This is a genomic window from Erythrobacter sp. BLCC-B19, from assembly GCF_028621955.1.
GTDB lineage: Bacteria > Pseudomonadota > Alphaproteobacteria > Sphingomonadales > Sphingomonadaceae > Erythrobacter.
This window is the reverse complement of the sequence record NZ_CP117516.1, coordinates 3220583-3277756: the sequence shown is the minus strand read 5'-3', so window position 1 is coordinate 3277756 and position 57174 is coordinate 3220583. Positions and strand designations below refer to the sequence as shown.

Here is a 57174-nt window from a genome sequence, read left to right as displayed (position 1 = left end):
CTGCGGGCGCGACATCGCCACCTATGAAATCGACGCGGAAGAAGTCCCCGCAATGGTGCGCCTGATCCGCGAAACCGGTGCGGGCCTCGTGGTGAACCTCGCGCTGCCCTATCAGGATCTGCCGATCATGGACGCCTGCCTTGAGGCGGGCGTCGATTACCTCGACACCGCGAACTACGAGCCCAAGGACGAGGCCAAGTTCGAATACAAGTGGCAGTGGGCCTATCAGGAGCGTTACAAGGACGCCGGCCTGATGGCGCTGCTGGGCAGCGGCTTCGATCCGGGTGTCACCTCGGTCTTCACCATGTGGCTCAAGAAGCACAAGCTCAAGACCATCCGCCAGCTCGACATTCTCGACTGCAACGGCGGCGACCACGGCCAGCATTTCGCCACCAACTTCAACCCGGAAATCAACATCCGCGAAGTGACCGCCCCCGCGCGTCACTGGGAGAACGGCGAGTGGGTCGAGACCCCTGCCATGTCCACCAAGGTCGGCTTCGACTTCGAAGCGGTCGGGCCGAAGAATATGTACCTGATGTATCACGAGGAGCTGGAAAGCCTCGCCAAGTTCGTCCCCGAGCTTGAGCGCGCGCGCTTCTGGATGACCTTCGGCGATCAGTACATCACCCACCTCACCGTGCTCCAGAACGTCGGCATGACCTCGATTGAGCCGGTGAAGTATCAGGGCCGCGAGATCATCCCGCTGCAATTCCTTGCCGCCGTGCTCCCCAAGCCCGAAACGCTGGGCGAGACCACCAAGGGCAACACCAATATCGGCGTGATCGCGACCGGTGAAGCGCTCGACGGATCGGGCGAGAAGACGTTCTACATCAAGAACATCTGCTCGCACGAAGCCGCCTATGAGGAAACCGGCAATCAGGCGGTCAGCTACACCACCGGGGTGCCCGCGATGATCGGCGCGGCGATGATGGTCGAGGGGCATTGGCGGGGCGAGGGCGTGTTCAACATCGAACAGCTCGATCCCGATCCCTTCATGGCGATGCTGAACGCGCATGGCCTGCCGTGGACGGTCGAGGAACTGGACGGGCCGGTCAGCTTCTGATGGGCGGCACCCCGGCCATTCTCCCGATTGCCCTGCTGGCGGCCTCGGCGCTGATCATGAACGTCGCGTGGTACTGGCATCTCAAGCATCCCTCATGGGGGATGCTGGCGGCAATCGGAGCGGCCTGGGGTATCGCGCTGTTCGAATATACGCTGGCGGTTCCGGCCAACCGCATCGGCATCGCGCACTATTCCCTCGCCGAGTTGAAGACCATTCAGGAGGTCTTATCTCTCGGCGCATTCGTGCTGGTGGCTTGGGCGCTGTTCGGACAGACGCCGGGCCCGAGCCAGCTTCTTGGTTTCGCGCTCATTGCAGGAGGCGCATTCATGATCTTCAAGAGCCCGCTCGGCTGATGCAGACCAAAGCCGGTGATCCGGGCGCCTTTGCCCATTTCGATCTGTCGCGCGTCGATAGCCCTGCTTTCGTGGTCGATGCCGCGAAGCTGCGCGCCAATTGCCGGACGCTGGCCGCCGTGCGCGATGCCGCTGCGGCCGATGGCGCAGACATCAAGGTGTTCTGCGCGCTGAAGGCGTTCTCGATGTGGTCGGCTGCGCCCATCATCGGGGAATATCTCGACGGCGTCTCCACCAGCGGCCTGTGGGAAGCGCGGCTGGCCTCCGAGTTCTACGACGGCGAGATCGCGACCTACTCCGCCGCCTTCAAGCCTGAAGAGCTGGAGGAGATCTGCCGCCTCTCCGACCACGTGATTTTCAACTCGCCCTATCAGCTGCAACGCGCGCGGTTGATTCTGGAGCAGGCCGCCGCCAACGGCGCGCCGGTCAGCGTGGGCCTGCGCATCAACCCGCAGGTGCCCACCGGCGAGGTCGCCAAGTATGACCCCAGCGCCCCCGGATCGCGCCTCGGCTTCCCGCTCGACCAGCTGACCGAGGAGCACATGGAGGGGGTGGAGGGCATCCACTTCCACAACCTGTGCGAACAGGATTTCGAGCCTTTGAAAGCCACCTGGGACCGGGTGTTCGACGTGATCGAGCCCTACTTCGATCAATTGAAGTGGATCAACATGGGCGGCGGCCACCACATCACCCGCGCCGATTACCAGCGTGATGAACTGGTCGAATTCCTGCGCGATGCGGCCGAGGACACCGGCTGCCAGATCATCCTTGAACCGGGCGAGGCTGTGGCATTGGATGCCGGGATTCTCGTCGGCACGCTGCTCGACACCCATTTCAACGAGATGCCGGTCGGGATCACCGACATCAGCGCCACCTGCCATATGCCCGATGTGCTTGAGGCACCCTATCGCCCGGCGATGCTGGGTGAGCTGACCGATCCCGACCTCATCCCGATACGCCTTGGCGGCCCCTCCTGCCTCGCGGGCGATGTGATCGGCGATTACTGCCTGCCTGTCGCCGCCGAGCCGGGCGCGCGCTTCGCGTTTCTCGATCAGGCGCATTATTCGATGGTCAAGACCAACACCTTCAACGGGGTGGCTCTCCCGTCGATCTGGATGTGGGATTCAGAGACCGACGCGCTCGATTGCATCAAGCGGTTCGATTACGCCGATTTCCGCGACCGGCTGAGCTGAGGCGATGGACTGGCTGCGCAGGCTGCTGGGCAAGGGCAGTGCGCCCGCCCCGGCCGCGCCTCCGCCGCCGCTTCCGGTGTTCGACCCGGCGACCGCACCCTCGCAGGCGTTTGCGCAGCCCCATTTCCGCTTCTTCCCCGGTGCCTATACGCTTGGCGCGGAGGGAGAGGACGTGTTCCGCCGCGAGATTGGGCCGTGCCATGCCTGCGGGATGCGCGACATTCACGCCTTTACGGGCGTCATCTACACCGCACGGCAGGATCAGCCCACGGCCTGTGCGCAATGCATCGCCGATGGCGGGCTGGCGAAGTTCCTGAACGAGGCACATTTCAGCCTTCACGACGCAGAGGTTGAAGCGCTCGACTGGCGCGACCCGCTGGTCGCCGAAGTGCAGCAGCGCACCCCCGGCTTTGCCACCTTCAATCCCTTCGCATGGCCCGTGCATGATGGCCTGCCAATGGCCTTCATGGGCTATGGCGACGAGGAGCGCTGGAAATACGTGCCCCAGGCGCTTGCCGCGATGCGTGCGGCGAACGAGGGGGAGGACTGCTTTCCCTGCGCCAATATCCTGCTGTTCCGGCAGGTCGAAGGCGAGGTCTGGCGCGCGGTGTTCGACCCGGATTAGAGGTCGACCGGCGACTGCGGCCCCGGTTCGATCACCCGCCCGCGCTCATTCTGGTTGATCGCCAGCGCCAGCCCCGCCAGCGCGCCGAACTGGCGCTGGGCGCGGGCGGCGTTTTCGCGGTCGGCGGCGGGGTTCATGCCTCCGCTTTCGAACAGGTTGCCCGCCTCGACCGCAATCACCACCTCGCCCTTGCTGAACAGGGCGCGCAGCTCCTGCGCCTCGAAGGCGTCTTCCAGCCTCAAGAGGTGCTCGACATAGGAAGGATGCACCAGCACCCGCGCCTCGACCCTGTCATCGGAATAGAGCGCGAAGCTTTCTTCGAAGGTCGGGTGCACCTGATCGACCCGGTCAAGACGGTGGCCATCGAAACTGACATGATCGCTCGCCCCGCCGAGCCCCAGCCACTTGCGATGCTTGCCAGCGCGTTCGAGCAGGGTGGTCGAGTGGAACTTGCGGCCAAAGCCCATGTGGATCACCGGCCCGCGAAACACCGTCACCCAGCGCCGGTTCTTGCCCGATCCGCGCTGGTCTTCGAGATGGGCTTCATAGAGGTTGAAGGCGTGACCCTCGAGGGTGCCGAACCAGCGATCCTCGAAGCTTGACCTGTCAAAGCCGGGGATGAGGCCATAGGTGAGCGCCGCCTCGAACTCGCTGCCGGGCTCGACCTCGGCGGAATAGGATACGCCGAAGCTCTGCGCGATGGCGCTGTTGATGCCGACCTTGATGGCATGGGTGGCGGCGGAAATCGGGCGGTATCCCCACCATGCGGCAAGGCCGATCCCGCCAAAGGTCGCGATCGGCGCAAAGGCGGTGCGCGCCGCCGGGCTGAACCACAGGAAGGCAAGCAGCGGCATCAGGATCACCGCGCCCCACACCCAGCGACCGGTCGCCTGCTTCTTTGCGCCCTCGCGCATGGTATTCTGCTGGGCGAGCCAGGCCTCCAGCCCGCTCCCCATGACCCCGTCAATATCGCTGCGCATTGCCTCTCCCGCGCGATTCTTTAACCAGTGTCAGCACAATTAGGCGGGTGAGGTAAAGGGGATCGATATGAATTTCGTTTGGATTGCTGGTCTTGTGGTGGTCGGCCTGCTGGTTGTGGTGGTGGGCATCTATAACCGTCTGGTAGGCCTGAGGCAGAGCGTGCGGCAGGGTGTCGCCGACATTGATGCACAGCTGCGCCAGCGGCATGACCTGATCCCCAATCTGGTCGAGACGGTGAAAGGCTATGCCGGCCACGAATCGGCGACGCTCGAAGCGGTGATCGCGGCGCGCAATGCGGCGGCGAGCGGCGCACCATCGTCGGGGAGCGAGCAGCAGCTGAAATCGGCAATCGGCAATCTGCTGGCGCTGGGCGAGGCCTATCCTGACCTCAAGGCCTCGGCCAACTTCCAGTCGCTCCAGAGCGAGCTTGCCGATGTCGAGGACAAGCTCGCTGCCGCCCGCCGCGCGCTGAATGCCGCCGTCGCCCAGTTCAATGCCGCGCGCGAATCCTTCCCGGCGGTGCTGTTTGCCAATGCGCTCGGATTCGCCGAGGCCGATTTCCACCGGCTTGACGCAAGCGAGCAGGGCACGGTCGATCAGGTGCCCCGGATCGGGTTCTGACAGCGGCGCGGATTGCCGCGAAAACCGGCGGATTTCCGTCATATTCCAGTCGTGAATGTGGGGGTGTCTTCAAAAAGCAACATTCCGGCCCGCGGGCGCGCATTTTTCGTTTGCATTCCCCCCCCAAAGCCCTATCTGCGCGCTTCCGCTGCCCCAAGGGGACTTCCAAACCGCAAGGCAGCTTGTCGTTTTATGGTTCAACAGAGCCGTTTTGGGGGTCCCTTGAGTTGCACATCTATCCTGACGCACTGGCTGTAGTTCGCGACCTCCGTCCGGACGAACCCGTTATCCTCAACCGCCCGCACGCCGCGCGGCGCGCCGCTCGTTTCTTCGTCGAGAAGTTTCCGGGCAAGGTGCTCTATGCGGTCAAGGCCAATCCCGCGCCCGATCTGATCCAGATCCTGTGGGACGCCGGTGTCACCCATTTCGATGTTGCCTCGATCACCGAGGTGCGGCTGGTGCGTGGCATTCTGCCCGACGCGGTGCTGTGCTTCATGCATCCGGTGAAGACCCCGGCGGCGATCCGTGAGGCTTACATCGAGCATGGTGTGCGCACCTTCAGCCTCGATTCCGCCGAGGAACTGGAAAAGATCATCGACGCCTGCCGCGGTGACGATGGCGAAGCCCCGCGCGACCTGCGTCTGTGCGTGCGCCTGCGCGTCTCCTCTGAATATTCCGAGCTCTCGCTCGCCAGCAAGTTCGGCTGCGACCTGATCGAAGCGCCCCAGCTGCTCCAGCAGGCCCGCCAGCATTGCGACTGGCTGGGCGTGTGCTTCCATGTCGGCAGCCAGGCGATGACCCCGTTCGCCTTCGTGCAGGCGCTCGACCGCACCCGTGCGGCGATTGCCGAGGCGTCGGTGGTGGTCGACATGATCGACGTCGGCGGGGGCTTCCCGAGCGCCTATCCGGGCCTCGAACCGCCGCCGATGGAAGATTACTTCGCGATCATCGCCAAGCACTTCGAAGCGCTGCCGGTCGCCTACAACGCCGAGCTGTGGTGCGAACCCGGCCGCGCGCTGTCGGCCGAGTATTCCTCGATGATCGTGCAGGTGAACAAGCGCCGCGGCGAGGAACTCTACATCAATGATGGCGCCTATGGCGCGCTCTACGATGCCGCCCACGTCGCGTGGCGGTTCCCGGTCAAGGCGCTGGAAAGCGACCTGATCGAGGAGGACGAGGACTTCGCCTTCTACGGGCCGACCTGTGACGACGCCGATTACATGAAGGGCCCGTTCCGGCTCCCGGCTGACATTCAGGCGGGCGACTATATCGAGATCGGGATGCTCGGCGCTTACGGCGCAGCGATGAAGACCGGCTTCAACGGCTATGGCAATGCGGTGGCTGTCACCGTGCAGGACGAGCCGATGATGAGCCTGTTCAACGGCACCCGCGTGCGCGAAGCGACCGACAACGTGGTGAGCTTGCGCTAGAACCTTGTCTTGGCCCCGCGCTGCCTGCAAACAGGCACGCGCGGGGCCATCACGCCCCACCGGGGGCGCTTTTGTTCAAGAACATTGTCGGAAAGCTGCTGGGCCGCAAGCAGCCTGAACCCGAGAGCCGGATCGCCTATCTGCTGGGCCTCTACCACCAGTGGGTTGAAGGCAAGGAACAGGCGTGGGACGGGCTCGACAAGGCCGGGCTGATCGAACGCCAGATCGCCGAGGGCGATGCCCCGATGGCGACGATGAACCTTGCCGGGCACGTCCGCAATTATGTCGAACTGGCCAAGCTTTACTGGGGGCAGGGCGACATCGCGCAAGCGCGCCACTACCTCGGCAAGGCGGTCGATCGGCACGAACGCATGGTCGATTATTGCGCGGTGCGCGGGCCTGTCTGGCCGAATGAGTATTCGGACGAATCCGATGTGCGCATTGCCGCCTATCTGCTCGGCCGGCCGCTCACCCGAGTCCCGCGTCATCCGCGCGAGGAGCCGGATCGCTACCCCTCGTTCAAGGCCATCCTGCTCGATGCCATCGCCGATGACGCACCGCTCGACATGGCGCGCTGGCAGGACTGGGAGGACAGCACGGTCAGAAACCGCTGGCCCAAGTTCCAGGTCGCCGAGGCGCAGTTCTACCGCCGCGCGCTGATCGGCGAGTTTGCGAGCGGGGCAGCCCTGCTCGCCGCGCATGAGGCCTTGTGGAAGTCGAAGGCGGGCAAGACGTTCGAGCGCGGGTGGTTCGATGGATATGACGACAATGATCTCATCATCGACACGCTGTTTGCGGCGGTGCTGAAGCGGATCGGGTGGGAAGGGCGCTATCGCCATTCGTGGCCCGAGACCCTGCCTTACCTATCCGTGCCAGAAACCGCGCGCGAGCCCGATCGCTTCATCACGCTCGCCGCTGCGCCGCTGCCTGCGCCATCGGGCGAGACCGGCATCATCGCCGATCCGCAGGCGGCGCGGCGCTTTCTCGACCATCATCTTGCCAGCCAGACCGATGACGAGGGCCAGCCCTTCTCCGCCGCGCGTCCGGCCAAGGAGGCGGGCAAGGTCGCCGCTGCGCTGAAAGCGCTGGGCTGGGTGCGTGATCCCGCCGCGCTCGATCTGATGCGCGCCTACCGGATGGACCACGTGCTGACCCGCCGCTCGCACCTGTCGCTGTGCGATCCGGTGGCCCGCGCCGTTACCCTCAAGGGCTGGAACGATGCGATGCGGCAGGATTTCGGCCTGCACCCCGATCTGATCGCCATCGCCGAAAGCGAGGAGCGCGCCGATTACGCTGACCCGCAAGGCCTGTGGTATGTGCTGTGGGTGAAGGATCGCAAGGTCTACGCCGCCGACCGCGAGCAGTGGCACGATCCCAAGCTGGCGACCGCAGACGCGCGGCCCGGGCTGACGATGTGGCCGAACTATGTGAGCTTCGTTGCCTGGTGGGTGTCGGGCGACTGACCCCACGAAAAACGGCGCGGGAATTGCTCCCCGCGCCGCCAATTCTTGCGCCAGTCGCCTGGGCTCAGAAGACTTCGAACAGCCCTGCCGCGCCCATGCCGCCGCCCACGCACATGGTGACGACGACATACTTGGCGCCGCGGCGCTTGCCTTCGATCAGCGCGTGGCCGGTGCAGCGCGCGCCGGTCATGCCGTAGGGGTGGCCGATCGAGATCGAGCCGCCGTTGACGTTGAGGATGTCGTTATCGATCCCCAGCTGGTCGCGGCAGTAGAGCACCTGCACGGCAAAAGCCTCGTTCAGTTCCCACAGGCCGATGTCGTCCATCTTGAGGCCGGTCTGCTTCAGCAGCTTGGGGATCGCGAAGACCGGGCCGATGCCCATTTCGTCAGGCTCGGTGCCCGCAACCGCCATGCCGACATAGCGGCCGAGCGGCTGGAGACCCTTCTGTTCGGCCAGCTTGGCTTCCATCAGTACAGATGCCGACGAACCGTCCGACAGCTGCGAGGCGTTGCCTGCGGTGATGTTCATGCCCGGGCCCATCACCGGATTGAGGCTCTGGAGGCCTTCAAGGGTGGTTTCGGGGCGGTTGCCTTCATCCTTGGTGAGGGTGAATTCGACCTGGCTGACTTCCTTCGTCTCCTTGTCGACCACGTTCATGGTGGTGGTGACGGGGACGATTTCATCGTCAAACTTGCCGGCGGCCTGCGCGGCGGCGGTGCGCATCTGCGACTGGTAGGCGTATTCGTCCTGCGCCTCGCGGCTGATGTTGTAGCGCTTGGCGACGGTCTCGGCGGTGCCGAGCATCGGCATATAGACGTCCTTGTGCATCGCGATCAGCGAGCGGTCGGGCGAGACCCGCATTTCGGGGGTCTGCACCATCGAGATCGAGTCCTGACCGCCGCCGACGACGATATCCATGTTATCGACGATGATCTGCTTGGCGGCGGTGGCAATCGCCATCAGGCCGGACGAGCACTGGCGGTCGATGGTCTGGGCCGAAACGCCCACCGGGCAACCGGCGCGCAGCGCGACCTGACGGCCGATATTGCCGGCCTGCGTGCCCTGCGTGAGAACCGCGCCCCACACGACATCGTCGATCGCGCCGGCTTCGATCCCGGCACGCTCGATGGCCGGAGCCAGCGACAGCGCACCGAGGGTGGCGCCGGGGGTGGCGTTGAAAGCGCCCTTGTAGGCACGGCCAATCGGCGTGCGGGCGGTGGAGACGATAACGGCGTCACGTGCCATGATTGGGGTTATCCTTGTTCGAATAGCCCCTCCCCTTGAGGGGAGGGGTTGGGGTGGGGGTTATCGGGCGGAGAGCAGAAGTCGCGTCCCCACCCCCGGCCCCTCCCCTCAAGGGGAGGGGGGGTATGTCGGCGATCAGCAGAAGTAGAGCGTCATCCACTCGCAGATCAGGGCGGGCTTATCCTCGCCTTCGATCTCGATGGTGATCTCGACGGTCTGCTGCCACTGGCCGGGGCGCTTTTCGGCCATTTCGAGCAGCTTCCACACGCCGCGGATGCGCTTGCCCGAGCGGACGGGGGCGATGAAGCGGGTCTTGTTGCCGCCGTAGTTGACGGCCATCTTGATCCCGTCGACGCGCGGCATATCGGAATTCGCGCTGAGGTAGGGGATCATCGACAAGGTCAGGAAGCCATGGGCAATCGTGCCGCCGAACGGCGTCATCTTGGCCATTTCCTCGTTGACGTGGATGAACTGGTGGTCACCGGTGGCTTCGGCGAACTGGTTGATGCGCTTCTGGCTCATCTCGACCCATTCGCTGGTGGCGAAATGTTCACCGACCTTGGCGGCAATCTCTGCGGGGTTCATCGGGCTTCCTCCTCGTGTTTCGCGGCGGGATCCCGTGCCCGCAGCGCGCGTGTCGGCAGGCTTCATGGCGCAACACTCCGGGATGCGCAACGCCCGCTTCTATGCCGCTACGGCACCGCGCATTGTGCCTGCGATGGCAGCCTTGCGCGAGGCGCTGCGGGCGAGGGTCGTGCGGGCCGAATCGATCCGCAGGCAATAGGAGTTGAGGCCGATCTGGAGGCCCACCAGCATCAGCATCACCGGCTGATAGGCGATTCCCTGGAAGGTCGCGCCGACCAGATAGATCAGCGTGCTCATCTGCAGAGCCGCAGCAAAGGGCGCGATCCAGCGCTCCGCCTCGTCGGTGTTCTTGCGCCAGCGGCGCTGGATGCGCTCCATCTGCCACAGGCCGATGGCATGGAGGGTCACCCACAGGATCAGCCCCGGCCAGCCCTGCTCGCCCAGCATTTCGAAGAACGAGGAGTGATAGGCGCGGCCCTTGTCCTCGACCGGCTGATAGGTGACGGTGGTGGTGTTCCCGTCGGTTTCCTTGACCGGCATCACGTAATTGAACTTGTTGCCGCGGAAGGCATCGAACCCGCCGCCGAGCGGCTTTTGCGCGACATATTCGATTGTCCATTGCCACACCGCCACGCGGGTCGAGGCGCTTTCGTCACCGCTCGGCTGGGCGAGGGTCGCCATGCGCTCGTAATAGGATTGCGGCAGGAAGGGCAGGGCAGTCAGCCCGAGCACCGCTGCGCCCGCGACGAACAGGATGCGCCGCTGGGTATAGCGCAGCATCAGCCCGGCCAGCGCGGCGATGCATAGCAGGCCCGTGCGCGCCTCGGTGCCGATGGGCACCAGCAGGCAGGCAAAGGTGAGGCACACCGCAAAGCCTGTCACCAGCCAGTGCGGGCGGAAGATCGTGCCGTGCTTCACAAACCACCACAGCATCGGGATCAGCCCGATCGCGACCGTGGCGAGGGTCGAGCTTTCGTAGATCCCGCTGTTGTCGTTCACGAAGAACTTGAGGTTCTGATAGCCCCCGCCGCCCAGGATCGTCTTCATCCCCGTGCCGATCACAATGGTCGCGACCGACAGCAGCAGCACCAGCGCCAGCCCCTCGATCCGCGCGCGGGTGGTGAGGGTTAGGGGGAGGAAGATCGCAAACAGCAGCGCCTTCCACACCCAGTCCCACTTGGTCTGGGCATCGAGCGGGAAATCGGCATGGCCCGTCGTCCAGAAGCAGTAGCCGAGCAGCGCCAGCATCAGCCCCTGCCGCAGCGTGAAGCGCCCGCCTTCCTTGCGATCAAGCACCAGCCACCCGCCAAACGCCGCCGCAAAGGCGATCAGCGAGACCGGCAGGCTGGCGATGATCGAATAGCCGATGCGCTGGGGGGCAAGGATGTCGATATAGACATAGAGCAGCACCCACAGGAACGGGCGCCTGAGGCCGAGCAGCAGCACATAGCCGATAAAGGCGAGGAAAATGAGGTCGAGCATCAGCGGGCAGGCTCGTCAGGCCCGGCCTCGGCGCCCCGGCCGGTGCGCGCCCGCCGCGCGGCGTTGCGTCCGGCAATGCTCACTGCCTCGCGGTTGCCATCGGTCTCGGACTTGATCTGCTCGATCAGCGGATCGCGGTCGAGCCCCTCGCGCAGCATCAGGCGCAGCAAGGCAATGGCCAGCAGGCCATGTCCAAGGGCGAGCGCGAAGTAATCGATCATCAGTCAGGGGCTTTCGGGCCGGTTTGGCTGCCTCGTTTACGCGCCCTGAGTTGACGCGGCGTTAAGCACGCCTGCGATAGAGCGTCGGGCCATGACCCGCGTCCTCCACGTTCTCGACCACTCGCTGCCGCTCCATTCGGGCTACACCTTTCGCACCCGCGCGATCCTGAAAGCGCAGGAGTGCCACGGGCTTGAGGTGCGCGGGATCACCGGGCAGCGCCACAATCTCGAAGCGCCTGGCGGCCCCTCGCCCGAGGCCGCCGATGGCCTCACCTTCCACCGCACCCCCGGCACGCCGTCCGGCCCGCCGCCTTTGCGCGAGCTGGGCGAGATCGAGGCGCTGACCGCGTCGATCCTGGCGCTCGCCGATGAATGGCGGCCCGACATCATCCACGCCCATTCGCCCGCCCTGTGCGGCGCGGCGGCAGAGCGTGCCGCGCGGGCGCTGGGCGTGCCCTTCGTCTATGAGATCCGCGCCTTCTGGGAGGATGCCGCGGTCGGCAATCTCACCGGCACGCAAGGCAATCTGAAATACCGCCTGACCCGCGCGCTCGAAACGCGGGTGGCCAAGGCCGCCGACGCGCTGTTTGCGATCTGCGACGGGCTGAGGCAGGATCTCGCAGCGCGCGGTATCCCAGCCGAGCGCATCCATGTCATGCGCAACGGGGTCGATCTCGACCTGTTCGGCGAGCCGGTGGCGCGGGACGAGGCACTGGCCGACGCGCTGGGCATTGCGCCGGGCGCTCCGGTGATCGGCTATATCGGCAGCTTCTATGCCTATGAGGGCGTCGATGATCTGATCGCAGCCATGCCGATCCTGCGCCAGTCACACCCCGAGGCGCGGCTGCTGCTGGTGGGCGCCGGGCCGATGGCGGACAGCTGGCGCGTCGCTGCCGCCGCGCTGCCCGAGCCCGAAGCCGTGATCTTCACCGGCCGCGTGCCCCATACCGAGGTCGAGCGCTATTACTCACTGGTCGACGTGCTCGCCTATCCGCGCAAGAGCCAGCGGTTGACCGATCTCGTCACGCCCTTGAAGCCGCTGGAGGCGATGGCGCAGCGCCGTCTGGTCGCTGCCTCTTCTGTCGGCGGGCACCGCGAGCTGATCGAGGATGGGGTGACCGGCACCCTGTTCGCCCCCGACGATCCCGCCGCCTGCGCCGCAGCGCTCGCGCGTTTGCTCGACAATCGGGGCGATTGGGAGGCGATGAAGGACCGCGCCGTCACCCATGTCCGCACCCGCCACGACTGGGCCACCAATGCGCGCGATTATCTGTCTGTTTACCATCTCTTGATAGCGCAGAGCGAGAGCGGCGCTGCGGGGCGCAAGGCCGCCACGTCAGGATGAGTTACGCATGAAAGCGCGTCGGCAAAACGACCAGTCCGAACCACGCAAGCGCCAGAGGCCGCGCAAAGCGCCAAAGCCATCGCTCGTAGCGCACGGCGCCTTTACGCCGCTGCTGGGGCTGTGGGGCGCGATGCTGGGCGGGCTCGTGGTGCTGGTTCTGCCGCCCACGCTGATCGCGCTGATCGAACAGCGCATCCCGGTCGGCGCCGCCGTGCCGTTGCAACCCGTGCTGGCGGGCATGGCTGCGCTCGTGCTCGGCTCGTTTGTCTTTCTGATGGCCGCAGCGGCGACCCGCCGCGCCCGGCGTCGGGACACTGTGCCGGTGGTGGCCAAGGCCGCGATGCGCGGCCTGCGACCGATCGACCCGGCGTTGGATCTCGGCACGCGCAGTCTCGATGATCCGATCGATCCGATGCCCTTTGCCACGCCCGCCTGGCGCGAAGCCGATCTTGATGTGCGCGCTGCACCTGAGCCAGAGCCGGAGCCGGAACCCGCGGCTGCGCCTGTTTCCGCCCCCGATCAGTCCGCGCCGCGCGCGCTCGATCTGACCGAATTCGCTGTCCTGCCCGGTCGCAATGCGGTGTGGGTCGAGGAACAGCCGGAGATCGCGCCCGAGCCTGAGCCCGAGACTGCGCCCGCGCCGGTTGCGGCCCATGCGCCTGTTACCGCGCTGCGCCCCACGCCGTCGGTGCCGGCCTCAGCCCCCGTGCCGCTGCCCGGCACCGCAGCGCTCGCCCGCCTGCGCGCTGTGCCGCCGAGCGAGCTGAGCCTGCCGCAGATGGTCGAACGCTTTGCAGGGGCGCTCCACGAACACCGTGTCAATCCGCAGGTGCGCGCGCTGTCGTCTGCGGAACTCGCGGCGCGGGAAGCGGCGCTGGCCGAAGCGCTGAAGGCGCTCGCCGCCCTGAGCGGCAATGATCCCGCCGCTCCCGCGAGCGACCCGCTGCGGGCGGCACTTGCCCAGCTGCAAGCGGGTCGCACCGGCACCCGCGGCGCTATCTGACGCGCGCATGAGGGCGCAAAAGCTGCAACCAACCGTGGCGGCGCGTGCATCATGCGCAATCTAACGATAGTTTGAATAGGTCTGCGAGAAATATTCCTTCGCGCGGAGCCCTTGCCAAACCCGCTTCCTGTCGGCATGAGGGGGCCGAAAACGGGGTTGGCGCTGATCTGCACAGGGCAGAGCCGCTCCGCGTGACCTGCCAAGAGGCGTGTTCCTGCGCATGAGTGATCATGCGAGCACAGGTTCGCGCCTGTCGGCATCTGACAGATCGGACTAACGCCATGGGTTACCCCTCCGCCCAGGGTCTCTATGACCCCGCCAACGAACACGACGCCTGCGGCGTCGGCATGGTTGCGCATATCAAGGGAGAGAAAAGCCACGCGATCATTTCGAGCGCGCTCGAGATTCTCGAAAAGCTCGATCATCGCGGCGCTGTGGGTGCCGATCCGCTGCTGGGCGATGGCGCGGGGATTCTGATCCAGATTCCCGATCCGCTGATTCGCCGTTGGGCGGATGCGCAGGGCCATGATCTGCCGCAGCCGGGCGACTATGCCGTGGGGATGTGCTTCCTGCCGCAGGACGCGGCCGCGCGCGATTTCGTCAAGGCGCGGATGGAGGCCTTCACCGCCAAGGAAGGCCAGTCCTTCATCGGCTGGCGCGAAGTGCCGACCACGCCCGAAGGCCTCGGCGCGGCGGTGATCGCCTCGATGCCGGTGATCGAGATGGCGGTAATCGCGCGTGGGCCGAACTGCGCCGATCAGGACGCTTTCGAGAGGAAGCTGCTGACCATCCGCAAGCAGGTGCAGAACCCGCTCGCGCAGCTCGCCGAAAAGCACGGCCTGCCTGGGGTGACCGAGACCTATATCCCCTCCTTCTCGACCCGCACCGTGGTCTACAAGGGGCTGCTGCTGGCGACGCAGGTCGGCTCTTTCTATGACGATCTGCGCGATCCAGCCTGCGTTTCGGCGCTGGGCCTCGTGCACCAGCGTTTCAGCACCAACACCTTCCCGAGCTGGCGCCTCGCCCACCCGTTCCGCTTCATCGCCCACAACGGCGAGATCAACACGGTGCGCGGCAACGTCAACTGGATGAACGCCCGCCGCCGCACGATGGAAAGCGAGCTGCTGGGGCCGGACCTCGACAAGATGTGGCCGATCATCCCGCATGGGCAATCGGACACGGCGTGCCTCGACAACGCCTTGGAACTGCTGATCGCGGGCGGATACAGCCTTGCCCACGCGATGATGATCCTCATCCCCGAGGCCTGGGCCGGCAACCCGCTGATGACGCCCGAGCGGCGCGCCTTCTACGAATATCACGCCGCGCTGATGGAGCCGTGGGACGGCCCGGCTTCGGTGTGCTTCACCGACGGCCGCCAGATCGGCGCGACGCTCGACCGCAACGGGCTGCGTCCGGCGCGCTTCTGTGTGACGAAGGACGACATCGTCTGCCTCGCTTCGGAAAGCGGCGTGCTGCCGTTTGCCGAAGCGGACATCGTGCGCAAGTGGCGGCTGCAGCCGGGCAAGATGCTGCTGATCGACCTCGAACAGGGCCGCATCATCGAGGATGACGAGCTCAAGGCCGATCTCGCCACGGCCGAGCCCTATGCCGAGTGGCTGCATCAGGCCCAATACAAGCTCGCCGACATCACCGACGTGGTGCCTGAATTGGCAGCAATCCCGGCGGAAGAGGGCACCTTGCTCCAGCGCCAGCAGGCTTTCGGCTACACGCAGGAAGACATCACCCGCTTCCTTGAGCCGATGGCGGTGGATGCGGACGATCCCATCGGTTCGATGGGCACGGATACGCCGATTGCGGTGCTCTCTGACCGCGCAAGACTGCTTTACGACTACTTCAAGCAGAACTTTGCGCAGGTCACCAACCCGCCGATCGACCCGATCCGCGAGGAACTGGTGATGAGCCTCACCAGCATGATCGGCCCGCGCCCGAACCTTCTCGGCCGCGATGCGGGGACGCACAAGCGCCTCGAGGTCGATCAGCCGATCCTGACGAACGAGGATCTCGCCAAGATCCGCTCGGTGGAAGAGGCGCTCGACGGCGCGTTCCGCTGCGCCACCATCGACATCACATGGGATGCCAAGAGCGGGGCCGAAGGCCTTGAAATGGCCCTGAAAGAAATGTGCTGGGCCGCGACCGAGGCGGTGCTGCAGGACCACAACATCCTCGTCCTGAGCGATCGCGGCCAGAGCGAGGGGCGCGTGCCGATGCCCGCGCTGCTCGCGACGGCGGCGGTGCATCACCACCTCGTTCGCCAAGGCCTGCGGATGCAGACCGGCCTCGTGGTCGAAACCGGCGAAGCGCGCGAGGTGCATCACTTCTGCGTGCTGGCGGGCTATGGCGCCGAGGCGATCAACCCCTATCTCGCCTTCGAGACGCTGGAAGCCCTGCGTGCCAAGCGGCACCCCGATCTGCCCGCCACCAAGGTGCAGCAGAACTTCATCAAGGCGATCGGCAAGGGCATCCGCAAGGTCATGTCCAAGATGGGCATCTCGACCTACCAGTCGTACTGCGGCGCGCAAATCTTCGACGCGGTGGGGCTGTCGAGCGCCTTCGTCGAGAAGTACTTCACCGGCACTGCCACCACCATCGAAGGTATCGGCCTTGCCGAAGTCGCCGAGGAAGCGCTGCGCCGCCACGGGCAGGCCTATGGCGACAACCCGCTCTATGACGGGATGCTCGATGTCGGCGGGATCTACCAGTACCGCCTGCGCGGCGAGGAGCACGCCTGGACGCCGCAGAACGTCGCGCAGCTCCAGCACGCGGTGCGCGGCAATGATTCCAAGAATTACGAGGAATTCGCCAAGTCGATCAACGAGCAGTCCGAACGGCTGCTGACCATCCGCGGGTTGCTCGAATTCAAGAAGGCCGACAAGCCGATCCCGCTCGACGAGGTGGAACCCGCGAGCGAGATCGTGAAGCGGTTCTCGACCGGCGCGATGAGCCTCGGCTCGATCAGCCACGAAGCGCACTCGACCATGGCGATCGCGATGAACCGCATCGGCGGGCGCTCGAACACGGGCGAGGGCGGGGAAGAGCCGTTCCGCTTCAAGCCGCTCGCCAATGGCGATTCGATGCGCAGCCGGATCAAGCAGGTCGCGTCCGGGCGGTTCGGCGTCACCACCGAATATCTCGTCAATTCGGACGACATCCAGATCAAGATGGCGCAGGGCGCCAAGCCCGGCGAGGGCGGGCAGCTTCCGGGGCACAAGGTCGACAAGCGCATCGGGGCGGTGCGGCACTCGACCCCGGGTGTGGGCCTGATCTCGCCGCCGCCGCACCACGACATCTATTCGATCGAAGACCTCGCGCAGCTCATTCACGATCTCAAGAACGTGAACCCGGTCGCGCGTATCTCCGTGAAGCTGGTGTCCGAAGTTGGCGTCGGCACGGTTGCGGCGGGCGTCTCCAAGGCGCGCGCGGATCACGTGACGATTGCGGGCTATGACGGGGGCACGGGCGCTTCGCCGCTGACTTCGCTGACCCACGCGGGCTCGCCGTGGGAGATCGGCCTTGCCGAGACCCAGCAAACGCTGCTGCTCAACGATCTGCGCCAGCGGATCGCGGTGCAGGTCGATGGCGGCCTGCGCACCGGGCGCGACGTTGCCATTGGCGCGCTGCTCGGCGCGGACGAGTTCGGCTTTGCCACCGCGCCGCTGATTGCGGCGGGGTGCATCATGATGCGCAAGTGCCACCTCAACACCTGCCCCGTCGGCGTCGCCACGCAAGACCCGGTGCTGCGCGCGCGCTTCACTGGCCAGCCGGAACACGTGGTCAACTACATGTTCTTCGTCGCCGAGGAACTGCGGGCGATCATGGCCGAGCTGGGCTTCCGCACCGTCGCCGAAATGGTCGGCCGGGTCGACCGGCTCGACACCCGCCGGATGGAGCGCCACTGGAAGGCGCGCGGGATCGACCTGTCGCGCATCCTCCACCAGGTGCCGCTCAAGGAAGGCGCTTCGCTGCGCCAGATCGGCGAACAGGATCACGGCCTCGAGGGCGCACTCGACAACAAGCTGATCGCCGATTGCCGCACCGCCATCGACACCAAGGCGCCGGTGCAGCTCGAATATGCCGTGCGCAACGTCAACCGCACGGTCGGCGCGATGCTCTCGGGCGAGGTTGCCAAGGCCCACGGGCATGAAGGCCTGCCGACCGACACGATCCGCATCAACCTGACGGGCGTGGCCGGGCAGAGCTTCGGCGCGTGGCTGGCCCATGGGGTGACGCTCGATCTGGTCGGCGATGCCAATGACTATGTCGGCAAGGGGCTCTCGGGCGGGCGCATCATCGTGCGCCAGCCGGCAGAGGCTCCCCGCGCGTCGAACGAGAACATCATCGTCGGCAACACGGTGATGTACGGCGCGATTGCGGGCGAGGCCTTTTTCAATGGCGTCGCGGGCGAGCGCTTCGCGGTGCGGAACTCGGGCGCCATCGCGGTGGTCGAAGGCACCGGGGATCACGGCTGCGAATACATGACCGGCGGCGTCGTCGTCGTGCTCGGCAAGACCGGGCGCAACTTCGCGGCGGGCATGAGCGGCGGGGTCGCCTATGTCTATGATCCGGACGGCGCTTTCGAGAAGCTCGTGAACCACGCGCAGGTTGATCTGCTGCCGATTTCGGCCGCGCCGGATGCGGACGAGGGCACGGGCCGCCCGTCGCAGCGTCCGCGCTCGGTCCACGATTTCGGCATGGGCGATATGCTGCGCCACGATGCCGAGCGGCTGCGCATCCTTGTCGAGCGGCACCAGCTCCACACCGGCTCCAAGCTGGCGGGCGCGCTGCTCGCCGATTGGGACGAGGCGCTGGGCAAGTTCGTCAAGGTGATGCCGCGCGACTATGCGGCGGCGCTGAAGAAGCTCGAAGCCGAGCGGCACGAGGCAGCAAGCGTCGCGGCGGAGTGAACAGGCTGTCCCTCGTCATTGCGAGCCGAAGGCGAAGCAATCCATCGACCGGGGGCATGAGTTGAGAATAACGGGTCATGGATTGCCGCCCCCGATAGTTTTGGGCCTGCGGCTCCTCGCAATGACGATTTGATTGAAGGTAGAAAGCAGTGGGCAAGGAAACCGGATTTCTCGAGCTGGATCGCCGCGAGCGGGATTATCTCGACCCGAAAGAGCGCCTGAAGAATTACCGCGAATTCGTCATCCAGCCGGATGATGCGACGCTGACGGGGCAGGCCTCGCGCTGCATGAATTGCGGCATTCCCTACTGCCACAACGGCTGTCCGGTGAACAACATGATCCCGGACTGGAACCACCTCGTCTACGAGGCGGACTGGAAGCGCGCGCTCGCCAACCTCCATTCCACCAACAACTTCCCTGAGTTCACCGGACGCATCTGCCCCGCGCCGTGCGAGGCGGCGTGCACGCTCAACATCATCGACCAGCCGGTCACGATCAAGTCGATCGAATGCGCGATCGTCGACCGCGGGTGGAAGGAAGGCTGGATCACGCCGCAGGTGCCCGCGACCAAGACCGGCAAGTCGGTCGCCATCGTCGGCTCCGGCCCTGCAGGTCTCGCCTGCGCGCAGCAGTTGGCACGGGCGGGCCACTCGGTGACGGTGTTCGAGAAAAGCGACCGCGTCGGCGGCCTGCTGCGCTACGGCATTCCCGACTTCAAGATGGAAAAGCACCTCATCAACCGCCGCTGCGTGCAGATGGAAGCGGAAGGGGTGACGTTCAAAACCTCCAAGGAAGTCGGCGTCGACATCTCCTTCGCCAGCCTCAAGGAGAATTTCGATGCGGTGGTGCTGGCAGGCGGCGCGGAAGATGCGCGCTCGCTTCAGATCCCCGGCGCTGAAATGCCCGGCGTGCGGCTCGCGATGGAGTTCCTCACCCAGCAGAACAAGCGCGTCGCGGGTGACGATGAACTGCGCGCCGCCCCGCGCGGCAGCCTCACCGCGACCGGCAAGCACGTTGTGGTGCTCGGCGGCGGCGACACCGGATCGGACTGCGTGGGCACTTCGAACCGGCAGGGCGCGCTGAGCGTTACCCAGCTCGAAATCATGCCCAAGCCGCCCGAAAAGGAAGACAAGGCGCTGACCTGGCCCGATTGGCCGATGAAGCTGCGCACCTCCTCCAGCCACCAGGAAGGCGTGGAGCGTGATTGGGCGGTGCTCGCCAAGCGCGTGATCGGCGATGGCGAGAAGGTCACCGGGCTCGAATGTGTGCGGGTCGAGTGGAAAGACCGGCAGATGCAGGAAATCGCGGGCAGCGAGTTCACCATCCCCGCCGATCTGATCCTGCTCGCCATGGGCTTTGTCGGGCCGAAGAAGGCCGGGCTGCTCGAACAGGCAGGCGTCACGCTCGATGCGCGCGGCAATGTCGCGGCGGACACGCAGGGCTATGCCACCAGCGAGCCGAATGTGTTCGCCTGCGGCGATATGCGGCGCGGGCAGAGCCTCGTCGTCTGGGCGATCCGCGAAGGCCGTCAGGCCGCGCGGGCGGTGGACGAAGCGCTGATGGGGGTATCGGAGCTGCCGCGCTGACCATTGGTCTGTTTGCCCTTGCCGCCCTTGCCGAGATCGCGGGGTGCTTTGCCTTCTGGACGTGGGCAAGGGCCGACAAGTCGGCGCTGTGGCTGGTGCCCGGCGCGCTGAGTCTTGCGCTGTTCGCGTTCCTCCTCACCCGCATCGACTCCGCCTTCGCAGGGCGTGCCTTTGCGGCCTATGGCGGGGTCTACATCACCGCGAGCCTTGGCTGGATGTGGGCGGTCGAGGGCGCGCGGCCTGATCGCTGGGATGTGATCGGCGGGGCGGTGTGCCTTGCGGGCGCGGCGCTGATCCTGTGGGGGCCGCGCGGGGGGTAACTGGTCCGGTTCAGACCGTCGTGGGGGATGGGCTGGCCGGGTCGATTGGCTGGGGCCTGCTGTCCTTGTAGGTGATCCTCGTCGCCCAGGTGCCCGTGGTCGGCTTGCCTGCCTCGTCGAGGGCAGGCGAAAACAGGGCAAAGCGCCGCATCGCGTCGCAGGCGGCATGATCGAGCACGGTGAATCCGCTGGACGTTACGATGGCGCAATCCGTGACCTTGCCCGCCGGATCGACTGTCGCGCGCACCATGACGGTGGCCTGCTGCCCGGCATTCAGCACGCCTTTCGGGTAGTTTTGCTGGATCTGGCCTGCCCACACGGTGATGTCCTTGGGCACCGGGTCGCGCGCCTTGGATGCCGGTGCATCGGCGGATTGCTGCTCGGCCGATGACTCACGCGCCTGGGCGAATCCACCCGCTGCCGCGAAAAGCGCCAATCCTGCCGCCAGCGCCTGCCGACTGGCCTTCAATCCCCAATGTCTGGTGATGCGGCGGCCCATGATATTCTTCCTCAATCAAACCCGACGAAGCGCGCCGCCTCATCGACACTCCGGCGGGTGATCTTTACCGGGTTCGCCGGAAAGTCCGGATCGGGCCAGCCCAGCGCGACCGCCTTCATGATCACCTGATCGTCCGGAATCCCGGCGTGTTCGCGCACCACCGGGGATTGCATGATCCCTTGCGAGTTGATCACGCAGCCCAGCCCCTTGCTCCAGGCCGCATTGACCAGCGCGGTCGTCACCGCGCCGCAATCGAACACGGTGTCGTCGGCATCGGCGAGTTCCTTGTCATAGGTGACGATCACGCAGACCGGCGCGTCGAACTGGCGGAAGCCGCGCAGCACCCAGTCCTGCCGCGCTGCCTTGTCGTCGCGGGCGATGCCCATGGCTTCGAACAGCTGGATCGCGCACCCCACCTGCCGGTCGCGGTGGACGCCCTGAAAAGGGTGGCCCTTGCGGAACTCGCGGCTGTCTGGCTCGCCGGCGAGGATGCGTACTGTGTTGCCCTTGCGGATGCGGTCGAGCGGCTCGCCGGTGATGACGTGGAAGTGATAGGGCTGGGTGTTCATCGACGAGGGCGAGCGCATTGCCATCGTCAGGATTTCCTCGATCAGCGCGCGCGGCACGGGCTTATCGAGGTATCCGCGGATGCTGCGCCGCCCGAGCACCACCTCGGCGTAAGTCTGGTCAGGCGTGCCGCCCATTTTCGGTCTCTCCCTTGCAACTGGCTTCAGCGGCTAGCGCAATGGCGAGGGCATGGGAAGCGGGTGGGATCAGCTTTGCGGGCGCAAAATGAACAGTGCGCCGAGCCTGAGATCGGAGTTGTCCGCGCGACGGGTCTGAATACTCGCCGACACCGCAGCCGTGCCGCCTTGCGGGCCAAAGAAGCCGCCGCCGAAAGTGCCCGAAACGGTGTTGCTGGAATTCACCAAGATATCGGTAAAGCTCGGCGTTGTGCCGTCGAGGGTCGCGGTCCCAGTGAATACGCCAAGATCGGTCACGGTCGTCGAAGTGCCCGCCGCGCTGATTTCGCGCCCCTTGAGGTCGAGGGAGAAGTTAACCTGACCATTGGCCGGATTGGCGGTCATCGTGATGACGGAACTTGATACCACATAGTTGGTTGAGGCACCCGAACCGAAGTTGAGCGTAACCGTGGCGGTGCCAAAGAACGCCAGGCCTGCATAGGTGACGGTGGCGGCGGGGCGATCGGTGACGATGGTGGGGATGCCGAAAGCGCAGAGCAGGTTAGTCGATCCGACGAAGGGCTGCGCGATGATCTGCGCGACCCGGACGTATTCGAGTGAAGTACCATTCTGGCTGGGGGTGATGATCGAGAGGCGTTCGGTAAAGCCGCTCGGAAGAACCTTCACATAGGCTTCGCCCGTCCGTGTGGTGTCGCGCTCGGCCTGGGTGAATGTGCTCGTGAAGGTACCCACGATGTTGCCATTGCTGGAGATCTCGTAAGATGGCTGGCTACGGTCGGAGACGATCCGCAAGCCTTGCCCCAGCGGCATACCGCCAACCGCGCGCGTTGGAGGTGAATCCGTAACCGTGCCTCCGCAGGTGGTGCCGAATGTCTGCGTGCCGGTCAGCTGCGCGAACGTCTGGTAGGTCGGCGTCGGGGTCGGCGAGGGGGTAGGTGTCGGTGTCGGGGTGGGCGTTGGGCCGCCACCGCCACCGGTCGGGGGAGGCGATCCGCCGCTATCCCCGCCGCCGCACGCAACCAATGCGAGCGCGAGGCCCGCGCTCATCAGAAACCGGTTCACCATTGATGCGCCCCCTCAAACCGTTACTCGCGGTTATACTTATCTGCGCAAACCTGAATTGCAACGCAGAATCGGGGGGTTAGTGTTGCGTTTTATGCAGCCTCGGCCAGCCCCAGTTCGAGCCGGTCCCAGATCTCGACCAGCGCCGCGGTCAGCTCGTCCATCATCGCATCGGTGTGCTGCGGCCCCGGCGTGAAGCGCAGACGCTCGGTGCCGCGCGGCACGGTGGGGAAGTTGATCGGCTGCACATAGACGCCGTATTCGGCCAGCAGGATGTCGCTGATCTTCTTGGCGCGCACCGGATCGCCGACCATCAGGGGCACGATGTGGGTGACCGAATCCATCACCGGCAGGCCGGCTTCGGCAAACTTCAGCTTCAGCATCGCGGCGGCGCGCTGCTGGGCATTGCGCTCGACCGCGCTTTCCTTGAGGTGCTTGACCGAGGCGAGCACGCCCGCGACCAGCACCGGCGAGAGCGACGTCGTGAAGATGAACCCGGGCGCATAGCTCCGGATGCAGTCCACCACCTTGGCCGAGGCAGCGATATAGCCGCCCATCACGCCGAAGGCCTTGCCCAGCGTGCCTTCGATAATGTCGATCCGGTGCGCGGCATTATCCCGCTCTGAAATCCCGCCGCCACGCGCGCCATACATCCCAACGGCGTGAACCTCGTCGATATAGGTGAGGGCGTTGTACTTCTCGGCGAGGTCGCAGATCGCGTGGATCGGGGCGACGTCACCATCCATCGAATAGACGCTTTCGAAGGCGATCAGCTTGGGGGTGTCGATGTCGACGCTCGCCAGCAGTTCTTCGAGATGGGCCACGTCATTGTGGCGGAACACCTTCTTCTCGCAGCCCGAATTGCGGATGCCGGCGATCATGCTGGCGTGGTTCAGCTCGTCGGAGAAGATCACGCAGCCCGGCAGCAGCTTGGCGAGCGTCGAGAGCGTCGCGTCGTTCGAGACATATCCCGAGGTAAACAGCAGCGCGGCGTCCTTGCCGTGCAGGTCGGCCAGTTCAGCCTCAAGTTCAACGTGCAGATGGGTGTTGCCGCCGATGTTGCGGGTGCCGCCGCTGCCCGCGCCGACATCGTGCAGCGCGGCTTCCATCGCGCCGATCACCTTGTCGTGCTGGCCCATGCAGAGGTAGTCGTTCGAGCACCACACCGTGATCGGCTTGGGCCCGTTGTGACCGTGGAAGCAGCGCGCATTGGGATAGGCGCCCTTGTTGCGCATGATGTCGATGAAGACGCGGTAGCGGCCTTCCTCGTGCAGACGGTCGATCGCGGAATCGAAGATCTGGTCGTAGTTCACTCGCGTCTCGCTCATGTCGCGGCCACCGTGGCGGGGCGGACGCGTGTTCCTGCCTTGCTTTTGTCCCGCCATAACGAGCCAGAAGGCGGATGGTTTCGCCGGTATTTAGGGCGGAGGCGGTGCTTTTGCCACAGCGATCTTTGCGAGTGTTTCGCAAGGCATCGTGCGGTTTTCAGAACGCCTCGGCCGGCCCGAACCCACGCGCGGCCAGAGCCGGTTCAAGCCCGGCAGCCCCCGCCAGCGGCCCGGTGACCACGAAGCGATTGGTGCCTTGCGGGGCAAAGCTCTGCCCATCGAGCAGGTGCGCGATCCGCCGCGCAATGCCTGCCGCACCGTCGACCTGGCGCACATCCGGCCCGAAGGCAGCGGCGAGTTCCTCGGCCAGCAGCGGGAAGTGCGTGCAGGCGAGCACCAGCGTGTCGATGGTCTCGCCCCCCGGCATCGCTTCGAGCCTTGTCCGCACATCGGCGATCACCGCCGGATCGACCGGGCGCCTGCGCAGCTTCGCCTCGGCAGCGCCCACAAGCGCCGGGGCAGCGATGCGCAGCAGGCGCTTGCCGCTGGCGAAATCGCGTTCGAGATCGTCGACATATCGCTGGCGAATGGTCGCCTCGGTGCCGACAAGGCCGATCGTGCCGGTCTGCGTGAGGGCAGCGGCAGGCTTGATCGCGGGGACGGTGCCCACCACCGGAATCTCGAGCACATCGCGCACCATGCCCAAGGCGATGGTCGAGGCGGTGTTGCAGGCGATGCAGGCAAGGCGCGGCTGATACCGCTCCGCCATCCGCCCCAGCAGCCCCGCCACCCGCGCGGCGATCTGCGCCTCGGTCTTGGTGCCGTAGGGCAGGCCTGCAAGGTCGGCGGCGTAGATGACGGGCGCGTCCGGCAGCACCTTGCGCAGCGCGTCATAGACGGTCAGCCCGCCCACGCCGGAATCGAACAGCAGGATAGGGGAGGATTTGTCCAAGGCTCTCAAATCCGTTCGCCCTGAGCTTGTCGAAGGGCCGTTTTTTCTTGCAGAAGTTGCGCTAGAAGAAGTGCAGCCCTTCGACAAGCTCAGGGCGAACGGAGGGTTGCTTTGGATTCGGTTTTCGCCGCCACATTGGGCTTTGTGCTCGGCTCGATCCCCTTTGGCCTGATCCTTACCCGCGCGGCAGGGCTGGGGGATGTGCGCAACATCGGCAGCGGCAGCATCGGGGCGACCAATGTGCTGCGCACCGGCAACAAGGGGCTGGCGGCGGCGACCGTGCTGCTCGATGCGGCAAAGGCGGTGATCCCGGTGCTGGTGGCGCGGGCGGTCTGGCCCGGTACCGAGGGCATTGCGGCGGTCGCAGCGGTGGCCGGGCATTGCTTCACCCCCTGGCTCAAGTTCAAGGGTGGCAAGGGCTTTGCCAGCGCCGCCGGAGCGCTTGGCGCGCTGGCCTGGCCCGCGATGCTCGCCTGCGCGGCGATCTGGGGGCTGACGCTGTTTCTCAGTCGCATTTCCTCCGTGTCCTCGCTGGTGAGCGTGATCGCTGCACCGGTGGTGGCCTGGGGGCTGGGCTATGCCCACGTGATCCCGCCGCTGATCGCCATTGCCGCCATCGTCGTGATCCAGCACCGCGCCAATATCGGCCGGCTGATGCGGGGGGAGGAGCCGAAGGTCGGTTCCTCAAGCAAGCCGTGATAGGGGCGCGCATCTGATGGAGAGCACGGGGTCGCAGCCAACGCTCTCGCAACAAGAGGCCTTCGCGCGCATCCGCCTGTTGCGCTCGCCCAATATCGGGCCGATTTCCTATCGCCAGCTGATCGCGCGCTTTGGCAGCGCAGGCGCAGCGCTCGATGCGCTGCCCGATCTGGCGAGCCGGGGGCGGGGGCCCTATCGCCCCGCCAGCGCCGACAGCATCGAGCGCGAGGTGATGGCGGTGCGCGCGGCAGGCGCGCGCTACCTGTTCCACGATCAGCCCGATTACCCCGCCTTGCTCGCCGAACTCGATTCCGCTCCGCCGATCGTGACCTGCCGCGGGCATCTCGCGCTCGCGAGCGCGCCGTGCGTCGCGCTGGTGGGCGCGCGCAATGCCAGCGCGGCAGCGGTCAAGCTCGCCCGCGATTTCGCCGCCGCGCTCGCCGAGGCGGGGTTCACCGTCGTATCGGGGCTGGCGCGCGGGATCGACGGCGCGGCGCATGAGGGGGCTTTGCCGCAGACCATCGGCGTGATCGCGAGCGGGATCGACATTGCCTACCCTCCGCAGCACACCGCCTTGCAGGAAAGCATCGCAGCGCAAGGCCTGCTGATTGCCGAACAGCCCCCCGGCACCGAACCGCGCGGAAGGCATTTCCCCAGCCGCAACCGGATCATCGCCGGGCTCGCCTCAGGCACGCTGGTGGTCGAGGCCGCGCCGCAATCGGGCAGCCTCATCACCGCACGGCTGGCGGCCGAGGCGGGGCGCGAGGTCATGGCGATCCCCGGATCCCCGCTCGATGCGCGCGCGCTCGGCTGCAATCAGCTGATCCGCGAAGGTGCGGTGCTGGTGCAATCGCCCGACGATGTGATCGAGTTGCTGCAAAGCTTCACCGGCGCGCCAAGGTCACGCTTCCGGGTGAGCGAGGGGGCGGGCCGCTTCGACTACGCCGAATTGGCCAAGCTCGACTGGGGCGAGGCCCGCGCCGACCTCAGCCATGACATCGCCAGCCTGCTCACCAACGCGCCGGTCACGGTCGACGAACTCATCCGCCAGTCCGGTGCTGCTGCCGCCGAAGTCCACATGGCGCTGCTCGAGTTGGAACTGGCAGGCGATCTTGTGCGCGAGGCCGACGGGGCGGTGCGACGCGCGATCTAGCCGCACAAGCCCCTTGACGCTGCAAGCCGCGCCGCTTCACCCTCGCGCGTACACACGTAAGGGACACCTCCGTAGCATCATGCAGCTTGTCATTGTCGAATCCCCGGCCAAGGCCAAGACCATCGAGAAATATCTGGGCAAGGACTACAAGGTCCTCGCCTCCTATGGCCATGTCCGCGATCTGCCGCCCAAGGATGGCAGCGTGAAGCCCGACGAGGACTTCGCGATGGAGTGGGAACTCTACCGGGACAAGCAGAGCCGCTTCAAGGAAATCGCCGACGCGGCCAAGGGCGCAACCCGCCTCGTGCTGGCGACCGACCCTGACCGCGAGGGCGAGGCGATCAGCTGGCACGTGCGCGACCTGCTGGCCAAGCGCAAGGCGCTGCCCAAGGAGGTGGCGCGCGTCACCTTCAACGCGATCACCAAGACCGCCGTGACCGAGGCGATGGCCCGGCCGCGCGAGCTCGATCAGCCGCTGATCGACGCCTACCTCGCCCGCCGCGCATTGGATTATCTGTTCGGTTTCACGCTTTCGCCGGTGCTGTGGCGCAAGCTCCCCGGGGCGAAGAGCGCGGGCCGGGTGCAATCGGTCGCGCTGCGCCTGATCGTCGAGCGCGAGCGCGAGATCGAGGCCTTCCGGGCCGAGGAATATTGGAGCGTCGTTGCCCATATGCAGCACGACGGCACCGCCTTCGATGCGCGGCTCGTCAAGTTCAAGGGGGTGAAGCTGGAGAAGCTCAGCCTCGGCGAAAAGGGCATCGCGATGGAGGCCAAGGCGGCGGTCGAGGCCGGGCGCTTCACGGTCGAAGGCGTCGAGACCAAGCCGGTCAAGCGCAACCCCGCGCCGCCGTTCACCACCTCGACCTTGCAGCAGGAGGCGGCGCGCAAGCTGGGTTTCTCGGCGCAGCACACGATGCGCCTAGCGCAGACGCTCTACGAGGCGGGCGCGATCACCTATATGCGCACCGATGGCGTGCAGATGGACCCTGGTGCCATCATGGCGCTGCGCGATGCGATCAAGGCCCGCTATGACGCGGCCTATCTGCCGGAAAAGCCGCGCTTCTACAGCACCAAGGCGAAGAACGCGCAGGAAGCCCACGAAGCCATCCGCCCGACCGATTTTACCCGCGAGCGCGCCGGGACGGGGGACGAGGCGAAGCTCTACGACCTCATCTTCAAGCGCGCGATGGCGAGCCAGATGGCGACCGCGCAGCTGGAACGCACCACCGTCACCTTCCGCGACGCGACCGGCAGACATGAATTGCGCGCCAGCGGGCAGGTGGTGAAGTTCCCCGGCTTCCTCGCGGTCTATCAGGAAGGCTTCGACGACAGCGAAGACGAGGATGGCGGGTTGCTGCCGGTGATGCGTGAGGGCGATTGCCCCGCCAAGCTCGGCGTCGATGCCACCCAGCACTTCACCCAGCCGCCGCCGCGCTTTTCCGAAGCCTCGCTGGTCAAGCGCCTCGAGGAACTCGGCATCGGGCGGCCTTCGACCTATGCCTCGACCATCCAGACCCTGCGCGACCGCGCCTATGTCCGCATGGAGAAGAACCGCTTCTTCGCCGAGGAATCCGGCCGCCTGCTGACCGCATTCCTCGAACGCTTCTTCCCCACCTATGTCGCCTATGATTTCACCGCAGGGATGGAGGACGAGCTCGACATCGTTTCCGACGGGCGCGAGGATTACAAGGCGCTGCTCGCCCGGTTCTGGAAGGACTTCAAGCCCAAGGCCGACGAGGTGATGGAGAAGATGCCCTCGGAAGTGACCGAGGCGCTCGACGATTACCTTTCCGATTTCCTCTTCCCCCCGCGCGAGGATGGCAGCGACCCGCGCGCCTGCCCGATGTGTGCGACAGAGGGCCGTGCCAATGGCAGGCTTTCGCTCAGGGGCGGGCGTTTCGGCGCCTTTGTCGCCTGCGCCAATTACCCCGAGTGCAAATACACCCGCCGCTTCGCCCAACCGGGCGGCGAGGGTGAGGGCGGGGCCGAGGACGGCGTCCTTGGCCAGCATCCCGAAACCGGCGAGGACATCCACCGCAAGTCCGGCCGCTTCGGCCCCTATGTGCAGATGGGCGAGGGCAAGGAGGCCAAGCGCGCGAGCATCCCCAAGGACTTGGACGACTTCGATCTCGACTGGGCGGTGAAGCTGCTTGACCTGCCGCGCATCATCGGCGCGCATCCCGACACAGGCCTCGAAATCGAAGCCAATATCGGGCGTTACGGGCCATACCTGCGCCACGATGGCAAGTATGGCAAGCTGACCAATACCCGCGAGGTGTTCGAGGTCGGCATGAACCGCGCGGTCGATATTCTTGCGCAGGCCGCCAATCGCGGCGGCGCGGGCGCAGGCCGGGGCAAGGCCGAAGCGATCGCGACGCTCGGGCCGCACCCCACCAGCGGCGGCGAAATCAAGGTCATGCCGGGGCGCTATGGCCCCTACGTCACCGACGGCACCACCAACGCCACGATCCCGCGCGATGTGAAGCCTGAAGACGTGACGCTCGCCATGGCGACCGAACTGATCGATGCCCGCGCGGCAAAAGGCCCGGCCAAGGGCAAGGGCAAGAAGAAGGCCGCTCCCAAGAAAGCCGCTCCCAAGAAAGCCGCTGCCAAGAAGGCGCCTGCCAAGAAGAAGGCGCCCGCCAAGAAGAAGCCGGCAGCCGCCTCGGAATGACCGCCGGGAGCGGCCCGAAACGTCGCTCCCGCAAGCCCTCGCGTTGAGAAAAAATAAAGCATTTGCCCCCTAGAACCGGCGGCAGACGAGGGCTGCGCCGTGATAGAAATCGAAGTCCAGAACGAAACCCACCAGACCCAGAGCCGCATCCGCTTTGCCGCGGTGCCGCGCATCGGCGAAGGCCTGCGCCTGCGTGAACCGGACGGGATGTGGGCAAGCTATGACGTGCTTGATGTGTGGTATCAGAAGGCCGAATTCGGCGATGTCTGGATGCCCTATCTCCATGTCCGCGTGACCCCGGGCGAAGTGGTCGGCACGCTGGAGGCCGATCCCTATTCGGATGATTTTGCCGCGCAGGCCTATGCCGCAGCGGGCGGGGGGCGTTGACGTGCAGAACCTGATCAAGCGCAATTCCGGCCCCAACCGTCGCTCCGGGCTGGAGGGCAAGACCCTCGCCGAAAAGCTCGCGCAGAACGAGAAGGTGCTCGCCGCCGCGGCTGAACAGGACGCCGCACGGGCCGAGGCCGCCGCTGGTGCCCCGCGCCCGGCCGGTGCCCCTGCCGCGCCCGCGTCCGAGGCCGACGACACCGCCGCGATCGTCGCCGCCGCCAAGGCGATGCGCGACCGCTATCCCGGCCGCGAGGTGCAAAGCGCGCCGCAGCGCACCTGCCTGATCGTCGACGACAGCCGGGTGATCCGCAAGGTATCGAGCAAGATCGCGATCAGCCTCGGCTATGTGCCGGTAGAGGCCGAAAACGGCGAGGAAGCGCTCGCCCGCTGCAAGAAGGCCATGCCCGATCTGGTGCTGACCGACTGGAATATGCCCGAAATGGACGGCATCACCTTCGTCACCAAGCTGCGCGCGATCCCCACGCCCAAGGAGCCGGTGGTGGTGTTCTGCACCTCGAACGGCGAGGCCAAGGACATCCACGACGGCATCGCGGCCGGGGCAGACGACTACATCGTCAAGCCGTTCGACGAGGCCGCGCTGAAGGCCAAGCTGGAGAAGCTGGGGCGGGGTTAGTCAATCCTCCGTCACCCCGTGCCTGACACGGGGCTAGGCTTTTCTTTTCGGACATTCACAACGATAACAGCCGCATGGAACAAGGCGGCTGGCTCTACATCATGGCGAACCGGTATCGGGGCGGCATGTATGTCGGTGTAACCGCTGATCCCATCCGGCGCGTCTATCAGCACCGCGAAGGCGAAGGCTCGCAGCATGTCCGCGACTTTGGCAAGCGGCGGCTGGTTTATGTCGAGCACCACGCCACCATCGAAGGCGCCATCGCTCGCGAAAAGTTGGTCAAGAAATGGCGGCGCGAATGGAAGTTTTCGCTGATCGAGGCGGACAATCCTGACTGGGACGATCTGTGGGAGCAATGGTTCGCACCGGAGGCCTCGCAAAACTAGCCCAGCCCCGTGTCAAGCACGGGGTGACGGTATTCGATCAATCAGGTTGGCCGTCTGCAAACTCGCGCATGATGGCGAAGTCGCGCATGAAGATCGCGCCCAAATCGTTTCCGAGTTCCTCTGGCGTGCCTTCCATGTGGTGATGGTAGCCGATCACCTGATGAGGGGCGGCGATGTGCATGGCCCAATGCTCGTCGGCACCGGAGGAACCGAACACGATGTAGTCTGAGAAATCAGGTCCTTGTGGCGCATCGAGCGGCCAATCCCGCCAAAAGTACTCGGTAAATGAGGCCATTTCTTCCAGCGAAAGGAGATAGGCAGCGTTTCCAAGCGGTTCGCGAAACCCGTTGGCCTGAAGGTAAAGCGTGCGCAAAGGCAGCGGCAATGTGAGGCCAAGCCTCCGCTCGATCGCTTGTAGTTGGTCTTCCGATGCAGGCTCGGAGCAAATTGCGCCCGCAACCAGTGTTTGAATTGAAGCCATCACCGCACCCAGTCCAGCCCGATTTCCTCAAAGATTTCCTTGTCCTCGGCCCAGTTCTCCAGCACCTTGACGTGCAGGAAGAGGTGCACCTTCACCCCCAGCACCTCGGCCAGTTCCGCCCGTGCTGCCGCGCCGATCGCCTTGATCTTGGAGCCACCCTTGCCGAGCACGATCGCACGCTGGTTGTCGCGGGTGACGACGATCTGCTGGTGGATTTCGACGGAGCCATCGGGACGCACCTCGTATTTCTCGGGCCGCACCGCGCTGTCATAGGGGAGTTCCTCGTGGAGCTGCTGGTAGAGCTGTTCGCGGGTGATCTCGGCGGCGAGGAGGCGTTCCGAGGCGTCGGAGACCTGATCTTCGGGATACATCCAATCGCCCTCGGGCATCAGCTTGGCGAGGTTGTCCTTCAGTTCGGGAACGCCTTCTCCGGTGAGGGCGGAGATGAAGAACACCTCGGCAAAATCGACCTTGCCGGTGAGCTCCTGCGCCAGCACCAGCAGCGGTTCCTTCTTGGCGCGGTCGACCTTGTTGAGGACGAGGATCTTGCGCTCGGGGCGGGTCGCGAGCGTCTCCAGCAGGGGCTCAAGCTCGTGGCGGCGCTGCTTGATCGGATCGACCATCAGCAGCACCGCGTCCGCCGCCTCGGCGCCCTCCCACGCGGCGCTCACCATCGCGCGGTCGAGGCGGCGGCGGGGCGCGAAGATGCCGGGGGTGTCGACGAGAATCATCTGGGTCGGCACGCCCTCCAGCTCATGCAGCGCAATGCCGAGCATCCGCGCGCGGGTGGTCTGGGCCTTGGCCGATGTGATCGCGACCTTCTGGCCGACCAGTGCGTTGACGAGGGTGGACTTGCCGGCGTTCGGCGCGCCGAGCACGGCAACGACGCCGCAGCGGGTGGAGTGGGGGGTGTCTGTCATGCGGCGCTCATATCGAAAGTGGCGGCACTTGTCGAAGGGCAGCGCATCGCGTGCCTTGGCGGGCTTTGCGCGGGTCTTTGCAGGTTCCTGACGCGCGGTGCCGGGGGAATTCGCGCTGTCCCTGCATGGCGTCTGCAAGGCCAGACGCGCTACCCGAAGCGCTCCAGAAAGGCCTTGGCGGCGAGCCTTTCAGCCTCGCCCTTGCTGGTGGCGGTGGCCTCGGCCTCGCCGACATTGCGGACCGAGACCTGCACGGTAAAGCGCGCGGCGTGATCCGGGCCGGAGCGGGCGGTGACTTCATAGACCGGCGGCGCGCGGCGGTTGCCCGCCGCCCATTCCTGCAGCGCGCTCTTGGGGTGCTTGGCCTTGCCCTCATCGCCCTCCAGTTCGCGCGCCCACAGGCGGTAGATGAGGGTCTGCGCGGCATCGAAGCCATGCTCGATGAAGCAGGCGCCGATCAGCGCTTCCATCACATCGCCGAGGATCTTGTCGCTATCCGCACCGCCATCGTCGCGCGCCTGCTTGCCGAGACGAATGTGCTGCGGCAGGCCGATGGTGCGGGCAATCCGCGCACAGGTCGCCCCGCTGACGAGTGCGTTGAGGCGCTGCGAGAGCCGCCCCTCGGGCGCGTCGCCGGCGCGGAACAGCCACGCGGCAACCGACAGGCCCAGCACCCGGTCGCCGAGGAATTCGAGCCGCTGGTAATCGGCCGCATCGCCAAGGCCCGAGCCGTTGAAGCTGCCATGGGTGAGCGCCTCCAGCCAGATCGCGTCCTGGGCCGGGGCAAAGCCCTGGTCGGTCAGCCAGACGCGGGTTTCAGGGACAAGGCTGGCCTTCACAACAGGTCTCCGATGCGGTTCCACCGGGCTGCGGAGAACCATGTCCAGGGCTGGGCCCAGGCGGCGCTGCCATCGGTTGACCAGACGATCACGCCTGCCCGGCCGACCAGCAGGTCTTGCGGGACAAAACCGACGCCGAACCCCGCCGCCGCCTCGAAGCGGCTGTCGAGCGAGGCATCGCGGTTGTCGCCCATCACGAACAGCGTGCCGGGCGGCACGGTCTGTTCGGCATAGGCATCGGCAGGGGTAAGGCCCATGTCGAGGACGGTGTAGCTGCGCCCGCCGGGCAGGGTCTCGCGGAAGGCGGCATAGCGGCAGGCGGCGGTGCCATCGGGGCGGCGTGCGAGGTCGCCAGAGCCGCAGGACGTGTTCGGCGATAGTGGCACCAGCACGTCGGCGATCGGTGCGCGCGGGATCGGCACGCCGTTGAGCCGCACCTGCCCGCCGCTCACCGCCACACGGTCGCCCGGCAGGCCGATCACGCGCTTGATGTAGTCCACCCCGTCGACCGGGTGCTTGAAGATCACGATGTCCCCACGCTCCGGCGTGCGGGGGAACAGGCGGCCCTCAGGCAGCGGCAGATCGACCGGAAGCGAATGGCGCGAAATGCCATAGGGCCACTTGGCCGCCAGCAGATAGTCGGCGGTCATCAGGCGCGGCAGCATGCTCTCGGTCGGGATCGAGAAGGGCGAGAATACGAATACCCTGAAAGCCAGCACGGCCAGCAACAGCTTGATGATAAACCACACAAACCCCGTCCAGCTCTCGCTGCGCGGTGCGCTATGGGCGGCAGGCGTCGCCGACCCGAGCGATTGGGGCTTAACATCCATCGCCTCTGCCCTTACTCGCACCTGCACAATTGCGCAAAGGGGAACGGTGATGGCGACGGCGAACGAGGCAATGGCAGCAGCTTGGGCGCAGGTGCGCAGCCTATCGCACGCCCCGCTGGCGGAACTCTTCGCTGCCGACCCCGATCGCCCCGCCGCTCTGACCCGCCGGATCGCCTGGCCGGTCGAGGCGGGCAGCGATGCGCAGGCAGGGATGCTGATCGATTTCTCCAAGACCCACCTCTCGCCCGAGGCACTGACCGCCTTCGAGGCTCTGGCCGAGGCGGCCGGGTTCGATGCGGCGCGCGAGGCTCTGTTCGGCGGCGGGATCGTCAACCCGACCGAGGGCCGCGCTGCCACCCACGGCGCGCTGCGCGGCAGCGGAACGCCCGCGCAGGTCGAGGAAGCCGAAGCGCTGCTCGCCCGCATGGGGATGCTGGTCGAGGCGATCCATGAAGGCGCGCTGGGCGAAGTGCGTCATTGCATCGCCATCGGCATCGGCGGATCGGCGCTCGGCCCGGCGCTCGCGATCGACGCCCTGACCCGCGATCTGGCGCTGGTCGATGTCCATGTCGTCTCGAACATCGATGGCCTCGCGCTGGAACAAGCGTTCCGCGCCTGCGATCCGGCAACGACGCTGATTGCGGTTGCCTCCAAGACCTTCACCACCATCGAGACCATGACCAATGCCGCCAGCGCGCTGAAATGGCTCGCTGACAACGGCGTGGAAGATCCCGATGGCCGCGTGATCGCGCTTACCGCTTCGCCCGAAAAGGCGGTCGAATGGGGTGTGGACGAAACCCGCGTGCTGCCTTTCGTGGAGAGCGTGGGCGGGCGCTATTCACTGTTTTCGAGCATCGGCTTTCCGGTGGCGCTGGCGATCGGCATGGACGAATTCCGCCAGATGCTGGCAGGCGCCAAGGCGGTCGACGATCACTTCCGCGCCGAGGCTGGCCGGGCCAATGCCCCGCTTCTCGCCGCCTTCTGCGACCAGTATTACACGCGCCTGCGCGGCTGCCAGACCCGCGCGGTTTTCGCCTATGACGAGCGCCTTGCGATGCTGCCCGACTATCTCCAGCAGCTCGAAATGGAATCGAACGGCAAGAGCGTGACCGCCAGCGGCGCTGCGGTTGACGGGCCGACGGCTGCGATCACCTGGGGCGGGGTGGGGACGGACGCGCAGCACGCGGTGTTCCAGCTGCTCCATCAGGGCACGCACCTGATCCCGGTCGATTTCATCGCCAGCATCGCGCCGGGCGATGATCTCGACCCGGCGCATCACCGCATCCTGCTGATGAACTGCCTGGCGCAAGGTGCCGCGCTGATGGCGGGCAAGCCGTCCGACGATCCTGCGCGCGCCTATGCCGGCGACCGGCCTTCGACCACCTTCCTCGTCGATGATTGCGACGCAGCGGCGCTGGGCGCGCTGATCGCGTTCCACGAACACCGCACCTACGCCAATGCCGTGCTGATGGGGATCAACCCCTTCGACCAGTTCGGGGTGGAGCTGGGCAAGGCGATCGCCAAGCAGATCGAGAGCGGTGAAGGCAGCTTCGATGCCAGCACCCGCGCGCTGATGCAGGTCGCCGGGCTGGGCTGAACCGCCCCGCTGGTACCGATTTGCCACAGCCGCGGCACGGCATTGCGCGGGCGCGTTGCGTTGTTTCGGCCAAGTCTTGCAAAAATTCATCGGCCAGCAGCAAAATTGCTGAAGCATTGTGCGTCGCAGCAAGATTCAACCGATTTGCACGGCTCGTCGCGGAAGAATTGCGCAGGCCTGGCAATTGCGTATTCTTGAAGACAACCGGGGCCGCCAAGCGGTGCCGATCCCCCTTCACGAACAGCAAGGCAGCCCCATGAAGCGCGCTTTCATTCTTTCTCTCGTCGCAACCCTCGGTGCGGTCTGCGTCCCGGTGCAGGCGCAGGAAGAGGCCGCGAACGAGGGGGCGGCGCAGCCGGGGGTCAAGCCGGTGCGGCTGGTGTCCTTCGATGGCGAGCGCGAATTCCTCAAGAGCGCGTCGCGTTTGCGCGTGTGGCGCAGCGAGGTGGAATATACCCTCGAAGTCGACAGCTCGGGCACGCCCACCGATTGCCAGCTCGCCGAAGAATTCCGGATGAACTACGTCAATGACAAGCTGTGCGAGGTGCTGATGAAGCACCACACCTTCGAACCCGCGCAGGACGCCAGCGGCGCGCCGGTCGAGGGCAGCTATGAAGGGCGGCTCAACTTCCTGGAGATCCGCCAGAAGGATTGACGCTTCGGCGGAACTATGTTGTATTTCAGCCGTTTCCATGATCGCAGAATGGAAAGGGCACAACATGACTCAGACCGTGTTCAAGTTCGCCGCCTGTTGCGCCGCTGTCGCAGCATCCGCTCCTCTTGCTGCTGAGGCACCGCTCCCCGCCGCTGTCGAATTCAGCGCTGTCACGGCGCTTGTCAGCGATGCCTCTCCGGCACCGCGGCTGACCGAAATCAATTACGAACGGCTCTATCGCCGGCTCATTCAGGCCGGGATGTTCTCGCAAGTGCTGGGCTACACCCTCACGGTCGACACCGATGGCAAGGTGACCGGTTGCAGCTTCTCGCGGGATTTCCGGCTGCTGGTGACCGAACGTGATCTGTGCCGCGCCTTCTCGCGCGCCTTCGCCTTCGAACCTGCCCGTGACTCGGCGGGCAATCCGGTGGCCGGCGCCTATGAGGGCAAGGTTGAGGTCGCATCCTTCTTCCAGCCCAACCTTTAGGGCCAGACCCTTATCCTTTGACATTCAGGCACCGAGGCGCCATATGGCCGCCATCGAAGCGCGCTAGCCATGCGTGAAGCGGCGGAATTCTGAAAGCATCCGCCCCGGCCGCGCCTCGGTTCTACCCCCAAGACTTCCCTTTTCACGCGGGCGGTTTCAACCCCCGCGCCGCGCGTGGCGTGCCTGTGACCGCATTGCGGCAGGGCAGCCCAGCGCGCGTCGCAGCATATTTGCGAGTACAATTACCATGACGACTTTCGCTGACCTCGGGCTGTCGCAGCCCGTGCTCCAAGCCCTTGACATGAAGGGCTATTCGACGCCGACCCCGATCCAGGAACAGGCCATCCCCCCCGTGTTGAAGGGCCGCGACCTGCTCGGCATCGCGCAGACCGGCACCGGCAAGACGGCGGCCTTCATGCTCCCCTCGATCGACCGTCTGCGCGAGGCGGACAGGCCGATTCCGTTCAAGTCCTGCCGGATGCTGGTGCTCGCCCCGACGCGCGAACTCGCGGTGCAGATCGCCGACAGCGCCAAGGATTATGGCGCGCTTGCCGGCCTCAAGGTGCAATGCATCGTCGGCGGCACGAGCGTCGGCAAGGATCGCAACAAGCTTCACCGCGGCACCGACATTCTGGTGGCGACCCCAGGCCGTCTGCTCGATCTGATCGACCAGAAGGCGTTCAACCTCAACGGCATCGAAGTGCTGGTGCTCGACGAGGCGGACCAGATGCTCGACCTCGGCTTCATCCACGCGCTGCGCAAGATCCGCGAACTCGCCCCCAAGGATCGCCAGACGCTGTTCTTCAGCGCGACCATGCCCAAGGCGATCAAGGAGCTGGTGAGCGGCTATTGCAACAACCCCGTGCAGGTCTCGGTAACGCCCGAGAGCACCACGGCGGAGCGCATCGACCAGTATCTTTTCATGGTGCAGCAGGACGAGAAGCTGTCCTTGCTCCAGATGATCCTCCAGCGCCGCCATCAGGTGCCGGGCGATTTTGAACGCATCCTGATCTTCACCCGCACCAAGCACGGCGCGGACCGCGTGGTGAAGAAGCTCGCCCACGCCGGGATCGAGGCCAACGCGATCCACGGCAACAAGTCGCAGCCCCAGCGCCAGCGCGCTCTGGACGAGTTCCGCAAGGCCCGTGTGCCGATCCTGATTGCGACCGATGTGGCCGCGCGCGGGATCGACATTCCGGGGGTGAGCCACGTGATCAATTACGAGCTGCCCAACGTGCCCGAGCAATATGTCCACCGCATCGGGCGCACCGCGCGGGCGGGCCGCGATGGCATCGCGATTGCCTTCTGTGCCGAGGACGAACGCGCTTACCTCAAGGACATCCGCAAGGTGACCGGCGCTGAGCTGGAGCGCCTGCCGCTTCCCGACAATTTCCGCGCGGTGGTGGAAGGCGAGGGGCCGGAGAAGCCCGCGCCGCGTCAGCCGATGAAGCGCGTGCAGGCGCGCCCGCTTGGCCAGCGCAAGCCTCAGGGCGAACGCCGTCAGGATGGCGAGCACCGGGGCGAGCACCGGGGCGAGCGTCGTCCCCAGCAGGGCGATCAGCGCCGGGCAGCGGGCGCTTCGCAGGGTGGCGAGCATCGGGGCGATCGGCGTCCGCAAGGTGATCGCCGTGCGCCGCAGGGTGGCAAGCCCGCGCATGGCGGCAATGCCAGCGGCCAGCACCGCGGCGGACAGGGTCGCCCGCAAGGGCAGGGTCACGGCAATGGCGGAAACGGCGGCGGCGGCGGACAGGGCCGCGGGCGTGGGCGTGGTCGTCCGGGCGGCGGCGGCGGTGGCCGTCCCCGCGCGGCGCAGGGCTGACGCGGCCACTGCGTAACCTGATGGCAAGGCGCAGCGAACCCGCCGTCGCTGGCGTGCGCCTTGCCATTGGAATTCCGTCCCTGATGGGCCATATCGCGCACCCACCGATTTGAGGATTTGCGCCGTGGCCGACGAATATGATTACGACCTTTTCACCATCGGCGCAGGATCGGGCGGGGTGCGCGCGAGCCGCGTTGCCGCCGCGCACGGCGCACGGGTGGCAGTCGCCGAGGAATACCGCGTCGGCGGCACCTGCGTGATCCGCGGCTGCGTCCCCAAGAAGATGCTCGTCTACGGCGCGCATTTTGCCGAGGATCTGGAGGACGCCAAGAGCTTTGGCTGGACGATCACGGGCAAGAGCTTCGACTGGCGCTCCCTGCGCGATGCCGTGCAGACCGATGTGACGCGGCTCGAGGGGCTGTATGGCCAGACGCTCGGCAATCACAACGTCACCGTGTTCAACGAGCGCGCGACGATCACCGGCGATCATCAGGTGACGCTGGCGAGCGGCAAGGTGATCACCGCTGCGCATATCCTGATCGCCACCGGCGCCCGCCCGCTGGTGCCCGAGTTTCCCGGCAGCGAACACGTCATCACGTCGAACGAGGCGTTCCATCTCGATGAACTGCCGCGCCGCATCCTGATTGCAGGCGGGGGCTATATCGCCAACGAGTTCGCCGGGATCTTCAACGAATTCGGCAGCAAGGTGACGATCGCCAACCGCTCGGACACGATCCTGCGCAGCTATGATGCGGCGCTGCGTGACCGGCTGCTCCAGATCTCGATGGTCAAGGGCATCGCCTTCCTGTTCCATGCCGAGTTCGAGAGCATCGAAAAGCAGGCGGACGGCACGCTGCTGGTCAAGCTGACCGGGCAGGAGCCTTGCGAATATGACGCGGTGATGGTCGCCACGGGCCGGGTGCCGAACATCGAAGGGCTGGGGCTGGAAACGGTCGGGGTGGACGTGGGCAAGAAGGGCGAGATCATCGTCGATGCCTTCAGCCGCACCAATGTCCCCTATATCTACGCCGTTGGCGACGTGACCGACCGGGTGCAGCTTACCCCGGTGGCGATCCGCGAGGGCCAGGCTTTCGCCGATTCCGTGTTCGGCCCGGGCGAGCCCTATGCTGTCGATCATTCCTGCGTGCCGAGCGCGGTTTTCAGCCACCCGCCGATTGCCGCTGTGGGGATGACCGAGGGCGAGGCGCGCAACCAACTCGGCAACATCAAGGTCTATCAGGCCGATTTCCGTCCGATGAAGAACGTGGTGGCCGGGCGCAACGAGCGCAGCCTCTACAAGATGATCGTCGATGCAGCGAACGACCGGATCGTCGGCATCCACATGATCGGCCCGGATTCGCCCGAGATCATGCAGGCCGCCGCGATTGCGGTGAAGGCCGGGCTGACCAAGGCCGATTTCGATGCGACGGTCGCGATCCACCCGACCATGGCCGAGGAGCTGGTGCTCTTCAAATAAGTTGCGATAAAAAACTTATGTGCTAGGACGCGGTATCCGCAAGGGGAGGGTTCGCAGATGACAGGCACGGTTCTGGTAACGGGGGCAACCGGCTACATTGCCGGCGAGTTGATCCGGCAATTGCTGGTCAAGGGCTGGACGGTGCATGGCACAGTGCGCAACGTCGCCAGATCGGACGGCCCCTTGCGCGCGCGGCTGGGCGATCCTTCCGCCGACCAGTTCCGGCTGTTCGAAGCGGAGCTCATGTCGGACAAAGGCTGGGCCGCGGCGGTCGCCGGATGCACGCACGTCGCCCACGTCGCCTCGCCGATCCCGGCGCAGGCGCCCCGCCATGAGGATGACCTGATCGTCCCGGCGCGCGAGGGCACCTTGCGGGCGCTGCGCTTTGCGCGCGACGCAGGCGTCACCCGCTTCGTCCAGACCTCCTCGACCGCAGCCGTGATCTATGGCGTCGATCGCGGCACCTACACCTTCGATGAAAGCCGCTGGACCGACATCGATCACCCCGACGCCTATCCCTACGTCAAGTCCAAGACCATCGCCGAGCGCGCCGCGCGCGAATGGGTGGCGGCCGAGGGCGCAGGCATGGAGTTTGTCTCGGTCAATCCCGGCATGGTGCTGGGGCCGGTCGACAGCGGCGATTTCTCGGCCTCGGTCGAGCTGGTGCAGCAATTGCTTTCCGGCGCGATGCCGATGGCGCCAAATCTCGGCTTCCCGATTGTCGATGTGCGCGACATTGCCGCATTGCACGTGCTGGCGCTGGAGACAGAGGGGCTGGCGGGCGAGCGCTTTCTGGGGGCGGGCCCGTTCCTGACCGCGCTCGATGTCGCTGCCGTGCTGCGCGCGCGGCTCGGGGGCAAGGCCAGAAAGGCGCCGACCCGGCCCATGCCCGATTGGCTGGTGAGTGTGCTCGCGCTGTTCAACGCCGAGGTGCGCGGGATCAAGACCGAGATCGGCAAGGTGCGCCATGTCGACTCTGCCCGCGCGAAAAACCGGCTCGGCTGGACAATGCGGCCCGTGGAGGACACCATCGCCGAATGCGGTGAAAGCCTCATCGCGCATGGGGTGGTGAAGGTCTGACATGAATGTGAACGGCAAGGCAGTGCTGCTGACTGGCGGCAGCGCAGGCATCGGGCGCGAGATCGCGCGGCAGCTCAAGGCCAAGGGCGCGAAGGTGCTCCTCACCGGGCGCGACCCGGCCCGGCTGACGGCGATGGCAGATGAGGGCTTCGAGACCCTTGCTGCCGACCTGTCGAGCGCGGCGGGCGTCGATGCGCTGGTGGCGGCACTTGGGGATCGCCCGGTCGACATTCTGATCAACAATGCCGGGCTCGGCGTGCCGCATGATGTGAGGAACGGCCTGCCCGATCCGGACGCGGCGGATGGCTGCTTCTATGCCAACCTCTCCGCTCCCGTGCGGCTCATCACCGCGCTCCTGCCCCGCCTGCGCGCACGCCCCGAGGCGGCGATCATCAACGTCACGAGCGGCCTTGCCATCGCCCCCAACACCGCGTCCTCGGTCTATTGCGCGAGCAAGGCGGGGCTGAGGAGCTACACCATGGCCCTGCGCGCCCAGCTGGCGGGCGAGCCGATCCAGGTGATCGAGGCGCTGCCGCCGGTGGTCGACACCCAGATGACCGCCGACCGCGATATGTCCAAGATGCCCCCGCAGGAATGTGCCCGCCAGATCATCGCCGCGCTGGAGCAGGGCCGCGACGAGGCCAATGTCGGCATGGTGAAGCTGCTGCGCGCGGTCTATTCGCTCTCGCCGGCGCTGGCACGGCGGGTGATGCGGAGCTTCTAGACCTTCCTTCGTCATTGCGAGGCCGAAGGCCGCGGCAGTCCATCGCCGGTCCTCACGATTTCGAGCGGCGGTCGATGGATTGGTTGGCCTTCGGCCAGCTTCGCTTCCGCTACGCTCGCAATGACGAAGTGTGGCGTTAGGCTCCAAGCCTTGCCGGGCTGAAGGTGGTGAACGACAGCCCCGCCGCCGCAGCATCCTCGGGGAAGGGCAGGCCCAGCGCCGCTGCCGCCGCGATGCGCGAGAGGGCCGGCGCAGTCTGGAACCCCGCGCCGCCTTGCCCCGCGCACCAGAAGAACCCGGGCGCATCCGCCGCCGCGCCGATCACCGGCAATTCGTCGCTCGCGAAGCTGCGAAGGCCTGCCCAGCTATGGCTGATCCGGCGGATCGGCAGGGAGGTCGCCTGCTCCACCCGGTCGGCGGCGATGGCGATGTCGAGTTCTTCCGGCGCCGCATCGCAGGGCTCGCTCGGGGTCTGGTCCATCGACGAGGCGAGCAACTGCCCGCGTCCCTCGGGGAGCAGATAGAAGCCTTCGCCAACCGTCTTGGTAAAGGGCCAGCGGCTGACATCCTCGCCTTCGGGCGCGGCAAAGCTGATGACGGTGCGGCGGCGCGGCTGGATGCCGATGGGCTGAACCCCTGCCATGCGCGCGATTGCGTCGGCCCATGCCCCGCCCGCGTTGACGAGGAGCGGCGCGGCGAAGGCGCCCGCAGACGTCTCGACCCGCCAGCCATTCCCCTCGCGCGCAATCGCGCCCACCCGCGCGCCTGTCACCAGCCTGCCACCTGCCGCTTTCAGGCTTGCCACATGGGCCTGGAGCATCGCGTGGGTATCGAGCTTGAGCGATGCATGATCGACCAACGCCGCCGCGCAGGCCTCGGGCTTCAGCGCAGGCATCAGCGCGCGGGCTTCCTCAAGCCCGACGCGGGTGCAATCGCAGCCATAATGCCGGTGTACCGCCTCCAGCGCATCGAGCGCCGCGATCTGGTCGGCAGACGCGATATGCAGCGCTGGATGCACGCTCCCACGCGCGGCCAGCTCGCCCATGCTGAGCGCTGTCAGATCACGCACTGGCCCATTGCCAAGCCCGTAATGCGCAAAGGCGACCGAGCGGCCCGAGGCGTGGTATCCGGGCGCGCTCTCACCCTCCAGCACCACCACCTGCGCGTGTTCCGCCAGCCGCGCGGCCAGCGAAAGCCCCGCGATCCCGCCGCCCACCACCAGCACATCCGCCCGTTCCATCCGCACCATCCCGCTCTGCGCCCGCACTTTTGCCACGTTGACGCTTGGGACGCGCTAAGGCAACGCACCTTGCGCCAAGACATCACGAGAGGAAGTCCATTGTCCGCCAACATCGCCGAAATGGAACGCCGCCGCGAAGCCGCCAAAATGGGCGGCGGGGCCAAGCGCATCGAAGCCCAGCACGCCAAGGGCAAGCTGACCGCGCGCGAGAGGCTCGACGTGCTGCTCGACGAAGGCAGCTTCGAAGAGATCGACACCTATGTCGAGCACGACTGCATGGATTTCGGCATGGAAAGCCAGCGCATTCCGGGCGACGGGGTGGTGACGGGCTCAGGCACCATCAATGGCCGGCTGGTCTATGTCTTCTCGCAGGATTTCACCGTCTTCGGCGGAAGCCTCTCCAAGCGCCATGCCGAGAAGATCTGCAAGGTGATGGACACCGCGATGAAGGTCGGCGCGCCCGTCATCGGCCTCAACGATTCGGGCGGGGCGCGCATTCAGGAGGGCGTCGCGAGCCTCGGCGGCTATGCCGAGGTGTTCCAGAGGAACGTGCTGGCGAGCGGCGTGGTGCCGCAGATCAGCCTCATCATGGGGCCGTGCGCGGGCGGGGCTGTCTACAGCCCGGCCATGACCGACTTCATCTTCATGGTGAAGGATAGCTCCTACATGTTCGTCACCGGCCCCGATGTCGTGAAGACCGTCACCAACGAGGTCGTGACGCAGGAAGAGCTTGGCGGGGCGATCACCCACACCACAAAGACCTCCGTGGCCGACTTGGCTTACGAAAACGATGTCGAAGCCCTGCTCGCCACCCGCCGCTTCTTCGACTTCCTGCCTTTGTCGAACCGCGAAGAAGGGCCGACGCTGCCCACCAGCGACCCGTGGGACCGTCTGGAGAATAGCCTCGACACGCTGATCCCCGACAACGCCAACCAGCCCTATGACATGCACGAGGTGATCACCAAGGTGCTGGACGAGGGCGATTTCTTCGAAATCCAGCCGGCCCACGCGGGCAACATCATCTGCGGTTTCGGCCGCGTGGAAGGCCGCACCGTGGGCGTGGTGGCGAACCAGCCGATGGTGCTCGCGGGCGTGCTCGACATCAATTCCTCGAAGAAGGCCGCGCGCTTCGTGCGTTTCTGCGATGCCTTCGAGATCCCTATCATCACCTTCGTCGACGTCCCCGGCTTCCTCCCCGGCACCGCGCAGGAGTTGGGCGGGATCATCAAGCACGGCGCGAAGCTGCTCTTCGCCTATGCCGAGGCGACCGTGCCCAAGATCACCGTCATTACCCGCAAGGCCTATGGCGGCGCCTATGACGTGATGGCGAGCAAGCACCTGCGCGGCGACCTCAACTACGCCTGGCCCACCGCCGAAATCGCGGTGATGGGCGCCAAGGGCGCGGTGGAGATCATCTTCCGTCAGGAAAAGGACGACCCCGCCAAGATCGCCGAGCGCACCAAGGAATACGAAGACCGCTTCGCCAACCCCTTCGTGGCGGCTAGCCGAGGCTATATCGACGAGGTGATCCACCCGCACTCGACGCGGCGGCGGATTGCCTTGGGTTTACGCAAACTGCGGACGAAGCAGTTGGAGAACCCGTGGAAGAAGCATGACAATATTCCGCTGTGAGGGAGCTGCGGCCTGAACCAATGACGGGATCGTTCTCCGGCCTCGAATTCCCGCTACAGCAGGGCGGGTTGGTGGCTATGCTTCTGGTCTGTGCCGGTTTCTCTGCTTGGGTAGTCTACAAAGGTTGGAAAACAGGTGTTCACAGCTGGCGGAGTCACAATACAATTCGCGCGGACACGCCGCGGTTTTTTGCATTCCAGATGATTGTGACCAGCCTTATCGGGTTTTGCGCGCTTTTCGGGGCCGCGATTATTTTCTTCGATCTAGGAGTGAAACCGTGAAACTCGGACGCCTGAACCACATCGGGGTCGCCACGCCCTCCATCGCCGACAGCATCGCCTTCTACCGCGACGTGATGGGCGCGACCTCGATTACCGAGCCCTTCGACCTTGAGGAGCAGGGCGTGAAGGTCTGCTTCGTCGACACCCCCGGTGCGGATGGCGCGCTGAACGGCACCCAGATCGAGCTGATCGAGCCGCTGGGCGAAAACTCTACCCTCGCAGGCTTCATCGCCAAGAACCCCTTGGGCGGGCAGCATCACCTGTGCTTCGAAGTGCCCGACATTGCCGAGGCGCGCTCGGAGTTCGAGGCGCTCGGCAAGCGCATTCTCGGCCCCACGCGCATCGGCGCACACGGCACCCCTATCTTTTTCGTCCATCCCAAGGACATGGGCGGCATGCTTACCGAGATCATGGAAACGCCCAAAGAGGGCACGCACTGGTCGAATTAATCAAACACCGTTCGCCCTGAGCTTGTCGAAGGGCTGCACTTTCTTGGGTGCGTCGGAAAAGTTGAAGGGCAGGGCTTCGACAAGCTCAGCCCGAACGGAGAGAAACGAGAATGTCCTACGAAACCATCCGCGTCGAACGTGACGGCCCGCTGCTCACCATCACCCTCAACCGCCCCGAGCGCCTCAACGCCATGCCGCCGCAGATGGCGGACGAGCTGGGGCAGGCGTTCTACGATCTGGGCGATGCGCGCGCGGTGCTGATCACGGGCGAGGGCAAGGGCTTCTGCTCGGGCGCCGATCTGGCCGCGCGCGGCTCCGGCTCGGCGCTCGGCGGGAAGGGCGGCAGCCACGAGGCGCTGATCAACCACTACAACCCCGCGATCAGCCAGGTGGTGCGCGCGAGCGTGCCGGTGATCTGCGCGGTGAATGGCCCGGCGGCGGGCGTGGGCTGCTCGCTCGCGCTGGCGGCGGACTTCACCATTGCGGCCAAGAGCGCATACTTCCTTCAGGCCTTCGTCAATATCGGCCTCGTGCCCGATGGCGGCTCGACCTGGCTGCTCACCCGCGCCATCGGCCGCGCGCGCGCCACGCGAATGATGATGCTGGGCGAGAAGATTTCCGGGCAGCAGGCCGAAGAGTGGGGCCTCGTCTACAAGTGCGTCGAGGATGCCGACCTGATGACCGAAGCCCGCGCGCTGGCCGAGAAGCTGGCGAACGGCCCGACCGTCGCCTACGCCACGATGAAGCGCAACATCGCCACCGCGCTCGACCAGAACCTGCAAATGGTGCTGCTCGCCGAGGCCGAGGGCCAGCGCATCGCCGGCGCGACCAAGGACGCGATGGAGGGCGGCATGGCTTTCCTTCAGAAGCGCAAGGCCGAGTTCAAGGGGGAGTAATCTCTCCCTTCGTCACCCCAGCGAAAGCTGGGGCCTAGGGCGGCAAGAGATGCCAGCTTCCGCTGGCATGACGAATTTGCTTTGGAAGAGACATGACCGACAAACCCACCCTCTCCGACTGGAACGCCCTCGCCGCCAAAGAAGTGAAGGGCCGCGACCTCACCTGGCACACGCCCGAGGGCTTCGCGATCAAGCCGCTCTACACGGCGGAAGATCACGCGGGCTTCGATCCCGGCTTGCCCGGCTTTGCGCCCTTCACGCGCGGGGTGAAGGCCTCGATGTATGCGGGCCGCCCGTGGACCATCCGCCAATATGCGGGCTTTTCGACCGCAGAGGAATCGAACGCCTTCTACCGCCGCAACCTCGCGATGGGGCAGAAGGGGCTGTCGGTCGCCTTCGATCTCGCCACCCACCGCGGCTATGACAGCGATCACCCGCGCGTCGTCGGCGATGTCGGCAAGGCGGGGGTGGCGATCGATACGGTCGCGGACATGGAGATCCTGTTCGACCAGATCCCCTTGGACTCGATGTCAGTGTCCATGACGATGAACGGCGCGGTGATCCCGGTGCTGGCCTTCTTCATCGTCGCCGCCGAGCGTCAGGGCGTGTCGCAGGAGAAGCTCGACGGGACGATCCAGAACGACATCCTCAAGGAGTTCATGGTCCGCAACACCTATATCTACCCGCCCGAACCCTCGATGCGGATCATCTCGGACATCATCGCTTACACTTCGGCCAACATGCCGAAATTCAACAGCATTTCGATCTCTGGCTACCACATGCACGAGGCCGGGGCGACGGCGGTGCAGGAGCTCGCCTTCACCATCGCGGACGGCAAGGAATACGCCACCCGCGCGATGGCAGCGGGCCTCGATATCGACGCTTTCGCGGGCCGCCTGAGCTTCTTCTTCGGCATCGGCATGAACTTCTTCATGGAGATCGCCAAGCTGCGCGCCGCGCGCACCTTGTGGTGGCGGGTGATGGACGGGCTGGGCGCGAAGGACGAGCGCTCCAAGATGCTGCGCACCCACTGCCAGACGAGCGGCGTGAGCTTGCAGGAGCAGGACCCCTACAACAACGTCATCCGCACCACGGTCGAAGCGATGGCGGCGGTGCTGGGCGGCACCCAGTCGCTCCATACCAATGCGCTGGACGAGGCGATTGCGCTCCCCACCGATTTCAGCGCCCGCATCGCCCGTAACACCCAGTTGGTGTTGCAGGAGGAAAGCGGGATCACGAGCGTCGTCGATCCGCTCGGCGGCTCGCATTATATCGAGGCGCTGACCTCTACCCTCGTCGATGAAGCGTGGAAGCTGATCGAGCAGGTCGACGCGGCGGGCGGCATGACCGCCTTCGTCGCCACCGGCGCGCCCAAGGCCGCGATTGAGCGCGCCGCGGCGGAAAAGCAGACCAAGGTTGATAAAGCCGAGACGGTGATCGTCGGCGTCAACAAGTACCGTAAGGAGAGCGAGGACGCGCTCGAAACGCTGGAGGTCGACAACCAGAAGGTCCGCGCAGGCCAGATCGCCCGCCTCGCCAAGGTGCGCGAAGGCCGCGACGAGGCCGCCTGCCGCGCGGCGCTGGCGGCGCTGACCGAGGGCTGCAAGTCAGGCGCGAACCTGCTGGCGCTCGCGGTGGAAGCTGCGCGCCACGATGCGACGCTGGGTGAAATTTCCTCGGCGATGGAAGAGGTGTTTGGCCGCCACGATGCCACCCCCGCACCGGTCACGGGCGTCTACAAGAGCGCCTACGAATTCGACCGCCGCTGGGCGCAGGTGACCGATGGCGTCGAGGCCGTTGGCCGCCGCCTGGGCCGCAAGCCCCGCATCATGATCGCCAAGATGGGCCAGGACGGCCACGATCGCGGCGCGAACGTGATCGCGAGCGCCTTCGGCGACATGGGCTTCGAGGTGATCTCCGGCCCGCTGTTCCAGACCCCGCAAGAATCGGCCGCGATGGCGCTCGAACACAATGTCGACGTGGTCGGCGCGTCGAGCCTTGCGGCGGGTCACAAGACCCTGATCCCCGAACTGATCCGCCTCCTGCGCGAAGCCGGTCGCGGCGACATCAAGGTCACCGCAGGCGGCGTGATCCCCCCGCAGGACTACGACTTCCTGCGCGAGGCAGGCGTGCAGGGCATCTACGGCCCCGGCTCGAACGTGGTGGAATGCGCGGCGGATATTCTGGTGCTGCTCGGCCACAATATGCCGCCGCTCGGCGAAGGGCTGGACGAGGCGGCGGAGTAGGGGCTACTCCCTCGTCATTGCGAGCAAAGCGAAGCAATCCAGAGCGCTGCGCGAAACGCTCTGGATTGCCGCGTCGCCTTCGGCTCCTCGCAATGACGAAGGAGGATACTGGCATGGACGAGCTTCCAGATACCCATGCAGTCGCGAGTATTTTGCTCCGCTACCTTGTCCAAGTTGGACAGCCACGTTCGGCAGCTGAGGCATATAGGGCGTTGGCGGAGCAGTTTGGTCTCGCGCGGGCCACTCGCAACATGAGAATGCCCAATCAAGCAGAACCTCATTGGAATAACCGAGTAAGAACGGCGATGAATAGCCTCGTCAAGAAGGGCTATGCGGAGCGATCGGTGCGCGACGAATGGACGGCGACCAAAGCTGGCCGTGAAAGGGTGATGTGGTTGGACAAGGTCAACAATAGCGTGAAGATAAACATCTAGCCCTTACGGAGTTTGAAGGTTTGACCCACCCCCGCACCGACTGGACCCGCGCTGAGATCGCGGCCCTCTTCGACCTGCCGTTCACCGAGCTGCTGTTTCAGGCCGCCAGCGTCCACCGCGACTATCACCCCGCGACCGAAGTCCAGCTTTGCACCCTGCTCTCCATCAAGACCGGCGGCTGCCCCGAGGATTGCGGTTATTGCTCGCAGTCGGTCCATGCTGACAGCGGCGTGGAAGCCACCAAGCTGATGGACGTGCAGGCCGTGCTTCAGCGCGCGGCGCAGGCGAAGGATGCAGGCTCGCAGCGGTTCTGCATGGGCGCGGCGTGGCGCAATCCCAAGGACCGCGACATGCCCGCGATTGTCGAGATCGTGAAGGGCGTCTCCGCGATGGGCCTCGAGACCTGCATGACGCTGGGGATGCTCGAACCGCATCAGGCAGACATGCTCGCCGAGGCGGGGCTCAATTACTACAACCACAATATCGACAGCTCGCCGGAATATTACGAGCGGGTGATCAGCACGCGCGATTTCCAGTGCCGCCTCGATACGCTGGACCATGTCCGCAAGGCGGGGATCAACGTCTGCTCCGGCGGGATCGTCGGCATGGGCGAGACGCGCGAGGACCGGGTGGGCTTCGTCCACACCCTCGCGACCCTGCCGCAGCACCCCGAGAGCGTGCCGGTCAATGCGCTGGTGCCGGTGAAGGGCACGGTGCTGGGCAATATGCTGGCCGATACCCCGCTCGCCAAGATCGACGATATCGAGTTCGTCCGCACCGTTGCGGTCGCGCGCATCACCATGCCGCGCTCGATGGTGCGGCTGTCGGCGGGGCGCGAGTCCATGTCCGAGGCGACGCAGGCGCTGTGCTTCCTTGCCGGTGCCAACTCGATCTTCACCGGCGACAAGCTGCTCACCGCGCCCAATGCGGGCGACGACAAGGACGGCGCGCTGTTTGCCAAGCTCGGCCTGACCGCGCTGAAGGGCGAGGAGCCTGCGCGGGCCTGCAAGAGCACGGTGGCGGCTGAATGATCGGCCTGCTCGCCGCAGCCGCGCTGGCAGCGGCGGCACCTGCGTCGGAGCCAACCCCCCAGCCGCTCACCATCGGCGAGACGGTGACGCTAGAGGCGCTGGGCGAGGCGCGCGCGGTCAACATCGTCCTACCGCTCGGTTACGCCGAGGAGCCGGACAAGCGCTGGCCGGTCGTCTACCTGCTCGATGGCGGCGCGGCGCAGGACTTGCTGATGGGCGCGGGGCTGCAACGCTGGAACACCATCTGGGGGCGCAGCCAGAATGCGATCCTCGTCGGCATCGAGACGAAGAACCGCCAGCGCGAACTGCTCCCGCCCACCCGCGATGCCGCCGAACAGGCGCGCTGGCCCACGGCCGGCGAGGCTGCACAATTCCGCGCGTGGATCGCCGGAACCGTCAAGCCGATGATTGAAGCGCGCTATCGCCACGATGGCACGGCCTTCCTCGTCGGCGAGAGCGCGGCGGGGCATTTCGTGGTCGAGACCTGGGCGACTGCGCCCGGCCTGTTCACCGGTTACGCCGCGATCAGCCCCAGCCTGCAATGGGATGGCGAGGCCTTGAGCCGGCTCGTGGCGGGCGAGGCCAGTCGCCCCCCGATCTATCTCAGCCTCGCCGACGAGGGCGGGGCGACCGAAAGCGGGATGATGCGGCTGCTCACCGGCCTGCCGCCCGCGCAGCCCTACTGCTTCTCCGACCGCCGCAAGGAGCTGCGCCACGCCACCAGCTTGCACGGCCTCCTGCCCGAGGCGCTGCAATATCTGCTGCCGACGGGCGTCGATTACCTCGACGAATACGGCTTCACCCTGCGCTGCGAGCGGCGGGGAGGGGCCGAATGACCCTCGGCTTTTCGGTCGATAGCTTGCTCCCCAAGGCGCGCGGCGGCGGACAGCTGCGGATGGGGCTGGTGAAGCTGGAGGAGCACCAGTGGCTCCAGCCGCAGCCCGATTGTGCCGCGCGGGCCGCGGGCTTTGCCGCGTGGCCGCAAGGCGTGCAGCTCACCCCCGATGTCGACGCACCGGGCCGCGAACTCGCCGCGATGCTGGGTGTCGAGGGCGCGCTCCCCGAGGCAGCGCTGGCTTGCCATGAAGACCTGTGCCTGCTGACCAAGCGCGAGGGTGAGGAGGTCTATCGCCTGATCGGCGCGGCGGTCGCATGGCCCTCGGATTGGCATCCGGCGCAGAAGATCGGCCTGCCCTTGCGCGCGCTCCATGCGCCGATTGCGGGCTATGAGGAGCAGCTCGCCACCGGGGTCGACCGCTTCATGGAAACCCTGCGGCCCGGCCCGATCTATGGGCGCTGCAACTGGTTCATCGCTGCGACGGGAGAGCGCCGCTGGCTCCCCGACCGTCCGCCTGCCGAGGCCTTCGCCCATGTCACGCCGGAGAATGCGGGCGAGACGCTGTTCGTGCGCTCCGAACGCCAGACCCTGCGCCGCCTGCCTGAGACGGGGGCGATCCTGTTCGGCATCGGGATCTATGTCGAAGCCTTGGGCAACCTCTCCCCCGCCAATATCGCCATGCTCGGCAAGGCGGTGCAGACGCTGGTGAGCGGCGAGGGCGATCGGCGCGGCGCACCGGCCTATGCGGCGAGCCTGATTGCCTATGCCGAAGGACACGCCGCATGACGCCCGCGTTCCTCCTCGCGCTGCTGATGCAGGCAGCGCAGCCGCCCGTGCCCGGCTGGAATTGCGATGAGCCGGTGGTGCAACAGGAGATGAACTGGTGCGCCGCGCAGGATTTCGCAGCCGCCGACGCGGAACTGGACGCGCAGTGGACAATCACCGCGTCCCTGATGAAGGCGCGCGATGCTGGCATGACCACCGATTTCGGCCCGCTCAACCCTGAAACCCCAAGCGAAGATGCGGCGGCGCGCAAGGCATACACGGGTCACTTCCAGACCTTGCTGGAAGCGCAGCGCGCCTGGCTCGCTTACCGCGACGCCCAGTGCCGGCTGGAAGGATATGCGTTCCTTGGCGGGTCAGCCCAGCCGATGATCCTCTCGGGCTGCCTTGCAACGCTCACCCGCCAGCGCACGCAGGAATTGCGCGATCTTGCCGAAACGCTCGGCTGACGCCGCAAATCCGCTAGCTTGCCTGTCAAGCGATCCCTCGGCATAGCCCTCAGCCGTAACGGCACCGCTTGCAAGAGAGGCCCAACCCTTGTTCTCGAAAATCCTGATTGCCAACCGCGGCGAGATCGCCTGCCGGGTTATCACCACCGCGCGCAAGATGGGGATCAAGACCGTCGCGGTCTATTCCGACGCTGACGCGCGCGCGCCCTTTGTGGCGATGGCTGACGAGGCAGTGCATATCGGGCCGTCGCCTGCCGCCGAGAGCTATCTGATCGCCGAAAAGATCATCGCCGCCTGCAAGCAGACCGGGGCCGAGGCCGTCCACCCCGGCTACGGTTTCCTTTCCGAGCGCACCTCGTTTGCCGAGGCGCTGGCCAAGGAAGGCATCGCCTTCATCGGCCCGCCGGTGGGCGCGATTGCGGCGATGGGGGACAAGATCGAGTCCAAGAAGCTGGCCAAGGAAGCGGGCGTCAATGTCGTCCCCGGCTTTGTCGGCGAGATCGAGGATACCGAGCACGCGGTGCGGATCTCCAACGAGATCGGCTATCCGGTGATGATGAAGGCCAGCGCCGGCGGCGGGGGCAAGGGGATGCGCCTTGCCTACAATGAAGCCGACGTGCGCGAGGGCTTCGAAAGCGTGAAGCGCGAAGGCCTCAACTCTTTCGGCGATGACCGCGTTTTCATCGAGAAGTTCATCCTGAACCCGCGCCACATCGAGATCCAGATCCTCGGCGATCAGCACGGCAACATCCTTTACCTGAACGAGCGCGAATGCTCGATCCAGCGCCGCCACCAGAAGGTGGTCGAAGAAGCGCCGTCGCCTTTCGTCACGCCCAAGATGCGCAAGGCGATGGGCGAACAATGCGTCGCTCTGGCGCGCGCGGTGGGGTATTATTCGGCGGGCACGGTGGAGTTGATCGTCTCCGGCGCGGACCCGACGGGGGAGAGCTTCTACTTCCTCGAAATGAACACCCGGCTTCAGGTGGAGCACCCCGTTACCGAAGCGATCACCGGCATTGATCTGGTCGAACAGATGATCCGCGTGGCGGCGGGCGAGAAGCTGCCATGACGCAGGACGATATCGGCATCGACGGCTGGGCGATCGAGAACCGCGTCTATGCCGAAGACCCCTATCGCGGCTTCCTGCCCTCCACGGGGCGACTGGTGCATTACCAGCCGCCGCTCCCCGGTTGGCAGGAGGACGAGACGGTCGCGGGCAAGGCCCGGCGCGGCGTGGCGCGCGGGACTGGCTCGGTGCGCGTCGATGACGGCGTCTACGAAGGCGGCGAGGTTTCGCGCTTCTACGACCCGATGATTGCCAAGCTCATCACCTGGGCCCCGACCCGCGACGAGGCGGCGGACTTGCAGATCGAGGCGCTCGACAATTTCCGCATCAAGGGGCTCGGCCACAACGTCGATTTCCTCAGCGCGATCATGCAGCACCCGCGCTTCCGTTCGGGCGAGCTGACGACGGGCTTCATCGCCGAGGAATATCCCGATGGCTTCCATGGAGCGGCGACTTCGGAGGAAGTGAAGCGGCTGCTCGCAGCGGTCTGCGCGGGCAATGAATTCACCCTGCAATCGCGCAATCGCCGCATTTCCGGCCAGCTTGACGGGGACGACGGGCGCGAGGGGGTGATCCGTGTCACCACCGAATGGCTGGTGAAGCTTGGCGACGAGCGCTTCCACGTGACCCTCGGCGATGGCCATGCGATGGTCGACGGCGTCAAGGTCGAGGGCACCTGCAACTGGCGCCCCGGCATGACCCAGGCCGAAGCCACCGACGGCGCGGGCCTCAAGCTTGGCCTGATCGTCGAGCGGCAGGGCAACCAGTGGAAGGTGACCACCCGCGGCGCGCAGCATACCGCGCTGGTGATCCCGCAGCGGCTGGCGCGGCACGAATCGCTGATGCTGGAGAAAGTCCCGCCCGATCTCTCGCGCCTGCTGATCTGCCCGATGCCGGGGATGCTGGTGAAGCTCCACGTCGCCGAGGGCGAGACCGTGCAGCCCGGCCAGCCGCTCGCCACCGTCGAGGCGATGAAGATGGAGAACATCCTGCGCGCCGAGAAGGAAGGCGTCATCGCCAAGATCAACGCCGCCGAGGGCGAGAGCCTGGCGGTCGATGCGATCATTCTGGAGCTCGAATAGATGCTCGAGGCGCTCGCCCTCAACATGGCAGTGCCGATCGAACCGGCGCTGATCGAGGGCTTGCCTACACGCGAAGTGACGCTCACCTTCCATGGCGAGCGGCAGGTCTGCTCCGGGCCATTGCTCGCCGATGTGCTGGCGCGGCTGGGCGCTCCGGCGCGGGGCGATGTGCGGGGCGAGGCGCTGGTGACGGTGGTGGTGGTCGAGGCGCGCGATGGTTACCGCGTCGCCTTTACCCTTGGCGAGCTTGACCCGCTGCTGGGCGCTGCTCCGGTGGTGCTGGCCGACCGTTGCAACGGGACGATGCTGGACGAGGCCGACGGCCCGTTCCGCATCGCGGTTGCAGGCGACACGCGCGGCGCGCGCTCGGTGCGGCAGGCAGTCAGCCTGCGGCTGTCGGCGGTGCCCTAGTCTCTGCCCGCGCTGCTGCGGTCGCAAGTGCGACCCTGCGCCGTCCAAAACACACCATCGCGGGTTTTGCGCAAGGCTTAACGCGGTAATGTGGGGCCGCGTCGTGCGGTATCTGCCTCAGTCGTGCTTGCATGACGCTTGACGCGCGCAGGGCTATCGCCTGTTTGTGCGTCAACATGGTTGTTTGCTGCTTGGCCGCGAAATGATGTTGCGCAAGGTGTTGTAGATTTGCGCCTATCTCGTGATTTCCCGCACAAAATCAGGCGTCACCCTGTCCTACATCGCGGTTCGTGAGAGACTTTGTTCTTGCCGAGTCGCGGTATTCCCCGTGGCGGCGGATTGAATCTCGTGGGAGGATTTGATCATGGCACATACCGGAACCGGGTTCTTCGATCGCAAGGGCCATTTCTTCAAGACCGCGCGTGATGCGACCGTCAGCGATCTGGCGGCCTTGCTGGGGCAGATCGGCGAGGGCGAGAGCCTCGCGCCGGGCATCGCCTATATGCTGCTCGAAAGGCGCGCCGAGATCGAACGCCTGTTCGCCGAGCATGACCAGATGCTGGAGGAAGAAGCGGCGATGAAGGCAGCGCGCGGAGGCGATCCGCTGAGCAATGTCGCCAAGCTGCCGAGCCGCCCGGCGCATTGATCTGGTCTGATCAATCCAGTGTCAGATGCAGGCACTGGTTGAAGTCGGTCAATTCGTAATCGGCAAAAGCCGGGCCGTTCGTAAACCCGCGCCTGCGATAGAGCGCCAGCGCCGGTTCGAAGGCGGGGCCGGTGCCGGTCTCGAGGCTGATGCGCCTGATGCCCTCGGCGCGGGCATGGGCGATGATGGTCTCCAGCAGCGCCGCCGCGATGCCTTGCCGCAGGAACTGGGGCAGCGTCCGCATCGATTTGAGTTCGGCTGAGGTCTGATCGAGGATCTTGAGCGCGCCGATTGCGGCTGCCTGCCCATCGACGTGGGCTGCCCACACGGTGACGCCCGCGGCGCGCAAGCCGCTGAGATCCAGCGCGAAACTCAATCCCGGGGGCGAACCTTCAATCATTGCGCGCTGGTGAAAGGCGATAACCGCATGAACTTGCGGATCGTCGAGGTCAGCCAGCGCGATCCTCATGCAGTCAATTCCGCATCAAGAAATGCTGCAATATCAGTCAGATCGACATCGCGCGCAACATAGGCTTCACCCAGCGCGCGCAGCAGCAGGAAGGGCAGGGTGGTGCCTTCGGCCTTCTTGTCGTGGCGCATATGATCCACCAGCGCGGCGCCATCGCAGGTGAGCCCAAGCGCCGCCAGACGCGCCGGAAGCCCCGCTGCGGCGATCGCGGCCTCGGCCCGCGTGGCATCGGCGGCGCTGATCTCGCCGCGGCGGGCGGAGTATTTCGCCGCCAGCACCATGCCCAGCGCAACCGCTTCGCCGTGGAGCAGGCGGTCGGAAAAGCCGGTCTCGGCCTCCAGCGCATGGCCGAAGGTGTGGCCGAGATTGAGCAGCGCACGCAGGTCTTCCGTCTCGCGCTCGTCGGCGGCGACGATCTGTGCCTTCATCGCGATGCTGGTCGCAATGGCGTGTTCGAGCGCCGCCGGTTCGCGCGCCAAGACCTTGTTTCCGTTCGCTTCCAGCCACGCAAAGAAAGCCGCATCGCCGAGCAGGCCATACTTCAGCACCTCGGCATAACCGGCGCGCATTTCGCGGTCGGGTAGGGTGCCGAGCACCAGCGGGTCGATCAGCACTTGGGCCGGCTGATGGAACGCACCGATCAGGTTTTTCCCCGCGCGCGTGTTGATCGCGGTCTTGCCGCCGACCGACGAATCCACCTGCGCGAGCAAGGTCGTGGGCAGCTGCACGAAGCCGCAGCCGCGCTTGGCGATGGCGCAGGCAAAGCCGACGAGATCGCCCACCACGCCGCCGCCCAGCGCAAAGACATGGTCCTTGCGGGTGACGCCCAGCGCCAGCAGCCAGTCGCACAATTGCTCCAGCACGCGCCAGCTCTTGGCCTCCTCGCCCGGTTCGACCACGAACCATTCGGCGGTAAGCCCCGCGGCGGCGAGATCGGCGTTCAGCCGGTCGGCATAAAGCCGGTGGGTGTTGGTATCGGCCACGAAGGGCACGCGGCGGCCTCCGGCGTAACCCTTCAGGAACGGCGCTGCGGCAACGGCCAGGCGGGCCAGCAGCCCTTCCTCGATCACGACGTCATAGGCGCGTCCAGCCAGCGCCACGGGAATTACAGCCATTGATCAATCGCCTCGATGATCGCGCGGGCGGTTTCGGCATGGGGGCCGTTTTCGCTGACGACGCGGATATGCGCCTGCCCATAAAAGGGTGCGCGCTCCTGCGCCAGCCGGGTGAGGATGGCTTTGGGGTCGCCGTTCTTGAGCAAGGGCCGATTGCCGCGCCGGGCGGTGCGCTCGACCAGCGTGTCGATGTCGCAATCGATCCAAACGGCAATCCCGCGCTCGAGCACGAGGGCACGGGTCGCCGGATCGACGAAAGCGCCGCCTCCGGTGGCGA

Annotated in this window: 54 protein-coding genes and 1 pseudogene (2 of these 55 only partly in view); 37 read left to right on the top strand and 18 right to left on the bottom strand. The window is 65.9% G+C overall.

What is annotated here, in order from left to right; all coding sequences use genetic code 11:
* The 4 genes in view from PS060_RS15415 to PS060_RS15400 are tightly spaced (at most 4 nt apart) and all read left to right on the top strand, a layout consistent with a single transcriptional unit that may run on beyond the window.
* Positions 1-1063 carry the 3' portion of a saccharopine dehydrogenase family protein gene (locus tag PS060_RS15415; RefSeq protein ID WP_273984397.1) on the top strand. 164 nt of this gene lie to the left of the window's left edge, so 1063 of the gene's 1227 nt are visible here — the last part of the coding sequence; its start codon lies off the left edge, out of view; its stop codon occupies positions 1061-1063.
* Positions 1063-1416, top strand: coding sequence for a DMT family protein (locus tag PS060_RS15410; protein ID WP_273984396.1), 354 nt, complete (start codon positions 1063-1065; stop codon positions 1414-1416). Before PS060_RS15415 ends, PS060_RS15410 begins: the two co-directional genes overlap by 1 nt.
* Positions 1416-2609 (top strand): carboxynorspermidine decarboxylase, encoded by a 1194-nt coding sequence (locus PS060_RS15405; RefSeq protein WP_273984395.1) that lies wholly within the window; start codon positions 1416-1418, stop codon positions 2607-2609. The genes PS060_RS15410 and PS060_RS15405 overlap by 1 nt, the downstream gene beginning before the upstream one ends.
* 4 nt (positions 2610-2613) lie before the next feature.
* Positions 2614-3234: a CbrC family protein gene (locus PS060_RS15400; RefSeq protein WP_273984394.1), complete on the top strand. Its 621-nt coding sequence runs from the start codon at positions 2614-2616 to the stop codon at positions 3232-3234.
* On the opposite strand, the gene PS060_RS15395 is transcribed toward PS060_RS15400, so the two are convergent.
* Positions 3231-4214, bottom strand: a complete 984-nt coding sequence (locus tag PS060_RS15395; RefSeq protein WP_273984393.1) for a DUF3137 domain-containing protein — start codon at positions 4212-4214, stop codon at positions 3231-3233. The two genes, PS060_RS15400 and PS060_RS15395, sit on opposite strands and share 4 nt — an antisense overlap.
* Positions 4215-4281: 67 nt before the next feature.
* Between PS060_RS15395 and PS060_RS15390 the strand changes: the two genes are divergently transcribed.
* The 3 genes from PS060_RS15390 (at position 4282) to PS060_RS15380 (ending at position 7729) form a co-directional block, all read left to right on the top strand.
* Complete coding sequence (locus tag PS060_RS15390; RefSeq protein WP_273984392.1) at positions 4282-4836, top strand: LemA family protein; 555 nt, start codon at positions 4282-4284, stop codon at positions 4834-4836.
* Positions 4837-5063: 227 nt separating this feature from the next.
* Positions 5064-6266 carry a type III PLP-dependent enzyme gene (locus PS060_RS15385; protein WP_273984390.1) on the top strand — a complete coding sequence of 401 codons (1203 nt, stop codon included), beginning with the start codon at positions 5064-5066 and terminating at the stop codon, positions 6264-6266.
* A 71-nt stretch (positions 6267-6337) separates the two neighbouring features.
* Positions 6338-7729, top strand: a complete 1392-nt coding sequence (locus PS060_RS15380; RefSeq protein WP_273984388.1) for a hypothetical protein — start codon at positions 6338-6340, stop codon at positions 7727-7729.
* Positions 7730-7793: 64 nt separating this feature from the next.
* Here PS060_RS15380 and PS060_RS15375 read toward each other — a convergent pair whose 3' ends face one another.
* From PS060_RS15375 to PS060_RS15360, 4 genes are all read right to left on the bottom strand, one after another.
* Positions 7794-8975, bottom strand: a complete 1182-nt coding sequence (locus tag PS060_RS15375) for an acetyl-CoA C-acyltransferase (protein WP_273984387.1) — start codon at positions 8973-8975, stop codon at positions 7794-7796.
* A 135-nt stretch (positions 8976-9110) separates the two neighbouring features.
* Positions 9111-9560, bottom strand: a complete 450-nt coding sequence (locus PS060_RS15370; RefSeq protein WP_273984385.1) for a MaoC family dehydratase — start codon at positions 9558-9560, stop codon at positions 9111-9113.
* 99 nt (positions 9561-9659) lie between these two features.
* The gene (locus PS060_RS15365) at positions 9660-11042 is read right to left on the bottom strand and encodes a DUF5935 domain-containing protein (RefSeq protein WP_273984383.1); all 1383 of its coding nucleotides are present in this window, start codon (positions 11040-11042) and stop codon (positions 9660-9662) included.
* Complete coding sequence (locus PS060_RS15360) at positions 11042-11263, bottom strand: hypothetical protein (protein WP_273984381.1); 222 nt, start codon at positions 11261-11263, stop codon at positions 11042-11044. The genes PS060_RS15365 and PS060_RS15360 overlap by 1 nt, the downstream gene beginning before the upstream one ends.
* A gap of 91 nt (positions 11264-11354) precedes the next feature.
* Here PS060_RS15360 and PS060_RS15355 point away from each other — a divergent pair, with 91 nt between their 5' ends.
* The 5 genes from PS060_RS15355 to PS060_RS15335 all read left to right on the top strand — a co-directional run bounded on the left by PS060_RS15355 (position 11355) and on the right by PS060_RS15335 (position 20439).
* Positions 11355-12608 (top strand): TIGR04063 family PEP-CTERM/XrtA system glycosyltransferase, encoded by a 1254-nt coding sequence (locus tag PS060_RS15355; protein ID WP_273984379.1) that lies wholly within the window; start codon positions 11355-11357, stop codon positions 12606-12608.
* A gap of 130 nt (positions 12609-12738) precedes the next feature.
* The gene (locus PS060_RS15350; protein ID WP_273984377.1) at positions 12739-13611 is read left to right on the top strand and encodes a hypothetical protein; all 873 of its coding nucleotides are present in this window, start codon (positions 12739-12741) and stop codon (positions 13609-13611) included.
* A gap of 281 nt (positions 13612-13892) precedes the next feature.
* Positions 13893-18533, top strand: coding sequence for a glutamate synthase large subunit (gene gltB, locus PS060_RS15345; RefSeq protein ID WP_273984375.1), 4641 nt, complete (start codon positions 13893-13895; stop codon positions 18531-18533).
* Between the two features lie 149 nt (positions 18534-18682).
* On the top strand, positions 18683-20119 hold the full coding sequence (locus PS060_RS15340; protein WP_273984373.1) for a glutamate synthase subunit beta: 1437 nt from the start codon (positions 18683-18685) through the stop codon (positions 20117-20119).
* The gene (locus PS060_RS15335) at positions 20116-20439 is read left to right on the top strand and encodes a YnfA family protein (RefSeq protein WP_273986942.1); all 324 of its coding nucleotides are present in this window, start codon (positions 20116-20118) and stop codon (positions 20437-20439) included. The genes PS060_RS15340 and PS060_RS15335 overlap by 4 nt, the downstream gene beginning before the upstream one ends.
* Positions 20440-20449: 10 nt before the next feature.
* Here PS060_RS15335 and PS060_RS15330 read toward each other — a convergent pair whose 3' ends face one another.
* The 5 genes from PS060_RS15330 to murI all read right to left on the bottom strand — a co-directional run bounded on the left by PS060_RS15330 (position 20450) and on the right by murI (position 24984).
* Positions 20450-20938 carry an energy transducer TonB gene (locus tag PS060_RS15330; protein WP_273984372.1) on the bottom strand — a complete coding sequence of 163 codons (489 nt, stop codon included), beginning with the start codon at positions 20936-20938 and terminating at the stop codon, positions 20450-20452.
* 11 nt (positions 20939-20949) lie between these two features.
* Complete coding sequence (locus PS060_RS15325) at positions 20950-21642, bottom strand: nitroreductase (protein WP_273984371.1); 693 nt, start codon at positions 21640-21642, stop codon at positions 20950-20952.
* Between the two features lie 69 nt (positions 21643-21711).
* Positions 21712-22707, bottom strand: coding sequence for a hypothetical protein (locus PS060_RS15320; RefSeq protein ID WP_273984369.1), 996 nt, complete (start codon positions 22705-22707; stop codon positions 21712-21714).
* A gap of 89 nt (positions 22708-22796) precedes the next feature.
* Positions 22797-24017, bottom strand: coding sequence for a 5-aminolevulinate synthase (hemA, locus tag PS060_RS15315; RefSeq protein ID WP_273986941.1), 1221 nt, complete (start codon positions 24015-24017; stop codon positions 22797-22799).
* Positions 24018-24189: 172 nt separating this feature from the next.
* A complete protein-coding gene (gene murI, locus PS060_RS15310) occupies positions 24190-24984 on the bottom strand; it encodes a glutamate racemase (RefSeq protein ID WP_273984367.1) in 795 nt (264 codons plus the stop codon).
* 111 nt (positions 24985-25095) lie between these two features.
* On the opposite strand from murI, the gene plsY reads away from it, so the two are divergent.
* The 6 genes from plsY (at position 25096) to PS060_RS15280 (ending at position 30920) form a co-directional block, all read left to right on the top strand.
* Positions 25096-25683, top strand: coding sequence for a glycerol-3-phosphate 1-O-acyltransferase PlsY (gene plsY, locus PS060_RS15305; RefSeq protein WP_273984365.1), 588 nt, complete (start codon positions 25096-25098; stop codon positions 25681-25683).
* Between the two features lie 16 nt (positions 25684-25699).
* Positions 25700-26836 (top strand): DNA-processing protein DprA, encoded by a 1137-nt coding sequence (gene dprA / locus PS060_RS15300; RefSeq protein WP_273984363.1) that lies wholly within the window; start codon positions 25700-25702, stop codon positions 26834-26836.
* Between the two features lie 79 nt (positions 26837-26915).
* The gene (gene topA, locus PS060_RS15295; RefSeq protein ID WP_273984362.1) at positions 26916-29510 is read left to right on the top strand and encodes a type I DNA topoisomerase; all 2595 of its coding nucleotides are present in this window, start codon (positions 26916-26918) and stop codon (positions 29508-29510) included.
* Between the two features lie 99 nt (positions 29511-29609).
* Positions 29610-29897, top strand: coding sequence for a hypothetical protein (locus PS060_RS15290; RefSeq protein WP_273984361.1), 288 nt, complete (start codon positions 29610-29612; stop codon positions 29895-29897).
* Position 29898: 1 nt separating this feature from the next.
* Positions 29899-30534 carry a response regulator gene (locus PS060_RS15285; RefSeq protein ID WP_273984359.1) on the top strand — a complete coding sequence of 212 codons (636 nt, stop codon included), beginning with the start codon at positions 29899-29901 and terminating at the stop codon, positions 30532-30534.
* A 74-nt stretch (positions 30535-30608) separates the two neighbouring features.
* The gene (locus PS060_RS15280) at positions 30609-30920 is read left to right on the top strand and encodes a GIY-YIG nuclease family protein (RefSeq protein ID WP_273984358.1); all 312 of its coding nucleotides are present in this window, start codon (positions 30609-30611) and stop codon (positions 30918-30920) included.
* A 37-nt stretch (positions 30921-30957) separates the two neighbouring features.
* Here the strand turns inward: PS060_RS15280 and PS060_RS15275 are convergent, their stop codons facing one another.
* The 4 genes from PS060_RS15275 to lepB form a co-directional block, all read right to left on the bottom strand.
* On the bottom strand, positions 30958-31401 hold the full coding sequence (locus tag PS060_RS15275) for an SMI1/KNR4 family protein (RefSeq protein WP_273984357.1): 444 nt from the start codon (positions 31399-31401) through the stop codon (positions 30958-30960).
* Complete coding sequence (gene era, locus PS060_RS15270; RefSeq protein WP_273984356.1) at positions 31401-32321, bottom strand: GTPase Era; 921 nt, start codon at positions 32319-32321, stop codon at positions 31401-31403. The genes PS060_RS15275 and era overlap by 1 nt, the downstream gene beginning before the upstream one ends.
* A 149-nt stretch (positions 32322-32470) precedes the next feature.
* A complete protein-coding gene (gene rnc, locus PS060_RS15265) occupies positions 32471-33202 on the bottom strand; it encodes a ribonuclease III (protein ID WP_443112387.1) in 732 nt (243 codons plus the stop codon).
* A complete protein-coding gene (lepB, locus tag PS060_RS15260; RefSeq protein WP_273984353.1) occupies positions 33157-33990 on the bottom strand; it encodes a signal peptidase I in 834 nt (277 codons plus the stop codon). Before lepB ends, rnc begins: the two co-directional genes overlap by 46 nt.
* A 49-nt stretch (positions 33991-34039) precedes the next feature.
* On the opposite strand from lepB, the gene pgi reads away from it, so the two are divergent.
* From pgi to PS060_RS15225, 7 genes are all read left to right on the top strand, one after another.
* Positions 34040-35587 carry a glucose-6-phosphate isomerase gene (pgi, locus tag PS060_RS15255; RefSeq protein ID WP_273984352.1) on the top strand — a complete coding sequence of 516 codons (1548 nt, stop codon included), beginning with the start codon at positions 34040-34042 and terminating at the stop codon, positions 35585-35587.
* A 256-nt stretch (positions 35588-35843) separates the two neighbouring features.
* Entirely contained in the window at positions 35844-36242 is a 399-nt protein-coding gene (locus PS060_RS15250; RefSeq protein WP_273984350.1) for a hypothetical protein, read from the top strand.
* 64 nt (positions 36243-36306) lie between these two features.
* Complete coding sequence (locus tag PS060_RS15245) at positions 36307-36729, top strand: hypothetical protein (protein WP_273984349.1); 423 nt, start codon at positions 36307-36309, stop codon at positions 36727-36729.
* A gap of 247 nt (positions 36730-36976) precedes the next feature.
* Positions 36977-38548: a DEAD/DEAH box helicase gene (locus tag PS060_RS15240; RefSeq protein WP_273984348.1), complete on the top strand. Its 1572-nt coding sequence runs from the start codon at positions 36977-36979 to the stop codon at positions 38546-38548.
* Between the two features lie 124 nt (positions 38549-38672).
* On the top strand, positions 38673-40025 hold the full coding sequence (gene gorA, locus PS060_RS15235; RefSeq protein ID WP_273984346.1) for a glutathione-disulfide reductase: 1353 nt from the start codon (positions 38673-38675) through the stop codon (positions 40023-40025).
* A 57-nt stretch (positions 40026-40082) separates the two neighbouring features.
* Positions 40083-41105 carry an NAD-dependent epimerase/dehydratase family protein gene (locus PS060_RS15230; RefSeq protein ID WP_273984344.1) on the top strand — a complete coding sequence of 341 codons (1023 nt, stop codon included), beginning with the start codon at positions 40083-40085 and terminating at the stop codon, positions 41103-41105.
* Position 41106: 1 nt separating this feature from the next.
* Positions 41107-41829, top strand: coding sequence for an SDR family oxidoreductase (locus PS060_RS15225; protein WP_273984343.1), 723 nt, complete (start codon positions 41107-41109; stop codon positions 41827-41829).
* Positions 41830-41965: 136 nt separating this feature from the next.
* Here PS060_RS15225 and PS060_RS15220 read toward each other — a convergent pair whose 3' ends face one another.
* Complete coding sequence (locus PS060_RS15220) at positions 41966-43105, bottom strand: NAD(P)/FAD-dependent oxidoreductase (protein ID WP_273984342.1); 1140 nt, start codon at positions 43103-43105, stop codon at positions 41966-41968.
* A 63-nt stretch (positions 43106-43168) separates the two neighbouring features.
* On the opposite strand from PS060_RS15220, the gene PS060_RS15215 reads away from it, so the two are divergent.
* The 12 genes and pseudogenes from PS060_RS15215 to PS060_RS15160 all read left to right on the top strand — a co-directional run bounded on the left by PS060_RS15215 (position 43169) and on the right by PS060_RS15160 (position 55313).
* Positions 43169-44701: an acyl-CoA carboxylase subunit beta gene (locus PS060_RS15215; protein WP_273984340.1), complete on the top strand. Its 1533-nt coding sequence runs from the start codon at positions 43169-43171 to the stop codon at positions 44699-44701.
* A 277-nt stretch (positions 44702-44978) separates the two neighbouring features.
* Positions 44979-45431, top strand: a complete 453-nt coding sequence (gene mce / locus PS060_RS15210; RefSeq protein ID WP_273984338.1) for a methylmalonyl-CoA epimerase — start codon at positions 44979-44981, stop codon at positions 45429-45431.
* A gap of 110 nt (positions 45432-45541) precedes the next feature.
* A complete protein-coding gene (locus tag PS060_RS15205) occupies positions 45542-46327 on the top strand; it encodes an enoyl-CoA hydratase-related protein (RefSeq protein ID WP_273984336.1) in 786 nt (261 codons plus the stop codon).
* Between the two features lie 92 nt (positions 46328-46419).
* Positions 46420-48573 (top strand): methylmalonyl-CoA mutase, encoded by a 2154-nt coding sequence (scpA, locus tag PS060_RS15200; RefSeq protein ID WP_273984334.1) that lies wholly within the window; start codon positions 46420-46422, stop codon positions 48571-48573.
* 113 nt (positions 48574-48686) lie between these two features.
* Entirely contained in the window at positions 48687-49007 is a 321-nt protein-coding gene (locus PS060_RS15195) for a winged helix-turn-helix domain-containing protein (protein WP_273984332.1), read from the top strand.
* Between the two features lie 20 nt (positions 49008-49027).
* The gene (gene bioB, locus PS060_RS15190; protein WP_273984329.1) at positions 49028-50038 is read left to right on the top strand and encodes a biotin synthase BioB; all 1011 of its coding nucleotides are present in this window, start codon (positions 49028-49030) and stop codon (positions 50036-50038) included.
* On the top strand, positions 50035-50874 hold the full coding sequence (locus tag PS060_RS15185; RefSeq protein WP_273984326.1) for an alpha/beta hydrolase: 840 nt from the start codon (positions 50035-50037) through the stop codon (positions 50872-50874). Before bioB ends, PS060_RS15185 begins: the two co-directional genes overlap by 4 nt.
* Positions 50871-51662 (top strand): heme-dependent oxidative N-demethylase family protein, encoded by a 792-nt coding sequence (locus PS060_RS15180; RefSeq protein WP_273984324.1) that lies wholly within the window; start codon positions 50871-50873, stop codon positions 51660-51662. The genes PS060_RS15185 and PS060_RS15180 overlap by 4 nt, the downstream gene beginning before the upstream one ends.
* Complete coding sequence (locus tag PS060_RS15175) at positions 51659-52108, top strand: lysozyme inhibitor LprI family protein (RefSeq protein WP_273984321.1); 450 nt, start codon at positions 51659-51661, stop codon at positions 52106-52108. Before PS060_RS15180 ends, PS060_RS15175 begins: the two co-directional genes overlap by 4 nt.
* Positions 52109-52196: 88 nt before the next feature.
* Positions 52197-54256, top strand: a pseudogene (locus tag PS060_RS15170) (ATP-binding protein).
* Positions 54257-54667 carry a hypothetical protein gene (locus PS060_RS15165; RefSeq protein ID WP_273984319.1) on the top strand — a complete coding sequence of 137 codons (411 nt, stop codon included), beginning with the start codon at positions 54257-54259 and terminating at the stop codon, positions 54665-54667.
* Between the two features lie 364 nt (positions 54668-55031).
* Entirely contained in the window at positions 55032-55313 is a 282-nt protein-coding gene (locus PS060_RS15160) for a hypothetical protein (protein WP_273984317.1), read from the top strand.
* A 10-nt stretch (positions 55314-55323) separates the two neighbouring features.
* On the opposite strand, the gene PS060_RS15155 is transcribed toward PS060_RS15160, so the two are convergent.
* The 3 genes in view from PS060_RS15155 to PS060_RS15145 are tightly spaced (each overlapping or abutting the next) and all read right to left on the bottom strand, a layout consistent with a single transcriptional unit that may run on beyond the window.
* Entirely contained in the window at positions 55324-55782 is a 459-nt protein-coding gene (locus PS060_RS15155) for a GNAT family N-acetyltransferase (protein ID WP_273984315.1), read from the bottom strand.
* A complete protein-coding gene (gene aroB / locus PS060_RS15150) occupies positions 55779-56897 on the bottom strand; it encodes a 3-dehydroquinate synthase (RefSeq protein WP_273984313.1) in 1119 nt (372 codons plus the stop codon). The genes PS060_RS15155 and aroB overlap by 4 nt, the downstream gene beginning before the upstream one ends.
* Positions 56888-57174: the 3' portion of a shikimate kinase gene (locus tag PS060_RS15145; protein ID WP_273984310.1), read on the bottom strand. It continues 283 nt past the right edge of the window; 287 of the gene's 570 nt are visible here — the last part of the coding sequence; its start codon lies beyond the right edge, outside the window; the stop codon is at positions 56888-56890. The genes aroB and PS060_RS15145 overlap by 10 nt, the downstream gene beginning before the upstream one ends.

Bases quoted from the DNA above. Each gene is read 5' to 3' on its own strand.
- PS060_RS15375 (WP_273984387.1), bottom strand. From the start codon at position 8,975: ATGGCACGTGACGCCGTTATCGTCTCCACCGCCCGCACGCCGATTGGC.
- PS060_RS15205 (WP_273984336.1), top strand. From the start codon at position 45,542: ATGTCCTACGAAACCATCCGCGTCGAACGTGACGGCCCGCTGCTCACC.
- gltB (WP_273984375.1), top strand. From the start codon at position 13,893: ATGGGTTACCCCTCCGCCCAGGGTCTCTATGACCCCGCCAACGAACAC.
- era (WP_273984356.1), bottom strand. From the start codon at position 32,321: ATGACAGACACCCCCCACTCCACCCGCTGCGGCGTCGTTGCCGTGCTC.
- PS060_RS15155 (WP_273984315.1), bottom strand. From the start codon at position 55,782: ATGAGGATCGCGCTGGCTGACCTCGACGATCCGCAAGTTCATGCGGTT.
- PS060_RS15355 (WP_273984379.1), top strand. From the start codon at position 11,355: ATGACCCGCGTCCTCCACGTTCTCGACCACTCGCTGCCGCTCCATTCG.
- PS060_RS15320 (WP_273984369.1), bottom strand. From the start codon at position 22,707: ATGGTGAACCGGTTTCTGATGAGCGCGGGCCTCGCGCTCGCATTGGTT.
- PS060_RS15400 (WP_273984394.1), top strand. From the start codon at position 2,614: ATGGACTGGCTGCGCAGGCTGCTGGGCAAGGGCAGTGCGCCCGCCCCG.
- PS060_RS15390 (WP_273984392.1), top strand. From the start codon at position 4,282: ATGAATTTCGTTTGGATTGCTGGTCTTGTGGTGGTCGGCCTGCTGGTT.
- topA (WP_273984362.1), top strand. From the start codon at position 26,916: ATGCAGCTTGTCATTGTCGAATCCCCGGCCAAGGCCAAGACCATCGAG.
- rnc (WP_443112387.1), bottom strand. From the start codon at position 33,202: ATGGTTCTCCGCAGCCCGGTGGAACCGCATCGGAGACCTGTTGTGAAG.
- scpA (WP_273984334.1), top strand. From the start codon at position 46,420: ATGACCGACAAACCCACCCTCTCCGACTGGAACGCCCTCGCCGCCAAA.
- PS060_RS15175 (WP_273984321.1), top strand. From the start codon at position 51,659: ATGACGCCCGCGTTCCTCCTCGCGCTGCTGATGCAGGCAGCGCAGCCG.
- PS060_RS15280 (WP_273984358.1), top strand. From the start codon at position 30,609: ATGGAACAAGGCGGCTGGCTCTACATCATGGCGAACCGGTATCGGGGC.
- PS060_RS15230 (WP_273984344.1), top strand. From the start codon at position 40,083: ATGACAGGCACGGTTCTGGTAACGGGGGCAACCGGCTACATTGCCGGC.
- PS060_RS15240 (WP_273984348.1), top strand. From the start codon at position 36,977: ATGACGACTTTCGCTGACCTCGGGCTGTCGCAGCCCGTGCTCCAAGCC.
- PS060_RS15360 (WP_273984381.1), bottom strand. From the start codon at position 11,263: ATGATCGATTACTTCGCGCTCGCCCTTGGACATGGCCTGCTGGCCATT.
- PS060_RS15160 (WP_273984317.1), top strand. From the start codon at position 55,032: ATGGCACATACCGGAACCGGGTTCTTCGATCGCAAGGGCCATTTCTTC.
- PS060_RS15275 (WP_273984357.1), bottom strand. From the start codon at position 31,401: ATGGCTTCAATTCAAACACTGGTTGCGGGCGCAATTTGCTCCGAGCCT.
- PS060_RS15225 (WP_273984343.1), top strand. From the start codon at position 41,107: ATGAATGTGAACGGCAAGGCAGTGCTGCTGACTGGCGGCAGCGCAGGC.
- PS060_RS15165 (WP_273984319.1), top strand. From the start codon at position 54,257: ATGCTCGAGGCGCTCGCCCTCAACATGGCAGTGCCGATCGAACCGGCG.
- PS060_RS15180 (WP_273984324.1), top strand. From the start codon at position 50,871: ATGACCCTCGGCTTTTCGGTCGATAGCTTGCTCCCCAAGGCGCGCGGC.
- dprA (WP_273984363.1), top strand. From the start codon at position 25,700: ATGGAGAGCACGGGGTCGCAGCCAACGCTCTCGCAACAAGAGGCCTTC.
- PS060_RS15410 (WP_273984396.1), top strand. From the start codon at position 1,063: ATGGGCGGCACCCCGGCCATTCTCCCGATTGCCCTGCTGGCGGCCTCG.
- pgi (WP_273984352.1), top strand. From the start codon at position 34,040: ATGGCGACGGCGAACGAGGCAATGGCAGCAGCTTGGGCGCAGGTGCGC.
- aroB (WP_273984313.1), bottom strand. From the start codon at position 56,897: ATGGCTGTAATTCCCGTGGCGCTGGCTGGACGCGCCTATGACGTCGTG.
- PS060_RS15185 (WP_273984326.1), top strand. From the start codon at position 50,035: ATGATCGGCCTGCTCGCCGCAGCCGCGCTGGCAGCGGCGGCACCTGCG.
- lepB (WP_273984353.1), bottom strand. From the start codon at position 33,990: ATGGATGTTAAGCCCCAATCGCTCGGGTCGGCGACGCCTGCCGCCCAT.
- PS060_RS15245 (WP_273984349.1), top strand. From the start codon at position 36,307: ATGACTCAGACCGTGTTCAAGTTCGCCGCCTGTTGCGCCGCTGTCGCA.
- PS060_RS15370 (WP_273984385.1), bottom strand. From the start codon at position 9,560: ATGAACCCCGCAGAGATTGCCGCCAAGGTCGGTGAACATTTCGCCACC.
- PS060_RS15405 (WP_273984395.1), top strand. From the start codon at position 1,416: ATGCAGACCAAAGCCGGTGATCCGGGCGCCTTTGCCCATTTCGATCTG.
- PS060_RS15325 (WP_273984371.1), bottom strand. From the start codon at position 21,642: ATGGGCGGCACGCCTGACCAGACTTACGCCGAGGTGGTGCTCGGGCGG.
- PS060_RS15195 (WP_273984332.1), top strand. From the start codon at position 48,687: ATGGACGAGCTTCCAGATACCCATGCAGTCGCGAGTATTTTGCTCCGC.
- PS060_RS15330 (WP_273984372.1), bottom strand. From the start codon at position 20,938: ATGGGCCGCCGCATCACCAGACATTGGGGATTGAAGGCCAGTCGGCAG.
- PS060_RS15350 (WP_273984377.1), top strand. From the start codon at position 12,739: ATGCTGGGCGGGCTCGTGGTGCTGGTTCTGCCGCCCACGCTGATCGCG.
- PS060_RS15250 (WP_273984350.1), top strand. From the start codon at position 35,844: ATGAAGCGCGCTTTCATTCTTTCTCTCGTCGCAACCCTCGGTGCGGTC.
- PS060_RS15395 (WP_273984393.1), bottom strand. From the start codon at position 4,214: ATGCGCAGCGATATTGACGGGGTCATGGGGAGCGGGCTGGAGGCCTGG.
- PS060_RS15365 (WP_273984383.1), bottom strand. From the start codon at position 11,042: ATGCTCGACCTCATTTTCCTCGCCTTTATCGGCTATGTGCTGCTGCTC.